This is a genomic window from Holdemania massiliensis (assembly GCF_022440805.1).
Classification (GTDB): domain Bacteria; phylum Bacillota_I; class Bacilli_A; order Erysipelotrichales; family Erysipelotrichaceae; genus Holdemania; species Holdemania massiliensis_A.
Genome location: NZ_JAKNTK010000001.1, coordinates 2,879,539 through 2,937,209 on the forward strand (window position 1 = coordinate 2,879,539; position 57,671 = coordinate 2,937,209).

The 57,671-nt window shown below is 47.1% G+C and carries 52 protein-coding genes (2 of these 52 only partly in view); 15 read left to right on the forward strand and 37 right to left on the reverse strand.

What is annotated here, in order from left to right; genetic code table 11:
* The 3 genes from MCG46_RS13365 to MCG46_RS13375 all read right to left on the reverse strand — a co-directional run.
* Window positions 1-60 carry the 5' end (the start) of a histidinol-phosphatase gene (locus tag MCG46_RS13365; protein ID WP_240280429.1) on the reverse strand. Its footprint begins 741 nt before the window's first position, so only the first 60 of its 801 coding nucleotides appear in the window; it begins with the start codon at window positions 58-60; its stop codon lies off the left edge, out of view.
* A gap of 172 nt (window positions 61-232) precedes the next feature.
* The gene (locus MCG46_RS13370; RefSeq protein ID WP_240280430.1) at window positions 233-685 is read right to left on the reverse strand and encodes a GNAT family N-acetyltransferase; all 453 of its coding nucleotides are present in this window, start codon (window positions 683-685) and stop codon (window positions 233-235) included.
* A gap of 11 nt (window positions 686-696) precedes the next feature.
* Window positions 697-957 (reverse strand): thioredoxin family protein, encoded by a 261-nt coding sequence (locus tag MCG46_RS13375; protein WP_020224210.1) that lies wholly within the window; start codon window positions 955-957, stop codon window positions 697-699.
* A gap of 215 nt (window positions 958-1,172) precedes the next feature.
* Here MCG46_RS13375 and MCG46_RS13380 point away from each other — a divergent pair, with 215 nt between their 5' ends.
* On the forward strand, window positions 1,173-2,273 hold the full coding sequence (locus MCG46_RS13380) for a hypothetical protein (RefSeq protein WP_240280431.1): 1,101 nt from the start codon (window positions 1,173-1,175) through the stop codon (window positions 2,271-2,273).
* A gap of 242 nt (window positions 2,274-2,515) precedes the next feature.
* Here the strand turns inward: MCG46_RS13380 and MCG46_RS13385 are convergent, their stop codons facing one another.
* From MCG46_RS13385 to MCG46_RS13460, 16 genes are all read right to left on the reverse strand, one after another.
* Window positions 2,516-3,346, reverse strand: coding sequence for an acyltransferase domain-containing protein (locus MCG46_RS13385; RefSeq protein WP_240280432.1), 831 nt, complete (start codon window positions 3,344-3,346; stop codon window positions 2,516-2,518).
* 373 nt (window positions 3,347-3,719) lie between these two features.
* Complete coding sequence (locus MCG46_RS13390; protein ID WP_240280433.1) at window positions 3,720-5,279, reverse strand: putative ABC exporter domain-containing protein; 1,560 nt, start codon at window positions 5,277-5,279, stop codon at window positions 3,720-3,722.
* Window positions 5,276-5,974, reverse strand: coding sequence for an ABC transporter ATP-binding protein (locus tag MCG46_RS13395; protein ID WP_020224214.1), 699 nt, complete (start codon window positions 5,972-5,974; stop codon window positions 5,276-5,278). Before MCG46_RS13395 ends, MCG46_RS13390 begins: the two co-directional genes overlap by 4 nt.
* A gap of 177 nt (window positions 5,975-6,151) precedes the next feature.
* Window positions 6,152-6,889, reverse strand: coding sequence for a DUF2812 domain-containing protein (locus tag MCG46_RS13400; protein WP_240280434.1), 738 nt, complete (start codon window positions 6,887-6,889; stop codon window positions 6,152-6,154).
* Between the two features lie 3 nt (window positions 6,890-6,892).
* Window positions 6,893-7,222, reverse strand: a complete 330-nt coding sequence (locus MCG46_RS13405; protein WP_154239071.1) for a PadR family transcriptional regulator — start codon at window positions 7,220-7,222, stop codon at window positions 6,893-6,895.
* Window positions 7,223-7,510: 288 nt separating this feature from the next.
* Window positions 7,511-9,391, reverse strand: a complete 1,881-nt coding sequence (locus MCG46_RS13410) for an FAD-dependent oxidoreductase (protein WP_240280435.1) — start codon at window positions 9,389-9,391, stop codon at window positions 7,511-7,513.
* Window positions 9,392-9,665: 274 nt separating this feature from the next.
* Window positions 9,666-10,346 (reverse strand): DUF1361 domain-containing protein, encoded by a 681-nt coding sequence (locus MCG46_RS13415; protein ID WP_240280436.1) that lies wholly within the window; start codon window positions 10,344-10,346, stop codon window positions 9,666-9,668.
* 165 nt (window positions 10,347-10,511) lie between these two features.
* Entirely contained in the window at window positions 10,512-11,090 is a 579-nt protein-coding gene (locus MCG46_RS13420; protein WP_240280437.1) for a TlpA family protein disulfide reductase, read from the reverse strand.
* A gap of 52 nt (window positions 11,091-11,142) precedes the next feature.
* Window positions 11,143-12,684: an ATP-binding cassette domain-containing protein gene (locus MCG46_RS13425; RefSeq protein ID WP_240280438.1), complete on the reverse strand. Its 1,542-nt coding sequence runs from the start codon at window positions 12,682-12,684 to the stop codon at window positions 11,143-11,145.
* 137 nt (window positions 12,685-12,821) lie between these two features.
* Window positions 12,822-13,748, reverse strand: coding sequence for a 1-phosphofructokinase (locus MCG46_RS13430; RefSeq protein WP_020224221.1), 927 nt, complete (start codon window positions 13,746-13,748; stop codon window positions 12,822-12,824).
* A 788-nt stretch (window positions 13,749-14,536) separates the two neighbouring features.
* A complete protein-coding gene (locus MCG46_RS13435) occupies window positions 14,537-15,505 on the reverse strand; it encodes an alpha/beta hydrolase (protein ID WP_240280439.1) in 969 nt (322 codons plus the stop codon).
* Between the two features lie 1,321 nt (window positions 15,506-16,826).
* The gene (locus MCG46_RS13440) at window positions 16,827-18,791 is read right to left on the reverse strand and encodes a M56 family metallopeptidase (RefSeq protein WP_240280440.1); all 1,965 of its coding nucleotides are present in this window, start codon (window positions 18,789-18,791) and stop codon (window positions 16,827-16,829) included.
* Complete coding sequence (locus MCG46_RS13445; RefSeq protein WP_020224224.1) at window positions 18,788-19,174, reverse strand: BlaI/MecI/CopY family transcriptional regulator; 387 nt, start codon at window positions 19,172-19,174, stop codon at window positions 18,788-18,790. Before MCG46_RS13445 ends, MCG46_RS13440 begins: the two co-directional genes overlap by 4 nt.
* A gap of 510 nt (window positions 19,175-19,684) precedes the next feature.
* The gene (locus MCG46_RS13450) at window positions 19,685-20,476 is read right to left on the reverse strand and encodes a gluconate 5-dehydrogenase (protein WP_240280441.1); all 792 of its coding nucleotides are present in this window, start codon (window positions 20,474-20,476) and stop codon (window positions 19,685-19,687) included.
* Window positions 20,477-20,526: 50 nt separating this feature from the next.
* Window positions 20,527-21,369: a 5-dehydro-4-deoxy-D-glucuronate isomerase gene (kduI, locus tag MCG46_RS13455; RefSeq protein WP_020224226.1), complete on the reverse strand. Its 843-nt coding sequence runs from the start codon at window positions 21,367-21,369 to the stop codon at window positions 20,527-20,529.
* Between the two features lie 69 nt (window positions 21,370-21,438).
* Window positions 21,439-22,422 carry a helix-turn-helix transcriptional regulator gene (locus MCG46_RS13460; protein WP_240280442.1) on the reverse strand — a complete coding sequence of 328 codons (984 nt, stop codon included), beginning with the start codon at window positions 22,420-22,422 and terminating at the stop codon, window positions 21,439-21,441.
* A gap of 215 nt (window positions 22,423-22,637) precedes the next feature.
* Between MCG46_RS13460 and MCG46_RS13465 the strand changes: the two genes are divergently transcribed.
* Together MCG46_RS13465 and MCG46_RS13470 are read left to right on the forward strand one after the other, a co-directional pair.
* A complete protein-coding gene (locus tag MCG46_RS13465; RefSeq protein WP_240280443.1) occupies window positions 22,638-23,750 on the forward strand; it encodes a hypothetical protein in 1,113 nt (370 codons plus the stop codon).
* Window positions 23,751-23,878: 128 nt separating this feature from the next.
* Entirely contained in the window at window positions 23,879-24,172 is a 294-nt protein-coding gene (locus MCG46_RS13470) for an HIRAN domain-containing protein (protein WP_240280444.1), read from the forward strand.
* 135 nt (window positions 24,173-24,307) lie between these two features.
* On the opposite strand, the gene MCG46_RS13475 is transcribed toward MCG46_RS13470, so the two are convergent.
* The 4 genes from MCG46_RS13475 to MCG46_RS13490 form a co-directional block, all read right to left on the reverse strand.
* On the reverse strand, window positions 24,308-26,881 hold the full coding sequence (locus MCG46_RS13475) for an ABC transporter permease (protein ID WP_240280445.1): 2,574 nt from the start codon (window positions 26,879-26,881) through the stop codon (window positions 24,308-24,310).
* Entirely contained in the window at window positions 26,878-27,561 is a 684-nt protein-coding gene (locus MCG46_RS13480) for an ABC transporter ATP-binding protein (RefSeq protein ID WP_240280446.1), read from the reverse strand. Before MCG46_RS13480 ends, MCG46_RS13475 begins: the two co-directional genes overlap by 4 nt.
* Window positions 27,562-27,646: 85 nt before the next feature.
* Entirely contained in the window at window positions 27,647-28,642 is a 996-nt protein-coding gene (locus MCG46_RS13485) for a sensor histidine kinase (protein ID WP_240280447.1), read from the reverse strand.
* A gap of 3 nt (window positions 28,643-28,645) precedes the next feature.
* Window positions 28,646-29,332 carry a response regulator transcription factor gene (locus MCG46_RS13490; RefSeq protein ID WP_240280448.1) on the reverse strand — a complete coding sequence of 229 codons (687 nt, stop codon included), beginning with the start codon at window positions 29,330-29,332 and terminating at the stop codon, window positions 28,646-28,648.
* Window positions 29,333-29,512: 180 nt separating this feature from the next.
* Here MCG46_RS13490 and MCG46_RS13495 point away from each other — a divergent pair, with 180 nt between their 5' ends.
* From MCG46_RS13495 to MCG46_RS13505, 3 genes are all read left to right on the forward strand, one after another.
* A complete protein-coding gene (locus MCG46_RS13495; protein WP_240280449.1) occupies window positions 29,513-29,956 on the forward strand; it encodes a hypothetical protein in 444 nt (147 codons plus the stop codon).
* A 3-nt stretch (window positions 29,957-29,959) separates the two neighbouring features.
* Window positions 29,960-30,304, forward strand: a complete 345-nt coding sequence (locus MCG46_RS13500; protein ID WP_240280450.1) for a hypothetical protein — start codon at window positions 29,960-29,962, stop codon at window positions 30,302-30,304.
* 100 nt (window positions 30,305-30,404) lie between these two features.
* On the forward strand, window positions 30,405-30,887 hold the full coding sequence (locus MCG46_RS13505) for a GNAT family N-acetyltransferase (protein ID WP_240280451.1): 483 nt from the start codon (window positions 30,405-30,407) through the stop codon (window positions 30,885-30,887).
* A gap of 225 nt (window positions 30,888-31,112) precedes the next feature.
* Here MCG46_RS13505 and pepT read toward each other — a convergent pair whose 3' ends face one another.
* Both pepT and MCG46_RS13515 read right to left on the reverse strand, forming a co-directional pair.
* Window positions 31,113-32,333, reverse strand: coding sequence for a peptidase T (pepT, locus tag MCG46_RS13510; RefSeq protein WP_240280452.1), 1,221 nt, complete (start codon window positions 32,331-32,333; stop codon window positions 31,113-31,115).
* Window positions 32,330-32,929, reverse strand: coding sequence for a DUF1349 domain-containing protein (locus tag MCG46_RS13515; protein WP_240280453.1), 600 nt, complete (start codon window positions 32,927-32,929; stop codon window positions 32,330-32,332). Before MCG46_RS13515 ends, pepT begins: the two co-directional genes overlap by 4 nt.
* Before the next feature lie 173 nt (window positions 32,930-33,102).
* Between MCG46_RS13515 and MCG46_RS13520 the strand changes: the two genes are divergently transcribed.
* Genes MCG46_RS13520 through MCG46_RS19510 form a run of 3 tightly spaced genes read left to right on the forward strand, consistent with a single transcriptional unit; the run spans window position 33,103 to window position 37,722 of the window.
* Window positions 33,103-33,561 (forward strand): MarR family winged helix-turn-helix transcriptional regulator, encoded by a 459-nt coding sequence (locus tag MCG46_RS13520; protein ID WP_020224241.1) that lies wholly within the window; start codon window positions 33,103-33,105, stop codon window positions 33,559-33,561.
* On the forward strand, window positions 33,552-36,458 hold the full coding sequence (locus MCG46_RS13525) for an acyl-CoA dehydratase activase (RefSeq protein ID WP_275890978.1): 2,907 nt from the start codon (window positions 33,552-33,554) through the stop codon (window positions 36,456-36,458). Before MCG46_RS13520 ends, MCG46_RS13525 begins: the two co-directional genes overlap by 10 nt.
* Window positions 36,451-37,722: a 2-hydroxyacyl-CoA dehydratase gene (locus tag MCG46_RS19510; protein ID WP_275890979.1), complete on the forward strand. Its 1,272-nt coding sequence runs from the start codon at window positions 36,451-36,453 to the stop codon at window positions 37,720-37,722. The genes MCG46_RS13525 and MCG46_RS19510 overlap by 8 nt, the downstream gene beginning before the upstream one ends.
* Before the next feature lie 203 nt (window positions 37,723-37,925).
* Here MCG46_RS19510 and MCG46_RS13530 read toward each other — a convergent pair whose 3' ends face one another.
* The 6 genes from MCG46_RS13530 to MCG46_RS13555 all read right to left on the reverse strand — a co-directional run bounded on the left by MCG46_RS13530 (window position 37,926) and on the right by MCG46_RS13555 (window position 44,351).
* Window positions 37,926-38,519, reverse strand: a complete 594-nt coding sequence (locus tag MCG46_RS13530) for an AAA family ATPase (protein ID WP_240280454.1) — start codon at window positions 38,517-38,519, stop codon at window positions 37,926-37,928.
* Complete coding sequence (locus MCG46_RS13535) at window positions 38,419-39,927, reverse strand: MATE family efflux transporter (RefSeq protein WP_240280455.1); 1,509 nt, start codon at window positions 39,925-39,927, stop codon at window positions 38,419-38,421. Before MCG46_RS13535 ends, MCG46_RS13530 begins: the two co-directional genes overlap by 101 nt.
* 230 nt (window positions 39,928-40,157) lie before the next feature.
* Window positions 40,158-41,528, reverse strand: a complete 1,371-nt coding sequence (locus tag MCG46_RS13540; RefSeq protein WP_240280456.1) for an MATE family efflux transporter — start codon at window positions 41,526-41,528, stop codon at window positions 40,158-40,160.
* Window positions 41,525-41,968, reverse strand: a complete 444-nt coding sequence (locus MCG46_RS13545) for a MarR family winged helix-turn-helix transcriptional regulator (protein WP_020224247.1) — start codon at window positions 41,966-41,968, stop codon at window positions 41,525-41,527. Before MCG46_RS13545 ends, MCG46_RS13540 begins: the two co-directional genes overlap by 4 nt.
* A gap of 175 nt (window positions 41,969-42,143) precedes the next feature.
* Window positions 42,144-43,157, reverse strand: coding sequence for an adenosine deaminase (gene add, locus MCG46_RS13550; protein ID WP_240280457.1), 1,014 nt, complete (start codon window positions 43,155-43,157; stop codon window positions 42,144-42,146).
* Window positions 43,158-43,343: 186 nt separating this feature from the next.
* The gene (locus MCG46_RS13555; protein ID WP_240280458.1) at window positions 43,344-44,351 is read right to left on the reverse strand and encodes an asparaginase; all 1,008 of its coding nucleotides are present in this window, start codon (window positions 44,349-44,351) and stop codon (window positions 43,344-43,346) included.
* Window positions 44,352-44,635: 284 nt separating this feature from the next.
* Here MCG46_RS13555 and MCG46_RS13560 point away from each other — a divergent pair, with 284 nt between their 5' ends.
* The 6 genes from MCG46_RS13560 to MCG46_RS13585 all read left to right on the forward strand — a co-directional run bounded on the left by MCG46_RS13560 (window position 44,636) and on the right by MCG46_RS13585 (window position 50,850).
* On the forward strand, window positions 44,636-44,941 hold the full coding sequence (locus MCG46_RS13560; protein WP_240280459.1) for a hypothetical protein: 306 nt from the start codon (window positions 44,636-44,638) through the stop codon (window positions 44,939-44,941).
* 275 nt (window positions 44,942-45,216) lie between these two features.
* Window positions 45,217-47,127, forward strand: coding sequence for a BglG family transcription antiterminator (locus tag MCG46_RS13565; RefSeq protein ID WP_240280460.1), 1,911 nt, complete (start codon window positions 45,217-45,219; stop codon window positions 47,125-47,127).
* Between the two features lie 156 nt (window positions 47,128-47,283).
* Window positions 47,284-47,595 carry a PTS lactose/cellobiose transporter subunit IIA gene (locus MCG46_RS13570; protein ID WP_240280461.1) on the forward strand — a complete coding sequence of 104 codons (312 nt, stop codon included), beginning with the start codon at window positions 47,284-47,286 and terminating at the stop codon, window positions 47,593-47,595.
* Between the two features lie 34 nt (window positions 47,596-47,629).
* Window positions 47,630-47,932 (forward strand): PTS sugar transporter subunit IIB, encoded by a 303-nt coding sequence (locus tag MCG46_RS13575; protein WP_240280462.1) that lies wholly within the window; start codon window positions 47,630-47,632, stop codon window positions 47,930-47,932.
* A 32-nt stretch (window positions 47,933-47,964) separates the two neighbouring features.
* Window positions 47,965-49,263, forward strand: coding sequence for a PTS sugar transporter subunit IIC (locus MCG46_RS13580; RefSeq protein WP_240280463.1), 1,299 nt, complete (start codon window positions 47,965-47,967; stop codon window positions 49,261-49,263).
* 57 nt (window positions 49,264-49,320) lie between these two features.
* Window positions 49,321-50,850 carry a glycoside hydrolase family 1 protein gene (locus MCG46_RS13585; RefSeq protein WP_240280464.1) on the forward strand — a complete coding sequence of 510 codons (1,530 nt, stop codon included), beginning with the start codon at window positions 49,321-49,323 and terminating at the stop codon, window positions 50,848-50,850.
* 109 nt (window positions 50,851-50,959) lie between these two features.
* Here the strand turns inward: MCG46_RS13585 and MCG46_RS13590 are convergent, their stop codons facing one another.
* The 6 genes from MCG46_RS13590 to MCG46_RS13615 all read right to left on the reverse strand — a co-directional run.
* Window positions 50,960-52,408 (reverse strand): glycoside hydrolase family 1 protein, encoded by a 1,449-nt coding sequence (locus MCG46_RS13590; RefSeq protein ID WP_240280465.1) that lies wholly within the window; start codon window positions 52,406-52,408, stop codon window positions 50,960-50,962.
* Window positions 52,409-52,542: 134 nt separating this feature from the next.
* Complete coding sequence (locus tag MCG46_RS13595; RefSeq protein ID WP_240281455.1) at window positions 52,543-53,994, reverse strand: glycoside hydrolase family 1 protein; 1,452 nt, start codon at window positions 53,992-53,994, stop codon at window positions 52,543-52,545.
* A gap of 22 nt (window positions 53,995-54,016) precedes the next feature.
* Entirely contained in the window at window positions 54,017-55,447 is a 1,431-nt protein-coding gene (locus tag MCG46_RS13600) for a glycoside hydrolase family 1 protein (RefSeq protein ID WP_240280466.1), read from the reverse strand.
* 66 nt (window positions 55,448-55,513) lie between these two features.
* Window positions 55,514-56,950, reverse strand: a complete 1,437-nt coding sequence (locus tag MCG46_RS13605) for a glycoside hydrolase family 1 protein (RefSeq protein WP_240280467.1) — start codon at window positions 56,948-56,950, stop codon at window positions 55,514-55,516.
* 53 nt (window positions 56,951-57,003) lie between these two features.
* Complete coding sequence (locus MCG46_RS13610; protein WP_240280468.1) at window positions 57,004-57,342, reverse strand: PTS lactose/cellobiose transporter subunit IIA; 339 nt, start codon at window positions 57,340-57,342, stop codon at window positions 57,004-57,006.
* A gap of 24 nt (window positions 57,343-57,366) precedes the next feature.
* On the reverse strand, window positions 57,367-57,671 hold the 3' end of the coding sequence (locus tag MCG46_RS13615; protein WP_240280469.1) for a PTS sugar transporter subunit IIC. Its footprint extends 940 nt past the window's final position; only the last 305 of its 1,245 coding nucleotides appear in the window; its start codon lies beyond the right edge, outside the window; the stop codon is at window positions 57,367-57,369.

A 57,671-nucleotide genomic window follows, 5' to 3' on the forward strand; every position in this document is an offset into this window, starting at 1 on the left:
ATCCGTTCCGATGGCATGATGGCATCGGGCAGTATGCGTATGAAGATTAAAATCCGGCATGCTTTCACCCCTCAATACGTCATATTATAACGAAATCTGAACTTATTTGCACGAAAGACTTTCTTAAGATGTCATCTGGAAAAATCCGGTCATGCTTTGCAGCTGGGATTCTAATCATTCCCAGAATCAGATGGATGGCGCGCGGTAAAAAAAGAACCGGCTTTACCGCCGGTCAAAGTTGATATTCGAAAATACACTTCTGAACGTCGCCATACTGATAAAGATAATGATCTTTCGGTACGTCGACAATGGCCTTCAAGGTCCCGTTCAGTTCTTCCAAAGTCCGACGCGAGGGCAAATTATCCGGATTGCAGGTAATGATCAGTTTATCCATTCCGTATTTCTGCTTGGCCAGCTGAAACAACAGCCGGCAGGCTTTCAGGGCATAATGATGCCCACGGTACATCGGATAGACCGTATATCCTATCTGTCCGGCATAGTATAATTCCTCGTTCATGCCCATCCGCAGATCGCAGCGTCCCACAGCGGTATGCTTCCCATGTTCTCGGATTTCAAAAACAACCGACGGCACATCATTGCGTCCAGCTCCCTTTTTGACCTCCATGACTTTAACCAGATCAATTTCCTGATCGGTCAGCACCTCTCTGTGAAACAGCCAATCCATAACCTTCATCGTTATCCGGCAGCCGCTTCGTCCAGCAGCGCCTGAATCTGCGCCCGCGTCAGAGCGCCTTCCAGTTTCTTCTGCGCCCCCAGATAAAAGGTTGGGACATAATAATAATCGTATTGATCAGCCAGTTCGGGATTTTCACCTTCATCAATCTTGGTGATCCGAAGGTTCTGATAACGCGGATCGGCAAGCAAAGCGTCAAGATCCTTCAAGGCCTGACGGCAGTAGGGGCAATTCTTCAATATAAACATTGTGATTTCCTGCATGGTTTCACCTTCTTATTATCAGTTTACCAGAATCAGGAAAAAGTGACAATGCCTTTGCCTGGAAGAAACCTCGACAAGTTTCAGCCTTTTCCGCGATTTCTTTCAATTCTTTTACGAATTGGTGAAGATTGAAAGGGCCCGGCACAGAATATGATAAAATAAGAGCAATCATTAAAATCAACGAAATTAAACTAAAGAAAGGAGGCTTTCAAAAAATGAAAAAAACAGGGGTGCTGATTTTATGCCTGCTGCTGATCAGCGGCTGCAGCAAGCGCGTTGAAAATCCTGGACCGCCGCAGATCACCATTCTAGAAGAAGCCGTCATCGAGGTCAATCAGCCGGACTTTTCGGAAGATGTCCTGCGGGCGTATTTTAAAGCCGTGGACAGCCAGGGCAACGAGCTGCCCGATGAAAATGTCGTCTTTCTCAACAATGCCAACAATTCCCTGCTGGGAACATCCTATATTAAAATCAAGGCGGTGGATAAAAATGGGTATTATGACATTAAGACCTTGAAAGTCACAACCGTCGATCAAACATCGCCGACTTACGTACTGCCGGTTCAGCCGCCGGTTTTTCTGGTCGGGGAAACACCTGAACTGACCGTTAAGACGGCTGGGATCCAGCTGCATGATAATTTCAACCGTGAATCAACGCTGGCTAAAAACTTCCGCTGGCTGATCAATGATGTCGATTACACCACACCGGGTACGTATTCCCTGCCGGCAAGGTTTCAGGATTCCTCCGGCAACGCCGTAGAGTTCACCCTGGAAATCAAGGTCAGCGATGATCCGCTGGAAAAGGTCCGGGCAGGCATGGAACTGATTCTGGAACTGTGTCAGGGTTCCTCAAATTATTTCATACTGGATGCCGCAGATGAAGATCAGCAAATTGAAATTTTAAACTATGCGCAGATCATGGATGCTTTCTTTACCGCGCAGGGCCGGCAGATTATGGAAGCCTCGGCCTTTGGCCAGCGAATTGTCACAAACGGTGATCAGGTCAGCTGGGTCGGCGATCCAACGGTTACCGACTGGCAATACACCAAAACGGAATTTACCTTAACTGATCAGGATGAGGATCAGCTGGTATTTGATGCCGCCTCTTCCTGGCTGGTGAATGGAAATCCGATCGAGGAAACCTCCGAATTCATCTTAAAAAAAGAACAGGGCGTATGGAAGATAGACAGCTTTGTCAATCCTTTGGATGGTCCGGCAGACAGAACAAAGAGGATGCCTTCGCCATCTCCGTCAGTATCCGGGCAAACGACTCCTTCCCCTGCTCCAACGGCCTCTGCCAAACCGAAAAACGGATAAAGCTTTGTAAATTGATCCAGCTCATCCAGCGCTTTTATTCTTCCATCTGCTTCGCAGTAGCTTTCTGTCTTCCTCTTCCTGCAGCCAATTGTCAAACGTCCTGCAGGAATGAATGAAACTAGGAATGTTAAAAACAGCCTGCAAGAGGTTGATCTTCTTCAGCGCTGTTTTTTATTGTTCTGAGCTGGATCGCAGATGGATTTCAGATTCCCCTCAATTCGGCAGACGGCGAAAAGAATAATTTATATCTCGATTATTCCGCAGGCATATCCAAAATACGTTTTATCTTGACTCCATGTTTTCTGCAACGACGTCGTATGTTTTGAATAGCCTGAGAATAAATATGGTTCAGCCTGTTCGCTGTCGCTGCACGAACTGATGATCGTAAACTTTTCGGCAAAATATTTTATGTTGGAATTCTCTTTCAAAAGCTTCATCATCGTCGGATATAACAGCCAGCTGTAACAAAGAAAAGCCTTAAAATCGAGAGAGGGATAATATTGGCGAAAGAAAGTTAAGGCTTCCGAAAAACTGGCATCCACCGATCTCTTGCACAAATCCGTCCCTTGCTGAACATGACAGTTTATTACAGGCGTTCCGGCAGGCAGTTTAATCTTCTGCGCTTGGGAAAACTGCATATAAGCTTCGCCCAGTGTTTCTTCATCTAAATAAATCATTTCAAAGGGCTGAAACTGCAGTGATCCGATCTTAAAAATATTGACGTTCATAAGATGCCGGAACCAGATCACATCGGCTTCTGAAATACCCGCTTTCTTCGTCTTCTCAAAATACAAATTTGCCCGCAGCGAAACATCTCTGAAAGTATTCATTAGAATGGGTTCGGGAATCTTGTCAGCTCGATATTCTTCAGCCTTTTGCTGCAGCAGATATATAACCACAGAAAGTCTTGTCAAGGGATCCCATTTGCAGAGTGGAAATTCCGGAAGTTCTCTCGCGTAAGCGAAGTTGGCTTTTTCCTGAATTGAATTTTCGTTGGCTCGAATTTGTTTATAAACTGCCGCTTCGATATCAGCATTACAATGCAGCTGCTGCAGAATGTGTTCTAATGTCATTAAGGCTTCCTCCACCGGATTTAGAATTTCACGAGTTGTTTTGTCCCGAAGTATTCTCCTACAATCTAAGTTTATTCTTCATTCATTACCGCTCAGCAAAGTCACAAATCTCAATAAAATGTCCAGCACTTTTATATTCAAAAAAAGTTATAAAACATAGATTTTCACAGCAAAATCTCTGAATGCAAACCGCTGATCTGCAGCTTAGTATAGCATATTCAGTAAGCCAACAAGGTAAAAAACAGGGCTTTAATCCATAAGGTTCTTATTTGTTTACAGAAATACCTGCCCATTTAACAAAAAGATCGGCAGTCCGCTGCCCCATCTGCAGCGTTCTTCCGATCTCCTTGTTTTTCATTTTATACAAAGCAATTTAGTCCGCCATCAGGTTATTGCCGGACAACAGCGGGGCCGCCAGAATCAGACAGACAAAGCCGACGATGCCATTGACCAATAACCCCACCAGCTGGGCAAGAAGTCCCGGCAGTCCCAATCCAAACATCAATCCGACAACCGTAATCCCATAAGGAATGACGAGGATCAGGCTCAGGAACATTTTGATCATCTGTTCCATAAAGGGCGTAGAGCGGCTCTTCATTAAGCGCAGACAAACCAGGGAAACGCTGAGAAACAGCCAGCCAAAACCGATCATCATGAAGGCCGCGGAGATCATTTCTTCCCAACCAGCCCCCAGCACTAACGGACAGAGGACCAATGAGGCAAAGACTACCGCTGCCATATGCAGCATCGACGGCACCATCAGCGCTGCCAGTTTTTTTATTGGCCGATCAGGAATCAAATAGAGATAGAACACCCGCAGATCCTGAGCGATCCGATCTGTCGTCGCACTGGTAAACAGAACGATTAAAATAAAGAACTGATAAAATCCAAAACCCTGACCGTTCATCCAGACAATTCCTAGATAGATCAGAATCATAATTCCTTCCTGCAGCGACAACAAGCGTCGAGTCTTGCGCAGAATCAGAATGTTTTTGGAAACCAGCGCCTGAGCTCCGCTGCCAAAATGAGCTTTGCCCACAGAGACAACCTTCTCATTGATATTGCCTTGAGAGCGATGCGCCCGCGCATTCTGACGCAGTTCACTGATCCACTCAGCGTCCATAATCGCCTGTTCATAAAAATCACCCTTCACATTCAGAATCAGAAATGTCAATCCGCCGCAGACCACAAACGTAGCCGCAAAGCCGATCAGACACGCCGTCAGATCCTGGCTGACTAAACCGACCAGCGCCATCTTGCACCAGCCGAAGACCGGTACCCAGTTAAACAGCGGATCGGCAACAAAACGGGTGATCGTGCTTTCGATCCCACCGCCGTCAAAGCCGAAGTTGCGCACTGCAATTAAAGCAATGAAGCTTAACAGAACGGCCAGGAAGCCATATTTAATCCATCGTGCTCGCGGATTGACCATTTCAAGAAAATAAAACCAGGTAAAAAGAGCAAAGGCAAAATAGAACATCAGCAAACTGCTGAGAATCAGCGAAAGGATCAAAGGCACTGTCAGAATGACCGTTGAACTCATCATCATTAAAATATAAACAACGGCGATCAGCGCATAGATCAGGCTGCCTTCCACGGTTTCGATCAAAAGATAAGCCAAGGTCTGCCGACGGGTAAACGGGCCGGCAAAGATAAACTGGGCATCATCCCGGGTTACGATTGCGGTACGTTTCTGCAGAATCATAATCGTCATTAAAAACAGCACATAACCGCAGAACAGCATCATCCAGCCCTGCACTGACTGAACATTCATCATCGCTGACATCGCTTCCCGATTCGCCACCGCCGAATAGATGGAAAAACAGAAAAAACCGATGATCAGCAAGGTGATGATCGCTGAAGACGGCTTGGAAAACAGCCGCCGGATCTGCGCTTTGAGCTTGACAAAAAACAGATAGCTCAGCGCACTCATCCCTGTTCTCCCTGCGTGCAGTCAAAGAAGATTTCTTTCAGCGATTGCTCGCCCAATTCCTCGCGGCGAACCTGCCGAACAATTTTGCCCTGATGCAGAATATAGGCCTCGTCCCACAAGGACTCGAACATATCAATGATATGGGTTGAAATCAAAATACTCTTACCTTGATCACGCAGCTCTTTCAGCAGCTGCAGCACGGTTTCAATCGCAGCCGGATCCAGCCCAATCATCGGCTCGTCAATCAGAATGGAATCGGGATCTGCCAACAGCGCCAGCACCATCGACAACTTCTGCGACATGCCCTTCGACAGCTCACGCGCCGTTTTCTTCGTCTTGTCTGCCAATTCCAAACGGTTTAACAACGCCTGCGCCCGTTCTTCCCCCTGCGGAGCTTTATAGGCTCGGCTGATGAAACGGATGTGTTCCTCCATTGTCAGCTGATCATACAGAACCGGCGTTTCCGGAATATAACCGAACCGCCGCTTGGCCTCGATCGACTGATTCGCAAAGCCATCAATCAGAATCTTGCCGTCAAATTTAAGCAGGCCGGCAATGCTTTTAATCGTCGTTGATTTCCCGGCTCCGTTAGGCCCCAGAAGAATCGTAATCCGGCCGTTGGCCGCCGTCAGCGATAAATCATCCACCGCTTTGAACGAACCATATTTTTTTGTGACATGATAGACTTCAATCATTGAAATCTCCCTCCCATTTTATGTTTCTTATTTTATCATATTTTTCTTATTTTATTTATTACAAATCCCTGACATTTTCTGATTCCCTCCCTTTTGTATGAGCTTACAGCCGGACGCCGGGGACAGGTCAAGTCTTTTATTCAGATAGGACTGATTTTTGAGTAGGACACTTCTTCTTTATCCGAGATCTTTAAGCTGTTTCCAGCTGATCAGCTTCAGTACGACGCCCGCGCTGAACTGCAGAGCGATCAAAACCCACAGTCCAACTGGCATGGCTTTCTGTGCATAGGCGATCATCATCAGATAGAGCGCAGTCAGAATAAGCAGCAGGTGGGCAAACGTTGTGCGCAGAATAATTTGTTTCCTCAGCTGCGGTTGGATTTTTTCCTGCAGCTGTAGCTGCCGCTGCAGCAGCTGCATCCGAATTGCGTAACCGGAGGCGCTCATCATCGTCATCACAAAGAAAACCAGTCCAATCACATAGATCAGGGCGATGCCCTTGCCCTTTAACCCTGAAATCAATAGTCCGATTAACAACAGACCTAAAATCACGCTGATGTTTTTGAACTGGCGTTTTATCGGGGCATAGGAGGCCAGTTTCGTAGCCGCATCCGTATGAACCGGCGGCTGCTTTTCAGTTGTCCAGAACAACGCGATCGGACTTTGACAGAAGGCCAGATGCCAGCCGGCTTCCTCCATCCATTGCAGGTATTCCTGCTGCTCTGCCTGATCCGCAGGCAGATAATCGAACTCATACTGGCGAAACTGCGGTTCGCCCTGCACCAACACCCAGCACAAACCACTCAGCGCTATTTTTTCAAACAGCCAGCCTTCCTGAGCCAGCTTTTCCAGCCGTAGTTTCTCCTGTTCTTCCTCAAACGCTAGTCCCTGTGCTATGATCCATTTCTTTTTCATTCGTTATATTCCTTTCTCCTGCATTATTCTGCGGGCAACTTCAACAATGGTTTCCCGCCGCTTCAGCTCATGCCGCAGCAGCGTCCGGCCTTTCTCAGTCAAGGTGTAACGCTTTTTGCCTTCTTCCAGCAGTGTCTGCGATATCAGTTCATTGGCGCACATCTTTTTGAGCAGCGTATACAATGTTCCCGGTCCGATGATTCCCTGAATTCCGGTCATCTGTTCAATGTTCTTCATGATGGCATAGCCATGCAGCGGCTCAATCAAGGCTAACAGAATGTAAAATGCAGCGTCTGTCAGCTGTTCTGTTTCAAACGTATCTTGCTTCGGCATACTTTTTCCTCTCAGTCTATAATGGATATATCCATTTATGATATATCTATTATAGATATATCAATCTATTCTGTCAATTCCTTTTCCAAACATTTTCTATTCTTTTGCTTTTGCAGTATCCATTCTGACTTCCTAGAAGAGTGGAACAAGAAGACTTCCAGCCTTTGAAACAGACACCTAAGAAAAAAACAAAGAAAAAGCCCGCCGATAAGCAGACTTTCTCATCTTAGGCTGAAATCAATCCAGCCTGTCCTACGCTTCTTTTCTGGCAGACAGGAGCTAGCGTGTTCAATCTTGATTCCCGGCAATCCAGCCGTCAAATGTCGCATCCTTAATCTTACCAGGGCGTCTCACATCGCCGATTTTCCAAGTATGCGCAGTCAGACCATAAAAGCTGTCAGCTTCCTGACTTAACGGTGTGACCCCGGTACAGATAATCACAACCGCAGCCGGAATGGTCTGAACGATCCCCTCCTGTTCGATCACGGCGCTGTCCGCTTTTATCTCAAGGCAGCGGGTATTCAGCCGGATTCTTAAATTGTCACAGTGTTTCAGATGTTCATCCAGAGCTAAACCGACAAGCTGATTTTCACTGCGGTGAAGCTGTTCTCCCGGCTCAACCAAGGTCACGGAACATCCGGCTTCACAGTAGGACAATGCCAGTTCACAGCCGACAGCACCGCCGCCCAGAATCAGAACTGATGTTCCTTTCGGCACTTCATGGCAATCTGTCTGTGCAAATGTCCATCCCCGCTCAATGCCAGGAATCGCCGGAATCCTCGGTTTTCCGCCCAGAGCCAAAATCAGATGATCGGGTTTCATCGCCGCGATGCTTTCTCGGGTTGCCTTCGTGTTCAGCATGACAGTTACCGTCGACTTTTCAATCTGGCTGATCAGATAATCACGGTATCGCCTTAGATCCGTTTTATGCGCAGCCTGATCCAGGATCGTCAGAGCCCCACCTAAGCGGGTATTTTGTTCCAGTAAGGTAACGTGATGGCCGCGCTTAGCCGCGGTCAGCGCGGCTTTCATCCCTGCCGGACCCCCACCGATGACGACGACACGCTGAGCCGTTTTAACCGGCCGATCCTCAGACGGTATCCAGCTGTCATTGCGATAATGAGGATTGACAGAGCAGCCATGATCACGCCGATCCGTTGTCCAGTGCATACAGCTGCCGCAGCGCAGACACGGCACAATCTCATCGTCCCGACCCTGCTGCGCTTTGTGGATCCAATCTTCATCGGCCAGAAGCGCCCGGCCCAAAACGACGAGATCAGCATCCCCTTCTTCAAGCACGGAAGCGGCTTCCTGCGGCGTCATGATCGCTCCGACAAGCGCCACGGGAATCGAAAGGGTCTGCTTCACCGAACGGGCCAGCTGACGGTTGACCGCATGCGGTTCCAGTGCCGAGGTGGCCATATGAATGTTGCCCCGCTTGTCCATATCCAATCCCGCTGAGATATTCACCATATCCAGATACGGCTCAGCCTGTTTCAGAAACGTCAAAACTTCATCCAGCTCAATGCCGCCCGGTATCCACTCCTTCGCGCTGATCCGCAGATCCACCGGATAGTCCGGCCCCACAGCTTCACGCACGGCTTTCACAATGGCTAACGGAAACCTCATCCGGTTTTCCAGACTGCCGCCAAATTCATCCTGCCGATGATTCAGAGCCGGCGAGAGAAATTGTGCCGGCAGCCAGCCATGCGCAAAATGAAGCATGACCAGATCGAATCCCAGTTCCTTGGCATCCTTGCAGGTTTTCGCAAAAGCGGCAGCGGTCTGATCCATTTCTGCTTTCGTCATGGCTTTGACGCGGTTACCATACGCGTTGACTCCGGCGCTGGATCCCCACAGCACATCCTGCGACCGGGCTGCGCGGCCTACGCCGCCCATATGCATGACTTCCAATGAAACGGCAGAGCCTCCCTGACGCATAAAGTTCAGCCATTCCCGGGTCTTCTGAACTTGTTCTTTGGAAAAGAGATAACCTGGATCAAACCAAGCGTTGGGCAGATCCACTCCACCGCAGCCCGCAATCAAGATCCCCGCTCCGCAGCGGACACGTTTGACATTTAAGGCTTCATTCATCGGCGCGGAAATAATCCGGTTGGGAAGCATCAGCGAATTGACTTTTAGCGGCTGAAACAGACTAGCAGTATTCATCCTTCCTCACTCCTTTTTAAAGTATATAAGCAGGAAGTATGCCACTTCGATTCAATTTTACCGCTGACTTATTTTTTTTGATAGAAAACAGGAAAATTCGCTGAAGATCGGCTGGATTCTCATTGCGGAACAAGCTTGAGGAAGAAACTCTGAATGATTTCGCACAGCGACGGACTCCTTATTTTTATCACTGTCGAGATTTTTTCGACACTGAATCCCGACCACAATTAAATATCGTTCTCTTGAGCGGCCATAAGAAAACCTGATCTTTCGATCAGGCGTGGGGTTCCGAACGCATCAGTTTATCGAAGATAAAATAAGCCGCAAAATAGAAGGCTGCCAGCATAAAGGAAAACAAGATGGTGAATTTATCAACGTTCGTTAACAATGTCGTCATCAATGTTTTTGGCTGCAGGACATCCCACGTATTCAGCCGCAGAAACCGGCCGATGTACACGCCGTAACCGCATAACAGGCTGATTCCGCTCATCCAGCAGAAATTAAACAATTTATTCTTCCGCCATTTTACGCTCTGATGAATCAGAGAAGTCGAAAATAATCCGTCGACCAGCGCCAGAAAAATTCCGCCGACGATGTAGATCAATCTCACCCATCCGGACAGACTCTGCAGATAAACGCCGTTGCCGCCAATCAGCTGCGAGCCTTCCAGATGAATCAGATCCGTAACCATATAACAGGCATTCGGCAAAAACAACAGCCAGCCTAATGCCAGCGCTAAGGAAATCGGACCCCAGTGTCTGCGCCAGCTAGTTAATAAGTAAGCCGGCGCTGCCAGGACAACCGGCATCACCGCCAGGCCTAGGTTCCAGAACAGCCATCGTAAATTAAGTTGAATCCCCGCTTTCCGCAGACCGAGGCCTGCCAGAATATAAATGAGGTGTACGGCCAGGATCAATCCCAAAAGCATCATATTGCGTTTTTGTCTGCGTTTCATTTTGATCACACTCCTGACATTGAACGTATTATACCCAATTTCTATGTGCTTTTCTTTAAGTTTTTCTTACAGCTTGCTGAAAGGTTGTTCACACAAGCGCTTCCAGCAATCAAATCTATGATATGAAGCGATATCGATAAGAAAAAGAAAAGGATCACGCAGATCCTATTTCAGTTTTTCAAACATTTTCTTGTAGATGCCTTTGAGCTCTTTTTTCTGGCTGTCTGTCATATTGCCCTGACTTGGACTGTAAGATTCAACCGTGCTCAGATGATCGCCGACGATCTTTCCGTTTTTCACAACGAAGACCTGCGGCACAAACAGCGCCGGTTTGCCATCATCACCCGGTTGCAGGAAATCCTTTACCGTATCAATAAACTCATTATAGCTTTCCTCAGTATTGCCGTCATCGGTTCCCATATCAACATAATAGATCGTAAGTCCCAATTCTTTGGCAACCTCATTCATCACCGGAACCGCCTGCGTGCACCAGGCACAGCTCGTATATCCGTAATAGAGAATTCCGCTTCCGCCTTCTTTGTAGATCCGGTTTGCTTCCTTCAGCGTAACCCGCTTGAACTGATGATCCGCAACATTGAAGCCCTGGTATCCGCTCATATCGACGTCAACCATTTTGAGATCCTCCAAATAATGCGCCGGTGTATTATCCTTCTGACTGCAGGCGCTCAGTGCCAACAGACAACAGCCTAACAGAACTAAACCCTTCAGAATGTGATTTTTCATAATCTGCCTCCTTGCATAACAGTATTAGTATAAATCAAAAACCGGTATTTGGCTAGAATTCAATCAATGAATCTTCTTCCAGCCCCTGCGGCGTCAGCCGCACAATTCGCTGAGCCGCCTCGGCGATAAAGCGGCGGTCATGGCTGACTGCGATAAGACAGCCGGGAAAACCGGCCAGCTGGGCACGGATCAAGCCTGCAGACAAAGGTGATAAATTTCGTGTCGGCTCATCCAAAAGCAGCACGTCGTTATGATCGACGACCAGCTTTACCAACAGAATTTTAGCCTTCTGCCCACTGGAAAAAGCTTCCATGGGCTGACGCATCTCCTCCGGGGTAAATTTCAGCGAACCCAAATGATTCTGAATCCGCGTGCGAAACGCCTGATCTTGGCCTTCACTCAGATAGTCAACGGGATTCAGCGATAACGGCAGCCGTTCTTCATAATTCTGCGGCATATACCCCACCCGCAAATCCTTCCGGTCTTTCAGCTGTTCCCAGATTAACCGCAGCAGTGTGGTTTTTCCGCAGCCGTTGGGACCGATGATCGCGATCTTCTGCGGACCGACTATTTGTAAATGGACATCCTGAGCGCACAGATGTGCTCCCGCCCATAACTGCGGCAAATGAAAATCCAGGATTTGTTTGCGGGAATTGGCGATTCTGACTTCGGGATCAAAAAACAATTCAATTTGTTCTTCCCCTTCAAACTTATGGGTCAGTGGCTTCTCCTCCAGCCGCTCTCCTAACGCTTTGACCGAATGCATTTTCCGCTTGAGCATCTTGGCGGCATGAGGCTGTTGGCGGGACACGGAATTGAGGGCATGATCAACACTTTGATATAAGCGCCGATAACGTTCCATTTGTTGGGCATGTTCCTGATGTTCTTTCACAGACAGCTGGTTCTGCCGATTCGCCAAAGCCTCACGCTGCAGAACATAATCCCGGTAACCTAAATGCACAAATGTATGCCGGGCCTGAGTCTTGCGGACGATCTGTTCCAGATGCAGAATCCCGTTAGCGCAATGTTCAAGCAATGTTTCATCATGGGAAACAAATAAAATCGCTGCCCTGCTTTCCAGAATAAACTGTTCCAAGACATCCAGAGTTTCCAAATCGAGATCGTTGGTCGGCTCATCCATCAGAATCAGATCCGGTTCTTTGAGCCGCAGCTTGGCCAGCTGCAGCTTCACTTTTTCCCCACCGCTCAGCTGTTCCATTTTTCTCTCCAACAAAGCCGCGTCGGCGCCCACTTTTTCCAGTTCCAAATACAGTTCACCGATTTTTTCATAATCCGGAATTTCTGAAGGTGTTTCACGCATACAAAAATCCAGACCTGAGCTTTCATACCACCGAACGTCCAATGCCTGCGGCAGATAGCCGATCACGGCTTGGCGGCAGTCAATATGACCTTCCATTACGGTATATTCTGAAATCAAGTCTGGATTCCATATTGCTTTAAACAACGTGCTTTTGCCGTTTCCCTCTTCGCCGATCACCGCAATTTTATCGCCTGCAGTACAGGTAAAGCTTAAATGATCGATTAAAATTCTATCTTTGAGGGTCTTAATTGTAAGTTGATTTACAGTTAACATCCGCACCACCTCCTTAGGAAGCGGTTGCCGGCTTAAAAAGAGAACGACAAAAAACAAGATTTCAGAAATTCAATTTTCTTCGTCTTATTTTCTGTACATCCTCTCACCTCGCATCATCTTGAACTATGATATCAAGCTCATTGGTTTTCGTCAATCTTTGTTACAACAATTTCGTCAAAAAGGCTTTCGATTTTCTCACGCGTTGCCATGCCTTTGGAAAATGCCGTCGCAATTCCGCAGCAGTTCGCATACTTAAACGTCGTAATGAGATCGCGGGAACGCAGATAGTTCATAACAAATCCGGCGATCATACTGTCAGCCGCGCCGACGGAATTGACCACTTCGGCATCAATTGAATTGGCATGATAGACGCCGTCCTGATTGATCAGCAGCGAACCATCTTTGCCCATCATTAAGATCACATTCTCCGCCCCCAGTTCTGCACAGCGGCGGCCCGCATGAATCAGCTGGCTTTGATCGGCAATGACTTCGTCAAACATCGTTTCAAGATCTTCAATATTCGGCCGAACCAGAAACGGCTTGTATTTCAGAAGGCGAAGCAGCAGTTCATGATTGACATCGAGAACAAATTTCACTTCATTCTCAATGCACAGCTGAATCATTTTTTCAGTCAGATCAACGAGATTATCCGGGCAGTTGCCGGACAGCACAAAAATATCGCTGCGGTTCAGCCGTTCCACCCGCCTTAACATCATCCGCATATCTTCTTCGGTAATGCTCGGCCCTTTGGCATTCAGCTCGGTTTCCAGCAATTCGCCCTTTACTTTCACATTAATCCGGGTGTGCCCCTCAATGAAAGTAAACACGGGTTCGATATACTCATATTTCTGAAGCAGACTGATAAAGAAATCTTTGGTGAAACCGCCGACAAATCCCAAAGCCCGAGAAGGAATCATCAAATTGTTAAGTACGATCGAAACATTAATGCCCTTTCCCCCTGCTTCATAGTATTCCAGCGAACTGCGGTTCGTCTTGCCTAATTCTACCTTGTCAAACTCCATATAGTAGTCCAGCGATGGATTCAGCGTACATGTATAAATCATAAAAAAGCCCCTTTCTCTTAAGTTTATTTTAGCACAATCTGAATTGGGAAATTGCAGATTTCCATCAGAAATCCCACGAAAATTTGAATTTATGCGGGAGTTTGGATTTTGACATAAGAAAAGAGTTCCGCCAGGGAATGCGAAACTCTTGACTGTCACAATCCAGCCGCAGGGATTCGGCAGATTGTGTGAGAACAGCCGCTCAGGGATTAGCGCCTGTTCTAAATTATTTTTTAAATTAAGAAGAGGAAAAATATTTAAAGCGTTTCTAAATTCTGCGATCCTCCTTTCTGATTCTCAGTATAGAAAATAGATGTGGTGACAAAATGGCGTTTTTGTGAAGAAATGATGAATTTATCAATTCACTTTCTTTCCATTTATGAAAATCTTGTCGTGAGTTAGGTTGTTTTCATCAACAGCATGTTTCTACATTCCCTTGATCAAGATCCGCTGCATAACGGAGACCTTAGTTTCCTCCTTCATCAGCGAATCGGACACTGAATTAAAACCGATTTATAACGCAGTCCAGCAAAAAAAAATCCTGTCCAAGGGGAGAGAACAGGATTCTTCCAAAGACAGGAGGGGAAGCCTGTCCTTGATCATTATTTTTATTGAATTAAGAAGAGGGGAAAATATTTATGTTAAGGGAATTTCTACTTTATGCTTGGTCGTAAATCCGTACTTGGATGCCTCCTTTCCTGTATGTTTGTATTATAAGCAAACATTATGGGAAGAGTATCGCAGGGACGTGAAGGTTCCGTGAATTTCCTGAAGAATTTCTTAAGGGATCAGTGCCCCAACCAAAGCTGAATTTTTTCCAGGCAGCGATCCAGGATGACATCATTCCAGATTCCGGCACCGCCATGATCGGCATTTTTGACTTTAATCCAATCTACCTCATGGTTTTCTTTCAGCAGCGCTTCGACCAGCTCAATACTCTGAGCCATCGGTACACTGCGGTCTTTATCCCCATGAACAATCAGAAACGGCGGCAGCGGTGCCTTGCCGATATAGGTTGTAACCGAAGCCTGCCGAGCCCGCTGCGGATTCTCCTGAACGACCACCCCGCCTAATAGCTGACCGGTAATCGACTGTGCTCCGGCATGATCCTTCGCCGACAGCTGATCCGCCATGCTGAGCAAATTGACAGGTCCGTAAAAGTCAATGACTCCCTTCACAGCCGGTAAAAAAGCGTCGCTGTTTTCCAACTTCCATGCCCCAGCAGCTTCACTGACCGCGGTTAATGCAGCCAAATGTCCGCCGGAGGAACCACCCCACAAAATCAATTGATCCGGATCACCATGAACTTCCGAAGCATGGGCACGGACATACTGGATCGCCCGCTTGACATCGAGCAGCTGCGCCGGGAATGGCTCACATTCACTGCCCCGATATTCAATCATCGCCACAATAAATCCATGCGCCGCCACCTTGCCCAGGCTGCAAATATTAGATTCTACATTCTGCCACCGCCAGCCTGAACCTTGGATGAAGAAAAGAATTGGAAAACTTTCAGATTCAATCATTTCCTCAGCGACAAAGGAAGGCTGCAAAAAACGGATATGCAGTCCTCGATCAGCCGTTCGGGCATATTCCCGCAGCGGCAAGGCATGTACACTTCGCTGACGTGGATCAATTTCAATTTCCGTTCCATGAGGTGCCGTTAAGTCACTGGCTGGGAATTCTTCATAAGTATAGGATTTAGCTTCCATGGTCCTGAACATGACGGATCTTATATCGTTTAGTTTCTGATCCATCGTTTCTCCTTTGCTTTATTATACCGCGATCTTCCCACAAGGGAAAAGAAAACCCGCCAGGGGAAGGCAGGTTCTCTTCGGCAATCAAGGAGGGGAGCCTTGGTCGCCTGATAATTATTAAGGTTGAGAGGGGAAAAACATCTTGTCCTGAAGGGATTTTCTGTTTGGTCTTATCCTTTGGACAATTGTATTATAAGAAAACATTATGGGAAAAATATGTCATTGAAATGTGAACTTCAACAAATTTTAAAAAATCATCTTAAATCTGAAAATAACTGCCTTCAATGAATCAGTGAGCTCCCTTCTTTGGCCTACCTCGCCTCCCTGCCGCAATGGACATCCGCATTGAACAGCCAGAAAAAAACCGCAAGAGGGAAAGTTGCGGTTTCTCATGGGAGAAAGGAATCGGGGGATTTCCTTTCGTACTTATTATGAACAGAGAAGATCAATTTTAAATTAATAAAGAAAGGAAAATTTTAGAAATGAAGAAATGTCTTACGATCTTCTCTGTTTACATGATTAGTATATCCAAATTCTGTGTGCTGTTCATGGAAGCATCGTGAACTTTTTGTGAAATATCATGAGACAGATGTTTTGTGCGAATTACGAACAGATACAGGATCAGAGTTTATCAACTCCATAGTGAATTAAATAAATCTCCTGCAGCTAATTCGGATGGATCTACATTCATTCCTAAAAATAAACAACTCCTGTGGGGGGGAACAGAAGTTGTTTTGTAAGACACATTTTTAGAAGAGGGAAATTTTAAATTATGATTCAGGGATTTTGGAAAGTTGTTTTACTGCAGCTGTACTGCTGGAAAATTGTACACCTCCTTTCTTGATGATGTTATTATAGGAAATCGTCTTGAACATCACGTGCCTTTTTCGTGAAAAGTCCGTGAGGAATCATTAAGGAAAGCGAACGGAAATCCGACCTTTTCGTAAGAAATTTGCGATCGCAAAAAAAAACTGCACCGGGGAAAGTGCAGCTTCTTTCACCCTTGAAATCAGGGGAGGGATTTCACAGAGCTAAGGTTATTATTTTTAAGAGAAGAGGGAAAACTTATTTTATTTCTATTTTAAGAAGAGGAAAATATAATTACTTCAATGCTGAGCTTGGATGCCTCCTTTCTTGTTACTTGTATTATAGGAAAAAATTATGGGATAAGAATGGTTTTTCCGTGATCGTTCCGTGATGATTCATTACAACTTTTTAACAAATTTCTGTGAAAATTCTAAAGTTGGCCGATTCCCTTTTTTGATTCTTTTGACCTCTTCATTAAATAATCTCGATTTGTTGTAATCAAGTCGTGTATGTTTCAGTATTTAATTACATCTACCCAGATCATACCACCATCAAGTTTGAGTTCTTTTAAGATCAACTGTCTTAAATTTTCAGCCAGCAGAGCATGATCTTCCCGCTCAAGATTATTCAAGCGATTGTTTATGATCCGGTCTACCTTTTCTATTAAATCAGAGACCTGCTGAAGCTGCTGCGTATTTTCTTCCTGATCATAAAATTTGTAATAAGCTTGTGCCGCTATTCTTGCTTCATCATTTTTACAAATTGAACTAATTGGCTGATAGAAGCCAATGCCAAATCCATAAATCTTAAATCCATCTGCCGTAGTCAATATATAACTGGGTCCTTCCTCAATTTTTATAAGTTCCATGATTTCTTTATAACTCTTGGTTTGCAGTTCTTCCCATGTCAAATCCAACGATATATCAATGGCAGGCTGATTTTCATCAATTCTGACTGCGTCTATGGAAATTTGCCTAACACTAAATAATGTGTCTTCAGTCAACTCTGCGAATAATTGTTTTATAAAACTTAAGCTTGCCTCTCGATCATTTTTATAAAGAAAAGCCTGAAGCTGTTCATCGGAAAGTTCATTAAAATAGTTGTTGATTTCCTCATTGAATATTGAATGCAATTGACTGCATTGCTCAAAAGTAATTCGGTCATTATCTCCATCCAGAATATAGGCAATCGTAATTATACGATTTTGATTAATATTGGAATCCCAAATCTTAGATGAAATTGTAGAAACTTGAGGTAAAACAATCTGCTGAATCATATTAGGATAAGCCATAAGGCTGTCTAAAGCAAATCCTTCAGCTCGGATTACTTCAACTTGTTTTTTCATTTTTTCCCGGAATTGATTCAAGGTTAAGTTTTTATTTTCAGAAATAAACATTTCTTCAAATTCCGATTGTTTTTGATAGCCTTTCAGCGTATTCACATTTACATAGATCATTTGATTTTCAGCTCTTGCATTAGCCAGAGGTGCAGCCAGAAAATTGCGGATTTCCTTTTCTTTTATCACACAGCCTGTCATCATCACCAGCGCAGCCGCAATCAAGACTTTTTCCCAGTTCAGTTTAAAATAATTCTGATTCATGATTAATGTTAAACGTTCCTGAATTTGCTTCGGCTTTAATCCAAAACCAGTGGACAATAGCGGGAGCTGTCCTTTGCCACGGGCCTGTTTGATCAACAAACTGCCGTACTGATGTCTTTCTTCCAACGAACAGTTTTTGATTACAGCTTCATCGCAGGCTTGTTCACAATATTGATTCAAATGCATTTCCAGCAAATAAACGACGGGATTAAACCAATAGATAACCCGAGTGATCAGACATAACAACCGCACCCAGCAATCGTTTTGACGAATGTGGATTAATTCATGCGTGAGAATTAGTGACAGTTCCTCAGGCTCCCATTTTTGATCGGGTAATATGATTGTTGGACGGATCAGCCCCATAGCGCATGGCGTTGCCGTATGCCGGCAGACCACTAAGCGGAGCTTTCTTTTGAGCTTCAGCTTGATCTGAAGCTGCCGCAGTAATTCCATCGATGACGCCTCTGCTGGTTTTGACCAGCGCTGGATCATTTTCAGGCTCTGATGATTGCCTATCAGATAGATCGCCAATGCGGCCGCAGCTCCGCCTAACCACAGCAAGGTGATGATCTGATTTCCATTCACATTCAAACGTGGTGAACTGAGGCTAAAGGAACTGGCGGCGACAGAAGAGACTGGCGCATCAGACGATTCTATCCAGATTTCTGCAAAAGGCAGCGTCTTTATTGGCTCCGTAACCACCGGAGAAACAGGCAGCTGAATTTGTATTGGAATTAACAAACCCAGAAGCAAAATAATACAAATCCAATAAGCCGTGCGAGAGGATTGCCGAGAGGAACGACGAAGTGCGAACAAAATTATCAGAGTTAACAAGGAATGCGGCAGACAATGCCGAAATAACAGTTCTGTCAGCCTCATCCATCGGTCTTCCGTTTCGTGTCCAGCCAAGCCTGCATTTGATCTAATTCCTCATCTTTTAACACTTCGCCATCATAAAAAGCATTCATTAGGCTGATCCAGCTGCGCTGAGAATAGCGCTGACGGAAATCCTGACTTTCAAATTGAAGATATTCATCTTCTGTGATCAATGGATAATACGTTCTTTCCTTACCCTTTTTCTCAGTAGACAAATAACCGCGCTCAACCAGTCGGGATAGTAAAGAAGACAGTGTCGGAACCTTCCATTCCTTTGTTTGTCTAAGCTCTTCCATCAGCATGGAGCTTGTCAGCGGCGGTTCTTTTTCCCAAACAACTTTCATGATCTCAAATTCTGCTTCGGGGAGTTTGCGCAGTAATTTCATTATATCCCTTCTTTCTATCCATATTTTACATTTGTCTAAAATCATTGTCAACATCATTTTAGGCGTTTGCCTAAAATGATGGAATCCGGATGTCAAGATTGTATATAGGATCATCTTGAGAACAGAAAAAAACTGCACCGGGGAAAGTGCAGCTTCTTTCACCCTTGAAATCAGGGGAGGGATTTCACAGGGTTAAGGTTATTATTTTTAAGAGAAGAGGGAAAACTTATTTTATTTCTATTTTAAGAAGAGGAAAATATAATTACTTCAATGCTGAGCTTGGATGCCTCCTTTCTTGTTACTTGTATTATAGGAAAAAATTATGGGATAAGAATGGTTTTTCCGTGATCGTTCCGTGATGATTCATTACAACTTTTTAACAAATTTCTGTGGAAATTCTAAAGAACGCTCAGATTCAGAAAAACATCAAAGACAAATCGCTAAAAACAAGAAAAACGCTCCCCTTTTTCAGGAAAGCGTCATTCTGTGTCATCTTGAAGATAGAATAAATTACTGCGGCTGCTTGCCGATGTAAGCCAGGATACCGCCGTCAACATACAAGATATGACCGTTGACGAAATCCGAAGCATCCGAAGCCAGGAAGACAGCAGGTCCCATCAGATCTTCCGGCTTGCCCCAACGTGCAGCCGGTGTTTTCGAGATGATGAAGCTGTTGAACGGATGGCCGTCAACGCGCAGCGGAGCTGTCTGCGGTGTTTCAATGTAGCCCGGGCCGATGCCGTTGCACTGGATGTTGTATTCGCCGTATTCCGAAGCGATGTTCTTCGTCAGCATTTTTAAGCCGCCCTTCGCTGCAGCATATGCAGAAACCGTTTCGCGGCCCAGCTCGCTCATCATCGAACAGATGTTGATGATCTTGCCATGACCTTTCTTAATCATTCCCGGAATGACTGCTTTTGATACGATGAACGGACCGTTTAAATCAATGTCGATGACCTTGCGGAAATCCGCAGCCGCCATTTCCAGCATTGGAACACGCTTGATAATACCGGCATTGTTGACCAGAATGTCAATGATGCCGACTTCTGCTTCAATCTTCTTAACCAGCTCATTGACAGCCGCTTCATCGGTAACGTCGCAGACATAGCCATGAGCGGTGATGCCTTCTTCCTGATAAGCAGCCAGGCCCTTGTCTACTAATTCCTGATTGATATCGTTAAAGACGATTGTTGCGCCGGCAGCCGCAAAGCCGCGGGCGATATTGAAGCCGATGCCGTAAGAAGCGCCGGTGATCAGAGCAACCTTGCCCTGCAGAGAAAAACTGTTCATAAAATTTTCCATATTTTTATTCCTCCTGTTTTTTCGTTGACTTATTTTTTTGATCTTCTGAATCAGCGCAGCTGCGTTGTTTCGATGTTGTCCATATCATCAAAAGCCTTGTTTTCGCCGCCCATAGCCCAGATGAATGCATAGTTGCTTGTACCGCAGCCGCTGTGGATACTCCAGGACGGAGAAATGACTGCCTGTTCGTTCTGCATGACGATATGCCGGGTTTCCTTGCCTTCGCCCATCATGTGGAAGACGACATTTTCCTGCGGAATATCGAAATAGAAATAAACTTCCATCCGGCGCTCATGCGTATGTGCCGGCATTGTGTTCCAAACACTGCCTTCTTCCAGACGAGTCAGACCCATCGACAGCTGGCAGGTTTCCAGCACATCCGGATGAATAAACTGATTAATTGTTCTGGCATTGGAAGTTTTCAGATCGCCCATCGGACGTTTGTTTGCATCCTGGATTGAAATGAAGGTTGTCTTGCATGGCTTATGCGCCGGGGCGCTGACCATATAGAATTTGGCCGGATGAGCGGCATCATCACTGGCAAAAGTGACCTCTTTTGTTCCCATCGTGATATACAGGCAGTCTTCATGCCCCATTTTGTATGTGACGCCGTCGGCTGTGATTGTGCCTGGTTCACCGATGTTGAAGATTCCGATTTCCCGGCGTTCCAGGAAATAATGCGTGCCGAAGTTTTTCCAGCAGTCAATGCCCTTATCAATCGAAACTGTTTCATTGACCGGCATGCAGCCCAAGGTTACCATCCGATCAACATGCGAATAAACCGCCGTGACTTCATCGGCTGCAAACAGATCCGTAATCAGAAACTCATCCCGAATTTCATCCGTGGTATAACGCTTGAAGTCCCGCTGGTTAGCAGAATAACGAATATCCATTGTTACGTCCTCCTTTTTCTTTCTGTCCCTATCATAACGCATTTTCTTCAACTTGTATACAAGTTTCTTCTATTTTTTCTCATCTTTTTCATATCGGGCTAAAACATCCCTGAAAATCATCTTGATTTCATCCCGGACTTCAGCTGGTTCCAGAATTTCCAAATACTTCGCATACTGCATTGCCAGATAAATAATCCCTTCCCGGCTGCCTTTCACCCGCGTGATAAAGTGTTGCTCATCTTTTATGACAATGCTGATTTCCTTGCCAAACTGATCAACAATATCGTCTAAGATGCGCTTATGGCACAGCAGCATGAAATCCAGAACTTCCCCGCCGAACATGTGGATTTTAGTTTTGGCATATTCATACGGATCATCGATCTGTTCCAACCGCATTTCATATCGTTCGCCTTTTTGGATATTCCGGATTTTATCCACACGGTAGTGACTGAGATTCTGATATTTTTCATGACGTGCAACCAAATAAGTTTTCTCATTCTCATAAACCAGATAAACCGGCTGTACGACATACGGATGATCACGGCGGGGTACTAACTGCAGTTTCTCATTATACTGAACATAATCAAAGGTAACCGTACGTTTTTCCTCAATCGCTTCCAATAAAATCTGCAGGCTTAAAAAGAAATCTTGATTGTCTTTTTTGCGCAGATTATCAACATAAATTCTTTGATGATATTTCTGCCCAACATATTTACTCTGCGTCATCAGAAGTTTTTTAATCAAAGCATTGGAATGATAGCGCGGAATAAAATTTGATGCATGAACGGCAGAACACAAAAGCATAATTTCTGATTCTTCAAAATCGCGTTCATTCAGATAATATCCCTGACCGTTTTCCTGATAGGTACTGATATCATAACCAAAATCAACTAACATTTGAATGTTGGCATACAGTGTCCGTCGATCAATCGTGCATTGATCCTGCCGTGACATTTTCTCCAAAATCGCTGAGGCACTTAAGGGATGCTGCGCGTCGCTTTCTGTCTTTAATATTTGTAAAAGACTCAGGATGCTTACTTTTTTATCTGCCATATTGTTCACCTCTGATTCCATTATAAAGGTGTCAGTTTTTTTGTACATCCTAATCGCTATAATTAACTCAAAACAAGGAGGGATTTCCATGATTCAGTTCATTTTTGCCGCTGCTGTCAGGATGAAATCCGGACAATCGGTCTTAAGCTTGGATAACAGACAAATAAAATCAACGAGGTCAGATAGAAATGTCTTTGGAATCAAAGCGAACTAGAATGAAATCCGGATTTCTCTTTATTTGTACTGTTATCCGAAGCTTATTTCACAACCACTCATCATTCAGAAAAAAAGCTGAACTTTCCTCTCAACCTTTGTCCCCAACTCCTCTTGTGCGAACTGGGATAGCAACGCTTCCTTTCCCAGTCAAACCCGGCGATTTAGTGTGGTGTTTGATGCCCTTGAGTGAAAAGGAGCTGAAAACAGTTCCGGAAGGGCATCGAATTAGGCCTTACTGGATCGCACAAGTCAAAAACAATCACGTCATGGGTTTTTATTGTTCTTCCAAACCGATCAAACAATGTGCAGAAAACTCCATTTTTGTGATTCCTGGTGAGGTTACAGGTCTTTGCCGCTCTTATGTAGATTTGCGTCAGCTTCATCCGATTCCGTTTGATTATCTGCTGGAATCAATCTGCTTTATTCCTGAACCAATTCAAAATCAAGCCAACAAATGGATGATTTTGCAGCATCGTAAAGATTCAAAAAGACAAGATCAGATTTTTCCTGTCCCACTGATGCCCTATCCTGGTGATATCCTAAAAAATAAGGGCGTTGTCTTGCGTTGTGATGAGCAATTTTATACTGCTATTAAAATGGCCGCGAATCAAAACCTAACGGGCGGCATTAAAACAAGAAATCAGTATCTTTCCTTAATTCATCAACCCATTCATAGTTATTTCACGGCCAGTTTTAAGGCTGACGAACTTGTCGGTTTGGCTGATTCCAGCACTGTATTCCGATTGGAAAAAAATCATTCGAAGCAGAAAAAACAAGCCAAGGATAAAGAAAAAATGTACCAAATGCAGCCCTCCCGCTTTCGCTGCGGTGAAATATTAAAGGACTTGTATGATCAGGAATATGTTTTTCTCTTTGCCGCCAATTCCCACCATTATGGTTACCCCTTAGATGATTTCATTCCGATCCAGCTGACTTGCCTCAGCAAAAAGCTTTCATCTTCGTTCATGCATTTGCCCTTAGAAGATCTAATGACAGATCTGCAGTCTTTAAGCGAGCATTTGGAAAAAACGCCGTTTACAGCGATTCTGAAGCATCTTCAGAAAAAGCTTTATTCCCAACCTGAGCCATGCCGCTGCCTGCTTCATAGCTGATCTTGATTTGTACTCTAAGGAAAATAATGGGTGTCCGTGATGACAGCATTTCAATAAAGAAAATAGGCTGGTAAATTTTTTGTCCAGGCTGTTTGTTATACTATGCTCATAAATAAGGAGGCATATCTATGAATTACATTACGATTGTTGGAGTCCATCAATTTTTTGGCACCGAAATCTTTAAGGTGGGTCAGACACTTTACGGTATAAAAGAGCCGGATAACGTGTTTGACAGCGAAGCGATCAAGGTTGTGACGGAAAGTGATATTCCCTGCGGCTACATTGCCAACAGCATTCATACCGTGGCAAAGGGCTGCCATTCAGCAGGACGGATTTATGATACCTTTGATGATCGTTGTTCGATGAAGGTTCTGTTTATCGTGAAAGACGTGGTGATTGTCGAGCTTCTGCCCCAAGAATAAGACTTTCCTCGGTCAGTCTGCCACGATTCAACGTTCCTTGCGCAACGCCGATCCTTCCTGCCCAGTGTTTTAAAACAAACGAAAAAGGCAGAGATCCATTGAAGAATTCTGCCTGTTCGATGAAAGAGAGGTTGTCTAATTTTCTTCTTTCAGCGTTTCAATAATATTTTCCCTGCGGATTTTATGCGTAGCATAATTCATCATCGCCATCACCATCAGGATTAAAATTAAGCTTCCGCCTAAAATCATCATCCAAGGCATATCGAAGGAAAACAGGAAACTGCCTGACATCAGATTGTAATGCAGCAGATGAATCAGAACGACGCTGATCGGAATACCGATCACGGCCGCAGCCAGACCGTAGAAGATACTTTCCAGACGGATCATCCGATTGAATTGTTTTTCCGCCATGCCCACCGACCGCAGCATTGCAAATTCTTTCCGCCGCAGTTCCATATTTGTGGAAATCGTATTGATCACATTGACCAGACAGACTAAACAAATCAAGGTGATAAAACCGTAAACAAAGATGGAAACAACGATCAGCAGGGTTTTTTCATCCTTCTGATTCTGAACCGGACTGTAATAGCTGAAGCTGTGCGTCAAATTCTGTTTTCCAATTTCGTCGATCTGCTTCACCATCGCCTCCTGCTGGCCTTTCTTAGCCCGCAGGTACAGCTTGTCATTGTAGGTTCGCGAACCCTCGGCCTCCGTGAGGATGACTTCTAAATCCGAAGCTGGAATCAGAATGGAAAGCTGCCCACTATATTGGATATCCTGGGAATACAAATCCATCTGTGCTGCCAAAGCTAACGGCTTCACGGTCAGGACTTCCCCAGCGTCGCCGATATGCAGGGTGAGTTCATCCGGCAGGGTATTAAAATAAGGAATATCGAAATAACGGCGCTGACCGTTTTCGCTGATTTCTGAGCGGTAACGATTTAATACAATGCCATGCAGCATCTCCTTGGAAGAAGAATGCATCGCTGCGGCTTCAACATGATTTTCAGTCAGAATCTGAGCGTAGGTTTGATCATCCAGTGCAAACAAGATCACAGGATAAGGATCATTGATTGTATCCCAGGCTGAATCCAGCGGCAAGTTTGCAGTGTCTATTACAGCATAGGTGATCGTAATCCGCTGGGCGCTGGCCACTGAATCCAGCTGACGAATCTCTTCAAAGCTGTCTTTCTGTTCAATCAGTGACCGCGATGAATAATCAGTGACCCAGGCATCGGAGAGTTCGTCCTGATAGGTCAGGCCGACGGCCTGAATCATCATCGTTAAGATGGATGATACCGACGTAAACAAGATCAGACTGACCGCCAGCGACAGAATTGTTGACCAGGCCTTACGGCCGCTGCGCTGGATATTTTTTAAAGCCAATTCACCTTCCAGACCGATAACTTTTCGTACGCCTCGGCCTAACCAAAGATGATGGCGCTTAAGCTTGATGTCCTGGGACTGCCGAATTGCCTGAATCGGCGTCATTCGGGCTGCTCTTAAAGCTGGCAGCCAACAGGACAATAAAATCATGACTACGGAGCAAACGACGGTTAATCCCACAGCAGACAAGGAAATCACCGGTTCCAGCGGAACGTCCGCTGAGATAAAATTCATCGACTGCAGCATCGGATTGACAATTTTTAACGTCACGGCCATTCCGCACCAGCCCGCAAAAAGTCCAATTGGAACTGCAATCAGGGCAATCATGAGACCTTCCTGAACGACGCACCAAAATTTCTGCCGGGCTGTCGCACCGATGCTGGCCAATAGCCCAAACTGCCGGCTGCGTTCTGCCAATGAGATCGCAAAGGCGTTGTAAATCAGAAAGATTGATCCTGTAAGGATAATGATTAAGGTCAAAGTAGCAGCTGAGGCGACCATGAAAAAGTAGGTATTATCCCAGAAGGGACCACTGAACCGCAGCACATTTTCATTCACAGCGAAATTCGGATACAGCTTGGATTCCAGCTGCGGAAAATTCTTCTGCGGTGCCTGACTGGCGTTTTTAAACTTCAAATAAAAAACGGGATTTTCTAATGTTGTAGTCTCCGCTTGCTTTGTGAAGGCCGTATAGCCCGGCGCCCATCGGTATTCCAGCTCAGACCGTTTCATCACGCCGACGACTGTATAGCTGCGTTCCGTTATTTTTACGATCATTTCCGGTTGTTCAGGATCAAAGGGATTACTTTGATTCAGCGGATGATCCGGGTCTTCACTCAGGATTCGTTCCCCCAGCTGCAGTGTCACAGTCTGACCCAGCTGAAATTCCACGCCGCCGTTATAGCCGACATGTTCCGAAATTAAAAGTTCGTTTTCATTTTCCGGCAGCCGCCCGGTGATCAGCTGAATTCCCAAGTTTGCAAAGCCTTCGTCATCCAAGGCTCTCACAAACCAATAAGGCTTGAATTCATTCTGCCCTCCGGCTAATTCTGCATAACCCAAATCATCAGCCGAAAACAGCTCAGCCACCCGATTATCCGTCTTAATCAGCTCGATTTCCTGCGGACTCAGCTCACTGTATGCCAGCTCCCAATCGCCGGTTTCAAAGATTGCCTTGCGCTTGAGATAGTCAAGAAAGGAAGTCGAAAACACGCTGACCGCCGTGATCATGGCGACAGAAATAATAATTCCCATGCAGGTGAACAGCGTTCGGCGGCGATTCACCCGCAGTGTTTGGCGAGTATATCGACGTAAAATATTCATTTTCGCAGCACCTCATCGGAAACGATCTGCCCATCTTCAATCGTGATGATCCGATCTGCCTGCAGTGCGATATTTTCATCATGCGTGATCACAATGCAGGTTTGATTGCGTTGTTTATTGGAAAAGCGCAGCAGCGTCATAATTTCCTGAGTATTGCGGCTGTCCAGATTTCCAGTCGGTTCATCCGCCAGCAGAATCGCGGGATGATGAATCAGCGCACGGCCGATAGATACGCGCTGCTGCTGACCGCCGGATAACTGATTCGGCAGCAGCTGCCGCTGCTTCGTCAATCCCAGCTGCTTGAGCAGTTCATCGACGGTTTCCTTATCGACTTTCCGGCCATCCAGAAGCAAGGGCAGCGTAATGTTTTCCTCCACTGTCAAAACGGGAATCAGATTATAAAACTGATAAATGAGCCCAACCTGACGGCGGCGGAAGACCGCAAGCTTCTCTTCCTTCAATGCTGTGATTTCCGTTCCATCAACGATAATCTGACCTTGGCTGGGACGGTCAACGCCGCCTAAAAGATGCATCAGCGTGGACTTCCCGGAGCCGGAAGGCCCGACAATCGCTACGAACTCCCCCTTATTGACTGTGAAACTGACATGATCCAGAGCTTTGACCTGCAGCGCGCCGCTGCCGTAGATCCGGCTGCAGTCACGGACATTTAAAATTTCCATCGTTGTTTTCCTCCTGTTGTGTTTACAGTATAACCTCACGGCATGACTGCCTTATGAAATCATGAGTGACAGGTTCGTCATTTTTTCAGACAATCTGATGCACAAAACGAATGACAAACCGCGATCCCCTTCCCGGCTGACTGAACACCTGCAGCGTCCCCGATTGTGCTGTAATGATTTGATAGGACATCGCTAGGCCGATACCCACGCTGTCCGGCTTCGCGTTTCTGCCACGGTAAAACCGTTCAAATAAATGCGGCAGGTCGGCAGGATCAATGCCTTCGCCATTATCCTCAATTACAATTTCATCAACGAGGGCGTTGTGCATGCACGTGATCCGCACCTGACCTTGCTGGGCATGTTCAGCACAGTTGCGCAGGATATTCCCCAAGGCTTCAGCCGTCCAGTTTTCATCCAATGTCAGCGTGAAATCCGCAGGACAATCCAGTACCGTTTCAACGCCATAGCGCACCATCTCCGCCTCCGCTTGAGAAAGTGACCTATTGATTAAAGAACGCACCGTCGTAGGCTGCGGCATAAACTGAACGGCCCGAGCTTCCAGCTTGGCCATTTTTAACAAAGACTGAATCAGCCAGCGCATCCGCGTCAGCTGAGCGGCTATCAAACGCAGAAATTCCTGCCGCTGCGCCTGTTCCATCTGCGGCTGCTGCATCAGATCGACCATCATCATCATTGAGGTCAGCGGCGTTTTCAGCTGATGGGAAATATCGCTCAATGAATCGGATAACAGCTGCTGCTGAACCTGCAGCTGTTCCGCACTTTCTCTCAGCTGCACCGTAACCTTATAAATTTCACTGTGCAGGATGCTGAGTTCGCCTTCTTCATAATCCTGAGGATTCATCTGGTATCGGCCTTCCCGCACCTTGCGCATCTGATCATTCAGCTGCCGCAGCCGATGATATCGCCAGGCGGTAAACAGCCCAAACGCACACAGCAGCATCAGCGCTTCGCTGACGCACAGCACAAGCATTTCAGTGGAAGCCGCGCCGGCGATCAGAAAAAAGGGCAGGCACAACCCGAGACAGCCTGCATAAAACACAACGATTTCTTTATTTCGCATCGTTTACTCCCCCATCTTATAACCTAATCCGCGAATCGTCCGAATCAGCTGCGGGCGGGTCGGATCCTCTTCCAGTTTTTCCCGCAGCCGTTTGATATAAACCGTCAGCGTATTGTCATTGACATATTCCCCACCTAAATCCCAAATCGCTTCAAACAACTGATCCCGTGTCATCACCTGGTTGCGGTGGGTAGCTAGGATCAGCAGCAGCCGATATTCCATTCCGGTAAGGAAAATTTCCTGATTGTTTTTAAATACTCTGGCAGCGATGGTATTGATACTCAGATTCTGATAATTGATCGTGGTTTCTGCCTGTTTTTTTCCAGACCGGCGCAAAACTGAGTTCATACGGGAAATCAGCTCGCGCACCCGAAAGGGTTTCGTAATGTAGTCATCCGCTCCCAAATCCAGCCCCATCACGATATTCACTTCATCGTCGCAGGCCGTGAGAAAAATAACCGGAATTTCTTTTAAGCGAGAATCTTCGCGCATCCGCTTGCAGATCTCATAACCGCTGCCATCCGGCAGCGTTACATCCAACAAGACAAGATCAAAGTTTTCCTGTTCGATCAGTTCCAACCCCTGAGCTTTGGTCATCGCTGTCATGACCTGATAGCCTTCCTGACTCAGCGTGTATTGCAGCGCGGTTAAAATCGCATTGTCATCTTCTACGCAGCATATTTTATTCATCTTTATCACCTGGTTTTATTATAACCGATCTCTGCGGTCTGCACATGACGAGTTCGTCACATTGAAACTGACAAATTCATGACAATGACGGGAAGACGATTGTTGTAGACTCGAAATTCAACTATAATTAAAATAACAACGAAGCTGACAAAGCGCGGATTAATGAAAGAAGGGAAACCCATGTCAAAATGGAAGAAAGGTTTAAGCAGCTGGCCATGTTCAGTTTTTTTGATCGCAGTCCTGCTGAGTCTGCTGATCTTTTTGCCTCTCACCCGAAATCTCCGTCAGATTCTGACGGCTTCTTCCTCGATCAAGCCGATGCATTTCTGGCAGATGGAAATTCAGAATAGCCTGAAGGAAAAAACTGAAATTCTTTTTCAGCCGTATACCTTTGAAGATCAGACCTTATTTCAGGCCATCAGCGAACGCAGCTGTCTGCTTGTCTCCGTTAACGATCAGGCATTTCAGGTCATCCTGCCCAATCAGTCTTTGACTTTGCACGAAAACGATCAGCTGCATTTTCTCTGGTTGGTTGATCCGGAACTCATTTCTCATTTCAAGTTAAAGGTCGCTGCGGATCAAACCTGGCTCTACTCCGACGGACAGCTGCAGGAGGTGAAATAAACGATGAATAAGAAACGACTGATTTTCAATATTTCTCTGATTTTGCTTCTGATCGCTGTTCTGATACTGAATTATAGTTTCAAGATTCCATCCCGACATTTCAGCAGCGCTGTCCTTAACCAATGGGAAACACGGTTTGCCAGCGGCGGTCAATTTGGCGATGAGCTTACCAAAGCAATTGAAAAAGCTGTGAAGCAGCAGGATCTGCCGCAAGCCTGGCAGTTGAGTCAATACTACGCCTTTGTTTATACCAAACCGGAGATAGAAAAAGATAAGCTGTGCTGGACAGAAATGGATAATGCCGCTACCGCTCAAAAAAAGCGATATTGCGGTCGATTAACGCCATAAGCTTCCATGCTCCTTCAGCCTTATGATGTTTGTTTCAAAACGGGCTGCAGTCTGATCCAGCAGCTAAGTGAATATCAATGAATCCAAGGAGGACTCTGATTTGATTACTTTTCAATCCGCGCAAGAAGATGAAATTGAACTGATTTACCAGCTTTATCGACGCTGTGCCAATACGAGCCGAGGCAGTTGGGATGACGAATATCCTACTTTGGAGTTTGTGAAACAGGATTATGCGCAGCAGGGATTAATGACACTGAAAAATGAACGCAATGAAATCATCGCGGCAGGAGCGATTACCTCAGCGGAAGAACTGAAGGATCTGCCGCGCAGTACGGAGCTGCATCAGCCGTTGGAATTAAGCCGGCTTGGCGTTGATCCGAAGTATCAGAGACAGGGGTATGGCAGACTTTTGCTGCATAATTTAATCGAAGAAGTACGCCGGCGCCATGCGGATGGAATTCAGTTGTTGGCGGCCAGTGCGAATATCCCGGCTTTATCCTTATACCGCCACACCGGCTTTGAAGAAAAAGGAAGCTTTTTGATGTATGGGATCGATTTTATTCTGCTGGAGAAACGATTTTGAATTTCTGCCAGAATTGACTTTCAATAACAAGAAATCCACATTGATAAAAGAACGCAAAAAGGAAGCAAACCCATGATCGGATCACCCAGGGGATCCGACGGCTGCTTCCTTTATTTATTTCATTATATTATTCAATGGATTCTACTTTCGGTAGCCATCTTTCATTAGAAAAAGCTGAACTTTTCTGATTTCGAGTTCAGTATTAAGTTCAGCTTCGATCCGTTCTTACTTCTTTAAATTGACCGTTGCTTTGACGATGTTTAACAAAATTTCAACCACTTTGTGCATCTCCTGAATGCTGCAGACCTCATAACGGCCATGACAGTTCGCGCCGCCGGTTCCTAAATTCGGACACGGCAGTCCCATAAATGTCAATCGCGCTCCGTCAGTTCCGCCGCGAACCTTTTCCACCCAAGGCTGAAGTCCTGCTTCAGTGATCGCCTGCTTTGCCAGATCCACAATCCATTCCTGATCTTTCAAAATTTCCTTCATGTTGCGATAGGATTCCTTAATCTCAACTTGAACCAGCGGCTGTCCGTACTTCTGATTCATATATTCCCCAGCCGCTTTCATCATCGCCATCTGTGCCTCAAACTGAGCGCTGTCATGATTGCGGATGATATATTCCATAACGGCCTGTTCAACATTGCCCTGCATGTTGTTCAGATGGTTAAAGCCTTCTGTTCCTTCGGTATATTCAGGACGGTTAAAGACCGGCAGCATCGCATGGAATTCCATTGCGACATTCAGCGCGTTGATCATTTTGTGTTTGGCGCTGCCTGGATGAATGGAAAAGCCCTGAACCGTAACTTTTGCACTGGCAGCATTGAAGGTTTCATCACTGATCGCTTCCATCTCCCCGCCGTCAACGGTAAACGCAAAATCCGCGTGGAAATTCTCAACATCAAACTGATCAGCGCCCCGACCGATTTCTTCATCCGGAGTGAACCCGATCCGAATTTCACCATGTTTGATCTCCGGGTGGATCAATAAAGTTTCCGCCATCGTCAGAATATCCGCAATTCCCGCTTTGTCATCAGCTCCCAATAAAGTATTCCCGTCTGTAACAATCAGATCCTGTCCAACATACCGCTGCATGTTCGGAAAATCGCTGACCTTTAATGTAATCTGATCGTTGAGCTGGATATCCTTTCCATCGTAGTTGGAAACAATCCGCGGATTGACGCCTTCCCCGCAGAAATCCGGCGCCGTATCCATGTGCGCGATAAAACCGACTGTCGGTACCTCAAAATCGAGATTGGACGGAATCCTGCCGTATAAATAACCACGGTCTTCATGGACTTCCTGAATGCCCATCTGTTCCATCTCTGCTTTGAGCACCTTTAAAAGATCCAGCTGACAGGCAGAGCTGGGAACTGTCGGACTTTCCGGATCCGAAACCGTATTGATTTTGGCATAGCGAATTAATCGTTCTTCTGGGGTCATAGTTTATTCCTCTTTTCTTCCCATTGCAGGCTTTCAATCATCATATCAAAGAATTCAGCGTCAAACGACGAATCACCCGGGCTGCAGGCATAAAATCCGGCCTGGACGACGCCCTCGTTCAGCGGCAGTGCAAATTCCCGCAACCACTTGAACTTCAGGCCGTTAAACGAAAATTCGATGCGGAATTCATTCTGCCATCGATGCAGCCGTAGCGTCAACGTATGGATGCCGCTGGAAATCGGCATCCCAGCCCAATCCGAAAATCCCCCGTAAGTAACTGTCGAACAGATTGATGACGTCTGTTCATCGCGATATTCAATTCCCGCCTTGCACCAGTTGGAAGGATCGCCCATGACAAAGAGGCCCAGCTGATCATAAATTTCATGCAGCTGCGCGCGGATTGTAACCGTTAATGTAAAATCCTGGCGGATTGGCAGCAAGATCGCATGGCCGCTGAATTTTTCCAGCTGCCGCGATTGGTTAAACCAAAAATCTGTCGCCGGTTCCGTACTCAGGATAATTCGATTTTTACCCGTCGTCCATAACGCCGGGCGGTTGATCCAAGTCATCAACGAAGTATCCAGCCGCTTTTTCATAGTTAGCCTTCCTCACCTGCTTTTATTATATCAAATTCCCCGAAGAATAGAATTTTGAAAGTGAAAATAAGATGAAAAGAAAACAAAATTCAGGCATGACAATTGACTTTTTTATTTAAATGGTTAATATTTAATGCATTAATTATTAAATAATTAAGGATTGGAGACTAGCCATGATCTATGAAGCGGATGAGAATGAACTGATGAATCTTGTACGGAGTGTGAACAATCACATGAACCATGTGCTGAATCAATTTTACTCGCCTTACGGACTCACACGGCCTCAGGCGATTGTTCTTTCTGAGATTGAACGCCATGGTCCGGTTACGGTCAGTCTGCTTGCACAGCGGCTGGGCATGACCACAAGCAATCTCTGCCTGATTGCTCAACGACTGGAAAAGAGCGGTTTTTTAAAGCGCAACCGGGATCCGGAGGATCAGCGCAGCGTCATCTTAATCAACACGATGAAAAGCCACGAGCTGATCCACCAGGTTCAGGAAAGTGTCAATGAAATGATCCGGCAGCGGCTGGAATACACCGATCCCGAAAATCTGGATAAGATAATGGAGGGACTGCGGTTATTAAACGCTGTCATGATGAAACAGAATCAGGGGGACAAAGCATGCGATTAGGAATAGATATTGGATCCACAACGATCAAATATGTCGTCCTGGACGATGAAGGACGTTGTATTGATCAGGATTACCAGCGCCACAGCTGTCAGATTACGGAAAAGCTGATCGAGGTGCTGCAGAAGGTATCCGCCAAATACAATCAGCCGGCTATGGCGCTGGCGGTTTCCGGCTCCGCTGCAATGGGCTTGCAGGAAAAATGCAGCCTGCCGTTTGTGCAGGAGGTGTATGCAACGCGGATCGCCGCAACCAAGACCCTCAGCGAAGTCGACTGCATCATCGAACTGGGTGGGGAGGATGCGAAAATCCTGTTTCTCAGCGGGGGTTTGGAAGTCCGGATGAATGGTACCTGCGCCGGCGGCACGGGCGCGTTTATCGATCAGATGGCCACGCTGCTGAATCTGAGCGCGGAAGAAATGAATGAGGCGGCCAAACAGGCGGAAAAAATCTATACGATCGCTTCCCGCTGCGGCGTCTTTGCCAAGTCCGATATCCAGCCGCTGATCAATCAGGGTGCGGATAAGGAAGATCTGGCGGCCAGCATTTATCAGGCCGTCGTCAATCAGACGATTCAGGGTCTGGCGCAGGGACGGAAAATCGAAGGTTCCGTCGTGTATTTAGGCGGCCCACTGACCTTTAACAGCGAACTGCGTTCTGCTTTTGACAAGACGCTGAAGCTCACCGGCATCTGCCCGGAAAACAGTCTTTACTACGTCGCGATCGGAACCGCAATGTTAGCAGAACAGCCGGTTTCCTTCGCCGAAGCGATCCAGCAGCTACAGACGATGGACAGTTCCAGCTTTGTCCGCTCCCTGCCGCCGTTGTTTGCCAGCGAAGAGGAATACCAGCAGTTTTACAACCGGCATCAGCGCAATCAGGTCAGGGTTCATGAACCCAAGGAAATCATTGGCCGCTGTGCTTTAGGCATTGACGCCGGCAGCACAACCGTCAAGATGGTGCTGATCAACCAGCAGGAGGAAATTCTGTATTCGATGTATCAGCCGAACCAGGGCAATGCGCTGCAGCTGGTGCGGGAAGCGTTGATCGAACTGTTTCAGAAAAATCCGCAGATGGAAATTGTCTCCAGCTGCGTTACCGGTTATGGAGAAGATCTGATCCGCAGTGCCTTTGGCGTTGACTGGGGAATTGTTGAAACGATGGCGCATTTCACTGCCAGCCGCAAATATATGCCGGATGTTGATTTCATCATTGACATTGGCGGTCAGGACATCAAATGCTTTAAGATTCACAATGGGACGATTGACAACATTTTCTTGAATGAAGCCTGTTCGAGCGGCTGCGGCAGTTTCCTGCAGACCTTTGCCAACGCGTTGGGCTATGACATTGAGGATTTCTCCCGGCTCGGCCTGTTCGCCAAGCATCCGGTCGATCTGGGCAGCCGCTGTACGGTATTTATGAATTCTTCGGTCAAACAAGCGCAGAAAGACGGCGCTACGATTGATGAAATCTCAGCCGGACTGTCGATCAGCGTTGTTAAAAATGCCTTATACAAAGTCATCCGCACTGCCGATGCGCGGTCTTTAGGCAAGCATATCATCACGCAGGGTGGCACCTTCTACAATGACGCGGTGTTAAGAGCCTTTGAGCAGGAGCTGGATACCGAAGTGATCCGTCCCAACATCGCCGGCCTGATGGGCGCTTACGGCTGTGCGCTGCATGCCCTGCGGCATTGCCCGGACAGTTCTTCCTTATTGACGCTGAAACAGCTGGAAGAATTCCACAATGAGATCCGCTATGTCCAATGCGGCCTGTGCAACAACCATTGCCGGCTGACTGTCAACCAGTTCTCTGATGGCCGCCGCTACATTGGCGGCAACCGCTGCGAACGGCCAGTGACCAAGAAAAGCACCGCCCAGGATTTAAATATCTATGCCGTAAAACGCGAGCTATTGGGCCAATATCAGCCGATCCCGGGTTCACGCGGCAAAATCGGCCTGCCTTTGGCGCTGAACATGATGGAACTGCTTCCGTTCTGGTACACCTTCTTCACTGAATTGGGCTTTGAGGTCGTGACCTCCGGATTTGCTTCGCTGGAAAAATATCAGAAGGCGCAGAATTCGATTCCTTCCGATACGATCTGCTTTCCAGCCAAGCTTGTCCACGCCGCGATTCAAACCTTGCTTGACCAGCAGATTCCGGCCATTTTCTATCCATGCATGACCTACAACATGCGGGAGAAAAACGCCGACAACAATTATAACTGTCCGGTTGTCGCCTACTATCCAGAGGTCATTGCCGCCAACATGCAGCAGGTAACGGAATGCGATTTCATCTACGATTATGTTGGTATTCACCGCAAAAATGACTTCCCGATTAAGATTCATAAAATCTTAAGTCAGCATTTCCGGCTTGGCCTGCGCGAGGTGATCAAGGCCAGCAAGAAAGCGTATGAGGCTTACGATCAGCACCTGGAAACCATTCGTCAGAAAGGTCAGGAAATCATCACCCAGGCTCAGCTGGACGACCGTGAAATCATCGTTTTAGCTGGTCGGCCCTACCATGCGGATCCTTTAGTTTCCCATGATATTGACAAGCTGATCACCAGCTACGGCGCGGCAGTGATCAGTGAAGATGTCATCAACGAGGAAGTCGGCAAGAAGGAATTAGGGGTCTGGAATCAATGGACTTATCATTCCCGGCTGTATGCGGCGGCGCGGTATGTCGCAAAGCAAAAGAAGATGAATCTGGTGCAGTTGGTTTCCTTCGGCTGCGGCGTCGATGCGATTACGACCGATGAAGTGCGGGAAATTCTTGAAGCTCAAGGCAAGATTTACACCCAGATCAAGATTGATGAAATCACCAACCTGGGCGCGGTCAAAATCCGTCTGCGTTCCCTGTTCGCCGCTTTGAAACAGGAGGAAGAAAATCATGACTGACAATAAAGTTCTGTTTACCAAAGACATGCAGAAAGACTACACGATTCTGATTCCGATGATGGCGCCGATTCACTTTCAGCTGCTGCGCAATGTTCTCGTTCACAGCCGGTATAACGTGGAGCTGCTGGAAAACACCGGAGCTTCCGTCGTTGAACAGGGTCTGAAATACGTTCACAATGACACGTGTTATCCGGCACTGTTAGTCATCGGGCAGATGATCGACGCCTTGAAAAGTGGAAAATACGATGTTCACAAAACCGCTCTGATCATCACCCAGACCGGCGGCGGATGTCGGGCGAGCAACTATATTTACCTGCTGCGCAAAGCTTTAAAAAAAGCGGATCTGGGCTTTGTCCCGGTCATATCATTAAACCTGTCCGGCCTGGATTCCCAACCCGGCTTCAAGCTGAGTCTGTCGATGCTGCAGAAAATGCTGGGCGCCTTGGTCTACGGTGATCTGTTGATGGATTTAAGCAACCAGGTACGGCCTTATGAAGTAAATCATGGTACTGCCGATCAGCTTTGTCAACATTGGATTGACGATCTGAGCAAGCAGTTTGACCGGCGGCAGGGCTTGTCGATCGGTGATATGAAGCGCAACATGCGGGATATCGTCATGTCCTATGCCGCGATTGAGCGGGAAAAGAAAGATCTGGTCAAGGTCGGCATTGTCGGGGAAATTTATATTAAGTATTCACCGCTGGGCAACAACAACCTGGAAAAATTCCTTGCTGAGCAAGAATGTGAAGTTAAGCTTCCGGGCATGATGGGCTTCATGCTGTACTGCGTTTACAACGGCGTTGAAGACGTCAAGCTCTATGGCGGCGGATGGGCTAAAAAACAGCTCATGGGCTTTGTTTATTCCTTAGTGCTGAAGCTGGAGAAGATGACGATTGATGCGATCCGCACCTATTCTGATTTCGAAGTACCCGGATCTTTCCCGGAAATGAAAGAAGGCGCCGAAAAGATTATCGGTTTGGGCGCCAAGATGGGCGAGGGCTGGCTGCTGACCGGTGAAATGGTGGAGCTGAGCAAGTCCGGCTTTAAAAATATTATCTGCACGCAGCCGTTTGGCTGTCTGCCTAACCACATCGTCGGCAAAGGCATGATCCGCAAGATCCGTGAACAGGATCCGGAATGCAATATCGTGGCGATTGACTATGATCCGAGTGCGACTCAGGTCAATCAGGAAAACCGCATCAAACTGATGCTTTCCATCGCCCGGGAAAACATGAAAAAAGCCGCCGGTGAATCGGCAGCTTAAAAGAACTGATCCGTGTCCAAGAACACGGTTTAGAGACCAGAAGCAAGCCACACTTCTGGTTTTTTCTTTGGTACTCTCCGTTTTTTCAGAAAGCTTTCCCCGTTCTACACCCCGGAGATTTCTCTTCCTTTAAAATTCTTTTTCCATGTTGACAAGCGCCGCAAATCGCAAATTTCCCGAGTCCGGCGTTTTAACGCTGAATTTCAGCGCTGATATAAATCGGCCAAAATTGCGACACAGGTATCGATTCCCAGCTCACCGCTGTCCAGAGCCAGATGGAAATTTTCCGCCAGCCCCCAGGTTTGTCCTGTGTAAAATTCATAGTAAACCGCCCGGCGTTTATCCTTATCCCGAATCCGCTTGTCAATCGCCACCTCGGTTTCACCATAGACCTCGACAATCCGTTTAGCTCGCTTGTCCTTTTGCGCGTGGATAAAAGCAGTCAGGCAGTCCGCATGGCCTTTTAGAATCACATCCGCGCACCGGCCGACGATAACGCACGATTCCTTTTCCGCCAGATCCAGGATGATCTGACGCTGCAGCTGCCACAGCTGATCTTGGATCGAAGTGCCCATAAACTGACTTTCTGATAAGGCAAAGGCCCAATGACTGCTGTACGGCGAAGCTTCCTGCTGCTTCGCGACCATTTCCGGCGTAAATCCGCTCGCCTCCGCTAATTTTTCAATCAGCTCCTGATCATAACACGGAATCCCCAGCTGGGCTGCCAGCTGTTTCCCTACGGTCCGTCCCCCGCTGCCGAACTGACGGCTGATCGTTACAATTCTGTTGTTTGTCATTTGCAATTTCCTCCTTTTTCGGTTTTAAAGCATTTAAGGTCACGGCGATCACGCCGGCTGAGATCATAAAAGTCAGAACATCCGAAACCGGCATGGAATACAGGATTCCATCCAAGCCAAAGAAAACAGGCAGAAGCAGTGCCAGACCAACGCCGAAGATCAGCTCCCGGATTAATGACAGCAAAGTAGAAATCAACGCTTTTCCCAAGGCCTGAAGATAGATAAACGTTGCTTTGTTCACACAGGCCAACACCATCATGCACAGATAAATCCTAAACGATTTCAAAGCAAACTCCGTATAATAAACACTTTCACTGGCTGCGCCGAAGATAGAAATCAGTGTTTTAGGGAAAACTTCGACCAGCACAAGTGCTAAAGCTCCCAACACGACCTGTCCCGCCAAAAGCCGAAGCAGAATCGTCCGGGCCCTGTCCTGTCTTCCCGCACCTCTATTATACCCCACAATTGGAATACAGCCAGCTGCCATTCCAACAGAAATTGAAATTACAATCTGAAAAAACTTCATGACAATCCCCACGACCGCCATTGGAATTTGTGCATACTGCGGCTGACCGAAGATCGGATCCAAGGCTCCATAGCGCTGAATCATGTTGTTAATCGCAGCCATTGCCGCAACAAGTGATATCTGCGACAGAAAACTGCAGATGCCTAACGGCAGAAACTGCCGCATTAATCGTCCGCTCAGATGAAAACTTGAACGATTCAGCCTGATCGCTTTCATCCTGCCTAAATAAAGGATTGCCAGCACCGCAGTGATCACCTGACCGATCACCGTCGCAATCGCGGCTCCCCGCATTCCCCAATGAAAGCCGAAAATAAACAGCGGATCCAGAATCAAGTTGACCAGCGCTCCGGCTAATGTAGATATCATTGCGTATTTCGGACTTCCGTCGCTGCGGATTATCGGATTCATAGCCTGACCAAACATGTAAAACGGTACGCCCCAGCAAATCCAGAAAAAATATTCCTGAGCATAGGCAAAGGTTTCTGCATTGACCCGGCCGCCGAACATCGTCAGGATCGGAGCCTGGAATCCAAAGTAAACGACGGTCAGAAGCAAGCTGACGATCACACTCAGCACGACCGCGTTGCCAACGGTGCGGTGAGCGTCTTCCGTTTTCCCGCGTCCCAGGCTGAGGCTGACAAAGGCACACCCGCCATCCCCTATCATCACGGCCAGCGCCAGCGCTACGACGGTCAGCGGAAAGACGACGGTGTTGGCAGCATTGCCATAAGAGCCCAGATAGCTGGCATTGGCGATAAAAATCTGATCAACAATGTTGTAAAGCGCTGCGACTAACAAAGAGATCACACAGGGAACAGCATATCGGGTCATCAGTTTCCCTATGCTTTCAGTTTCCATAAAGGCGTTAGAACGATTTTCCATTTCATTTCCTCCTTCGACATAAAAAAACGGGCAGCCTTTTGCTGGATTTTAGCGTTCCATGGCTACACGTTTCTTTCAGTCTTCTATTCATAAAACAAAAAAACAACGAGCCGGCAACTGGACTTACGCCTTTCGCGACTCGTTGTGGTGTTATTTTAGCACTTCAAAATAGAAATTTCAAAGTTTTTTTGTCATACAAATTTTTTATTTCTATCGTTTCGCTTCTGCCATCACGCTTTCTGCGCTTTAATTTTCTGGTTCAATTCTTTAAAAAAGCGAATCAGGAAAGGAAAGCAGACGATAAACGTCAGTACATCCGCCAGCGGCTGAGTCAGCTGTACGCCGCGCAGCTGCCAAAACTGCGGAAGAATCCAGATCAAAGGCAAAAAGAATACTCCTTGACGGCAGGCGGAAAGGAACGTGGCTTCAGCCGGCTTGCCGATCGACTGAAACGTCATGTTGGAAATCACACCGAGCGGCTGAATAAACAACGCTAAACACTGAGCCCGCATCGCATAGGTTCCGATTTCCAGCACCTGTGTATCCGCCTTGGTAAACAGCTGAATCACCTGCGGAGCAAAGAGAAAGCCCGCGACGGCCAATAAGCCCATCATCACAAAGCTGACCACAGCCGTAAAGGTAAACGACTGCTTTACCCGCTGATAACAGCTGGCCCCGTAATTGAAGCCCACCACCGGCTGATAGCCTTGGCCAAAACCGATCAATACTGACAGGATCAGCATAAACACTTTACCAACAACGGACATAGCGGCCACCGCGGCATCGCCATATACCGCTGCATTGACATTCAGCATGACCGTTGCAATGCTGGCCAATCCCTGCCGAAAAAACGACGGCAGACCGGTTTTCAGAATCGCTGTTAAGTCCTGAAGCTTCCAGGAGATATTCCGGAAGCTGAGATGAAGCAAACTCTTGTGCATCAAAAAACAGGATAATAAAATCAGAAAGCTGACAATCTGGCTGAGGATCGTTGCAATCGCCGCTCCGGCAATCCCCAAATCAAAGACGAAGATGAAAAGCGGGTCGAGTACGATATTGAGCAGACCGCCGGTTGTAATGCCAATCATCGCTAACGTCGCCTTGCCCTCTGAACGCAAAACATTATTCAGCACAAAGGAGGACGACATCACAGCCGCACCCAATAGAATATACTGAGCATAGTCGCGGGCATACGGCAAAATTGTCGGCGTCGCCCCCAGCAAAGCCATCAGCGGATCAATAAAAAGCAATCCGAATACCGTCAATGCCAGACCGAAAGCGATAGCCGCAAAAAAGCCGGTACTGGCGATCTTCTCAGCTTCATCATGTTTGCGGGCGCCTAACAGGCGGGAAATCAAACTGCCTGAACCGATGCCCAAGGTAAATCCGACAGCCTGAATCAGAGCCATCAGCGAAAAAACAATTCCCACCGCTCCGGTCGCACTGGTTCCCAGCTGCGAAACGAAAAATGTATCCGCCATGTTGTAGATGGATGTAATCAGCATACTGATAATCGTCGGTACGGCCAGCGTTGTAATCAGCCGAGGAATCGGCTGGGTCGTCATCTTCTCGACCTGAGTCAGCGTCGCTTCCCCACTCATGCGGATTCCCGTCCTTCCGAGGTACTTTCACCGCGCAGATTCTCTGTCATGCGCTGGATATATTGGATAAACTGGGCTTTCTCCTCCGCAGTAAACCCCTGCAGCGCGATCTTTTCCACTTCATCATGGATATCGCTCATTTTTTTATGCTGCTGAATCCCAAAATCCGTAATCTGAACCTGTATGCTGCGGCGGTCCTTATCGCTGCGGATTCGCTCGATCATCCCGGCTTGTTCCATTAAATCTAAAATTTTAGATACAGTCGCCGGTTCGATATCGCAAGCTCTCGCCAGTTCTACCTGTGTCCGGGAACTGCGGGTTAAAAGATGCAGAATCTTCGGCTGTCCCATCGAAATGCCTTCCTCTGCCATCCGCGGCCGGATCTGTGAGGTCTGCGCCCGATAAGCCCGTGAAAATAAAATACAAAAAGGTTTATTCATAACAAAGTCCCTTTCATTAGTCACCTAATAGTTAGCTTCCTAATTATAGAATGAACTGCGAACCTTGTCAAATTTCAAAGAGCTGAAAATGAAATTCCATGACTTCTAAAGCAAAGATGATAAACAAAAAGACCGAAGCTCATAATCTGAACTTCGATCCTGATCTCAAATTCTCTTACAAACATTCCATCAGCCGCCGCGTCAGCTGCTGCTTGATCTCCTTATCCGCAAACGCCGCCCGGACACTGTTGAGATTGAGATGAATCAGATCCTCGCGGGTTAATCCCAAGTAACGCACTGCCTTGTCATATTCCTGATCCAATGTCGTATCGCTGATCGTCATGTTATCTGTGTTCAGTGTCACGATCGCCCCGCGCTCCATCAACGGTTTCAAGGCATGATCGCTGTACGAAAGCTGGTTGCGGCATTGGACGTTGCTCGTCAGACACATCTCCAACGGAATCTTCTTTTCGATCACTTCCTGCAGCACAGCACTGTCTTCCAGGCAATGTCCGCCATGGCCAATCCGGCTGGCGCCCAAATCCAAGGCTGACTTCACTGAAGCCGCCGGACCGCTTTCTCCTGCATGGATCGTGTAAGGAATTCCATATTCCTTCGCTTTTTTAAAGCAATCGGAATAGCCTTCCATCGGCGTGATGCCCTCAGCCCCTGCCAAGTCCACGGCAACAACCCCTTTGCCTTTAAATTCATAAGCTGTCTGGACCGTTTCCAGATTCGCTTCGTGATTCAGCGACGGTTCACCCAGCGTCATCAAACACAAGATCAGACCGACCTTGATCTGCGGATGTTCGCACATCGCGATCCGCATTCCTTTGATGACTGCTTTGACAGCCTGATGCTGCGTCAGACCTTTCTGCGTATGAAACTGCGGCGCAAACCGCAATTCCGCATATTCCACACCCTGCAAAGCCAATGTTTTCACTAGCTCCCGCGTACAGAGCACCAGTGCTTCCTCATCCTGCAGAATCGCAATCGGCAGCTCAAAACGCGCCAAGAATTCATTCAGGCTATTGTTGTCGCGGCTGACGACGATCTGACTGCGGAATTGTTCCAGGGTACAGGCAGAATCAATCAGCTGACGATCCTGAGCCAAAGCATAGGCCAACTTTAACGGCAATGAGCCGTCTAAATGAACGTGCAGATCAATTTTCGGAAATGAATATTCCATCATAAAACCTCCATTCTCTGTATTTTAATTGTCATTGATCCATCAATCCCAAAGCTTTCTCCTTATTTCATTCTGTTCAATTTTTCCCTGTTCACAACAGCGGATCCAACGAAACTAAAATTCAAATGAATAAGGAAAAAAGCCCGGCTTTATTGAAATAAAGGTTACGCTGTTCCATCTGCTTTGTCAATCAAAACTCTCATTCCGTTCATGAATCCGATTGGTTTCAAACAGTGCGCGGATCTGCTTCGGATCCTGACTTTGCCCCAACACCCACATCAGTTTCGTTACCGCGGCTTCACTGGTCATATCCTTGCCTTCCAGCACGCCATAACGCAGCGCTTTCTGTCCGACTTCATAAACGCTGAAATCACTTTGTTCATACAGGCATTGACTGCAGACAACAACCGTGATGCCCGCCTGTGTCATCTGCTGGAGCTTCGCCGTTAAATCTCTGCGGATAAATGACAAACCGCCGATCCCAAAGGCTTCGATCACCACACCGGCGCACTGCATCTGGATCAGCGCATCAAATAACCGCGGATTCATGCCAGGGATCAATTTAATCAGAACAACCTCCTTGCACAGCTGGCTGCGCAGCTGAAAAGGTCCATCCACCTTAGGCAGCAATCCTTCCCGGATATTTAACCCACGGCTGTCAATCCAGCCGACCGGTTTCACATTGACACTTTCAAAAGCCTGAAAATTAGTTGTCCTGACCTTGACTGCCCGTGTTCCCAATAAGATCTGACGGTTAAAGGCTACAAAAACACCGGGGTGGCCGCTCGCCGCCATCGCCAGTGCGGTTCGGATATTTTCTAATCCATCGCTCAGCGGATCCGTCAGCGGTAACTGCGAGCCGGTCAGCACAACGGGAAGCGGTACATTTTCCAACATGAAGCTCAATGCCGAAGCGGTGTATGCCATCGTATCTGTACCATGGGTTAGGATCACGCCTTCCGCCCAGCCCTCTGCGATCAGCTCCGCTACTTTTTCAGCAATCCGCTGCCACTCCTCCGGCTGAATATTGGAACTGTCCAGCGTAAACAAATCCCAGGTTTTGATTTCATATTGGTCGATCAAATTCCCTAACAGCCGACGCAGTCCGCCAGCGTCCAGCTGCGGTGTCAAGCCTTCATCCTGTTGAGCACAGGCAATTGTTCCGCCTGTTGTCAGCCATGCGATTCTCTTCATTGGTTCCTCCCCTGCCGTCTGTTTGGACGGGATGTTTTTTATTTTCAAGCTTTTTGAATATTGCGTATCTTTCCAGCTTTATTGTTACTTAACCTTATTTTAACTTGGATCCGTTCTATTATCAACTTCATCCCATAGATTCGCTTTTTCTTACCCATTGAACAAAAATATTGGAAAACTTATCCCAATATGTTCCCTATCCGTTATAATAGAGATAGAGCCGAACCCGGCACATCGGCGGGGTCAATACCAGATAAAAAATAAGGAAAGAAAGGAGATCCCTTATGAATCGGAAACAAAAAGGACTTCTTGGAGGAATTTATTTTATTGCCTGCCTGCTTATTCAAATTGTTTTGTTGTGGGGCTTCCACAAACGAATGGACATCCTGTGGCTGATCGGTCTGGCTTTGATTGTTTTCGCTTATGCCGGGGCAAGCCATATTTCTTTGGATATCTATCATTCCGCTTTTCATTCCATGCGTAATCTGCGTGACGACCATCAAGAAAATGATCCTGCACCACTGCTGCCTTATCTTTTTGCGGCACTGCCGCTTGTGATCAACTTGATTCTGGCTTATCAGTTTTTTTGATATCTTTTTTCGGTGTCAGAGATAAGAATCATTCCCTGGGAAATGACGACTTGCTTGCGGTTGTCATTTTTTTTATTTTGCTTCCGGTCTCTTTCCTCAACGATTCCGACATTCAGCTTCAGTCGGAATCATCCCGTAATGAGTCTGATAAGCACTGATTCTTTGCGCTGCACAGTTTTTACCGGAATCACTTTTCATGGATATTGGTTGGAGTTTTCCTGCAAAGAATGTTATTTTAAAATTGAAAGTTCTATATCAAGAAAAGAGGGGATCCAATGGAGCCGGAATTGAAACAATTATTTGTGCTTTTAAAAACCGATCAGCCCATCACTTCTGTTCAACTGGCAGCGGCGGTTCATCTCAGTGAAAAAACCGTGCGATCCCGGCTGAAACGATTGGCGGATGAACTGAAAGAACACGGGGCGCAGCTCATTGCCAAACCTGGTACGGGCTATCAAATTACCATTCTTGATCCGTCGGCTTTAAATCAATGGCTGGCGGAAGCCCCACAGACGCCGATTCCGTCAACCTTTTCCCAACGGGTTGATTTTCTGCTGGAATATCTGTTAGATCATCCGGCTTACGTGAAACTGGAAGACCTCACACAGAAAATTTATGTTTCCCGAAATACGTTAAGTGCTGATCTCAAACAGGTAGAATCAATCCTTCATCTCTACCATTTGACAATTAACCGCCGACCCAACTATGGAATCCGGGTTGAGGGTGATGAATTCAATCGCAGGCTTTGTCTTGCAAACTGCGTATATAAAAATAATATGAGCTTCATCACCAATCCGCTGCAGAAAGCCGAGGGTCAGATCATCTTTGAAATCCTCAGTCAGATTTTCCGTAACCATCATATTCGAATTTCTGAAACTTCGTTTGAGAATTTGATCGTTCACATTGTGATTGCCAATCAGCGCATTCAGAGCGGTCAGCCGATGATCTACAGTGAAAATGCCCGAACTGAAATGCGGCAGTTAGTCGGCGATAAAATTCTAACAACCGCCCAGGCGGTCTGCACGGCACTTCAAAAACAATTTGATATTGTTTATACGGAAGATGAACAATATTACATTGCACTGCATATCAGCGGCAAAGCCAGCTCCGATTCCCAGGGAAAATACGGCAGCAATCTTGTCATCAGCGCCCAGATTGACGAACTCGTTTTAAAGATGCTCAACGCGGTTTATGAAGGCATGCTTCTTGATTTCCGAGATAATTTGGAGCTGCGCGTATCGCTCAATCAGCACATGGTGCCCCTCGACATCCGGATGCGCTACAACATCCCGCTGAAAAATCCGATCCTCAAACAGATCCAGCAGCAGTATGCCTTTGCTTATACCGTAGCCGTCTGCGGCTGTACAGCGCTCATTGATCATTATGGAAAGGAAGTGCCGGAGGATGAAATCGCGTATCTGGCCGTCTTGTTCGCTTTAGCCATGGAACAACGCGACCGGCCTGTCCGCCGCTACAACATTGTTGTGGTCTGCGTCTCTGGACGGGGAACCTCCCAGCTGTTCTTATACAATTATAAGCAGGCCTTCGGCAAATACATCAACCGGATTATCGAAGCCACTGTCTTTGATTTGGAAGAGCTGGACTTCAAGGGGCTGGCTGTCGACTTCGTCTTTACGACCGTGCCGCTGAACATCAGCCTTCCCGTACCGGTCTATGAGATTTCCCTGCTGCTGAGTGATAAGGAAATCAACAGCTATCAGCGCATCTTTGAAAACGGCGATGATCGTTTTCTTAACCGCTACTTTGACAGCCGCTTGTTTCTCCCTTGTGTTCAGGCGGAAACCAAAGAACAGGCATTGGCCGAAATTTGTCAGGCTGTCACGCACAGCCGATCCGTACCGGACGACTTCTATGAGCTGGTCATGAAGCGGGAAGAAATGGGTCAGACCGATTTTGGAAACTGGGTGGCGATTCCCCATCCCTGCCGGATTTTAGGCAGCGGCAAGTTTGTCATGGCGGCCATTCTGGAAAAACCGATTTTCTGGGGACATTACGAGGTTCAGGTCATCTTTTTGATCTCCCTGGCAGAACAAGATCCGGATGCGGAAGCCTTTTACCGCACGATTACCAATTATCTTTCCAATGTCGACTTAGTGGAAAAAACGATCCGCTGCCGGACTTTTGCCTGTCTGATGGACTGTTTAAAAGAAGCTTGGCGGCACTGATATCACAAATATTTCCGCAGTCTCCCCGGAAACATTCCGGTTGGAGTTATCAAAAAAGCAATGCTAGACTGAATTTATCAACATGGTGTCCGATTTCAGACTTTGCTGCAGAAAAGATGAAATCCGATATCCATGGTGAAGAAAGGAGCCAAAGAAATGGCAAATGAAATTGAACTGACAATCATGCAGCTGATCACTGCGGCCGGGGACGCCCGCAGCCTGGCGATTCAGGCGATCCGCACTGCACGCGCCAAAAACTTTGAAGAAGCGGACAGGCTGATGATTGAGTGCGATAAAAAAATGGTGGAAGCCCATCAGTGCCAGACCGGTCTGATCTTTGCCGAAACCAATGGCAGCCCGGTTCCCATTTCCTTATTGATGATCCATGCGCAGGATCACGTGATGAACGCGATGACGGTCAAAGACATGGCGGTGGAAATGATCGAAATGATCCGGGCTGCCGCTTGAAATGAAATGATATGAAAAGTGAGGATAAACAAATATGAAAAATATCGTCCTGCTCTGTGCCCAGGGGATGTCAACGGGCATGTTGATGAATAAAATGCGCTCGGCCGCGAAAGCATCCAGCTATGAATGCACAATCAGCGCCACTTCCGTCAGTCAGGCAAAATCCGCGGCGGAAACTGCCGACTGCATTTTAATCGGGCCGCAGGTTCGCTATGAACTGGAAAACGTCAGAAAGCAATGCCCAAACCTGCCGGTTGAAGTGATCGACATGGTCGCTTATGGTCGGTTGGACGGAGCTAAAGTTTTAGCGGCCGCAAGAAAACTAATGGGCGATTAACGCCTGACTTACAATGAAGAGGAGAATTTACAATGAGTAAACTGGATAAAATTACGGAGAAAGTCATGAAATTTGCCCAGCTGCGTTATGTAAAAATTATTATGAACGCCTTTATGGGCATCGCCGCTTTCTCCATCGGAGCATCGCTCTTTTCCCTAGTCAAATCGATTCCGATTGGTCCCTGGCAGACTTTCCTAACCACCAGCGGCTTCGGCAATGTTCTTTCAATTCCGATCAATATGGTTTCCAACCTTTATGCCGTCATGGTTGTTCTGTGTGTCGGTTATGAAACGGCAAAATCGTTTGGTCAGCGGCCGCTGCCGGCTGCCATGGTCGCCTTTGGTTCGTTTATGATCGTCACTCCGTTTGAAGCCCCAGTGAGTCTGGTGAACGAAGCCGGCGAAACTGTCACCGGCCTTGCCAGCAATGTGCTTTCTTTAAGTCCGTTGGGTTCGCAGGGAATCTTTGTCGCGATGCTCTGCGGTCTGATCGGCGCCCGTTTATATGTCTTCCTGCTGCAGAAAAATATCAAGATCAAAATGCCGGATTCGATTCCGCCTTCAGTTGCCGGCATGTTTGAAACAATGATTCCAGCGGGTATCGTCTTCATCTTGTTTATGGCTCTGCGCATGGGGTTTGCGCAGACACCGTACAGCACGATGCAGAGCTTTATTTACACGATGCTGCAGAAACCGCTGATGGGAATTGGCGCCAATCCAGTTGGAGCCGCCTTATATCTGATGTCCGGCAAGCTGTTGTGGATGTTCGGCATTCATGGCGATATGCTGACCTATGCTACTTTAGGTTCCATCCGTTCCGCCGCTATTCAAGCCAACATGGCTGCCTTTGCCGCTGGAGAAGCCGCTCCTTATCTGGAATGGGCGATGCTGACACCAATTACCAACGTCGGCATTCTGGGATTAACGATTCTGTTGTTGTTCTCCAAAGCAAAGCAATACAAAAGTTTGGGCCAGCTTTCCATCGCCACTTCGATTTTCAATATTACAGAACCGGTGATGTTTGGCTTCCCGATTATTTTAAACCCGATTATGGCGCTGCCGTGCGTCCTGTGTCCGGGAATCTGCGTCATGCTGACATCAATGGTCATGCGTATGGGCTTAGTCGCGCCTTTGACCGGCGTTGCCTTGTCCAATGTCATTCCGACGCCAATCTATTTCTGGATGGCCACCAATTCCATTTCCGGTTTAATTTGGGGTTTAATACTTGTCGCGGTATCAGTTGCCATCTTCTTACCGTTCTTCAAAATCGCAGAGAAAGCGGCAGTCAAAGAAGAACAAAAAGAAATCGAAACCAGCGAAACCGCACAATAGTTTCATCCAAGGATGCCCAGCCGCATCCTTTTTAAAAAGAAATGGAGGCAAATCAACATGACAGGATTTCCTAAAGATTTTTTATGGGGCGGCGCCACGGCTGCCAATCAATGTGAAGGGGCTTGGAATGAGGATGGAAAAGGCATCAGCATCGCCGATGTTCTGACCTGCGGCGGCCTAGCTAAATATACGGCAGAAGTGCCCGGTGTACCAGAATCAATGAAAAAACACATTGCGAAAATGCGCGGCGTTACCTACCGCAGCGATCATCAGACCGGCGCGGCGATCGCGTTTAAGATGAACACTTATCCCGAAACCGGAATTCCGGTCATTTTGGAGGATGAATATTATCCGAATCATCAAGCGATCGACCACTATCACCGATATAAGGAGGATCTGGCACTCTTTGCCAAAATGGGCTTCAAATGTTATCGGATGTCCATCGCATGGACTCGGATTTATCCTACCGGTGAGGAAGACACGCCTAACGAAACGGGCCTGCGGTTCTATGACAGCCTTTTTGATGAATGCCTGAAATACGGCATCGAACCAATCGTCACACTTTCGCATTATGAAATGCCGCTGGCGCTGACCTTAAAATATAACGGCTTCGCGGATCGGCGCGTCATTGCGTGTTATACGAAATACGTGAAGACGGTCTTTGATCGTTACCAGCATAAAGTGAAATACTGGCTGACCTTCAACGAACTGAACTCCGTCGTCCACAGCGGCTTTATCAATGCCGGAGTCTTCTCAAAGGATCGCCGCCTGATCGAAACCGCCAGCTATCATCAGCTGTTGGCCAGTGCGGAAGTTGTCCGTTATGCGCACCAGCACTATCCGCAGTTTCAGATGGGCTGCATGATCGGCGTTTCCCCTGCCTATCCTTACAGCTGCAGGCCAGAGGACAATCTCGCCGCGTTAAAGCAGAACCACCAGCGCGACACCTATTATCCCGATGTCCAGATGCGCGGTTTCATCCCAGAATACAAGCTCATCCAGTTAAACCAAGAGGGCATTGCACTACCCATCCAGCCTGGTGATACTGAGCTTCTGAAGGAAGGCTGCTGCGACTTCATGGCCTTCAGCTATTACCAGACCAGCGTGGCTGCGGCTCAGGATGAATCGATGCAGCGGACTGCCGGCAACATGGGCAGCTTTATCTTCAATCCGCATTTAAAAAAGAGCGAATGGGGCTGGCAGATTGATCCGTTAGGGCTGCGCTATACCCTCAACTTATTTTACGACCGCTATCACAAACCGCTGTTCATTGCGGAAAACGGTTTGGGCGCAGCAGACGTATTCAACCCTGATCACACGATTCATGATCCCTACCGCATCGAATATCTGCGCGAGCACATTCAGGCGATCAAAGCTGCGATCGTTGAGGATGGTGTCCAGGTATTCGGCTATACACCTTGGGGCTGCATCGACTTGATCAGCTGCTCAACTGGGCAGATCTCAAAACGCTACGGTTTCATTTACGTCGATGTCGATGACGCGGGTCAAGGTACGCTGAACCGTTATGAAAAAGATTCCTTCGCCTATTACAAACGGGTGATAGAAACCAACGGGGAAGAGTTATAACCCTTCTTCAACTGTTTCCTTAGCTATAAAAATGGATATCAAATAAAAAGAGCGGATGCTCCATCGAAGTTCATTTCTTCGCTTGAAGCAAGCCGCTTTTTTCTGCGATTTACGATAAATCTTCGCCATTGGTGGCAATGACTTTCTGATACCAGTAGAATGAATCCTTGCGTGACCGTTTTTTCGTTCCCTGTCCAAGGTCGTCCTGATCAACATAGATGAAACCATATCGCTTGGACATTTCTGCGCTGGAGGAAGAAATGATATCAATCGGTCCCCAGGCACAATAAGCGATGACCTCTACGCCGTCTTTGACTGCTTCTTTCAGCTGAGCAATATGCTGCCGATAGTAATCAATCCGATACGGATCATGAATCGAACCATCGGCTTCCACCTGATCCAGGGCGCCGAAGCCATTCTCTGCAATCAACAGCGGAATCTGATAGCGATCCCAATACTGACTCAGCATATTGTAAAATCCTAACGGATCCATCCGCCATTCCCACGGCGTCGGTTTCAAATATGGATTCTGTTCGCTGTCGCGCGGATCCATGCCGTTTTTGGACGCGTCGATGATTTTGGTCGAATAGTAAGATAGGGCCAGGAACTGCATCGGATTGGCTTTGATCAATTCTTCATCTTTTTCCTCAATCTGCAGATGAATGCCCTTTTCTTCAAAGTAGCGTAGGGCATAAACCGGATATTCGCCACGCAGCTGAACGTCGCTGAAGAAATACTGCATCCGATTGCGCTTCATCGTCAGCACAACATCTTCCGGACGGCAGGTTGCCGGATAACTGGTGCAATCCGCCAGCATCGTGCCCATCTTGGCCTGCGGATCGATTGTTTTAGCCAGCTCGACGACTTGTGCTCCTGCTACAAACTGATGATGCACAGCCTGATACATCAACTCTTCCATGTTTTCCGCCTGATCGTCATAAATACCTAACGAGCCAAACTGAACGGTTGGAACCAGATTCACCTGGTTGCAGACAATCCAGTATTTGACTTTGCCCTTAAACCGCTCCAGCAGCACGCCGGCATACCGAACGAAGAAATCAATCACCTTGCGATTGGCAAAGCCGCCGTATTCCGTAACCAGCGTCAGCGGTATATCGTAATGTGAAATCGTGATGATCGGTTCCATGCCGGCCTGGATAATCTGATCAATCAGGCGGTCATAAAATTGCAGTCCCTTTTCACTCGGCTCTGCTTCATCGCCGCGCGGGAAAATCCGGCTCCAGGAAATACTCGTTCGGAAACATCGAAAACCCATTTCCTTCAACAGTGCCAGGTCTTCTTTATAGGTATGATAGAAATCAATCCCATAGCGTTTTGGATAATAGCCCTCGGTATCGGCCGCCGCCGCTAAAATCTCCGCCCGGGTTCCGCCACCTTCCTTTGCGATGTGAGCGCGGTCGAGATGGTTGTCATAGCGATGAATATCCGAGGTCGAAAGACCGCGGCCGTCAACATCATAAGCCCCTTCAATCTGGCAGGCTGCGACAGCTCCGCCCCATAAAAAATTTTCGGGAAATCCTTGTGGTACTTTCTTCATGCTTGAACTCTCCCTTCTTCAAGAAGCCCTCCGCAAAAATCATTCCATTGCGAAGGGCTGAAAGCTGGTATCCGACTGCGAAGAATCAGGAATCTGAAAGGCAGCCATGACCACTCAGCTTGGATTTAAGAAACCTAACAATCTTCGCCGTTGGAGGCAATGACCTGCCGATACCAATCGTACGAATCTTTTTTCATCCGCTGTTTCGTTCCATTTCCGTAATCATCCTGATCCACATAAATGAAACCGTAGCGCTTGCTCATCTCGGAGGACGAACAGCTGATGATATCAATCGGTCCCCATGGGAAATAACCGATGACGTCCACGCCATCCTTGATCGCTTCCTTCATCATCGCTACATGCTGACGCAGATAGGAGATGCGGCGCTGATCGTGGATCTTGCCGTCCTCACTGATCGTATCATAAGTACCGAAGCCGTTTTCCGCAATGATAATCGGTTTTTGATAGCGGTCATAATAGTAGTTCAGCACTGTCCGCAACCCCAGCGGATCAATTCCCCAGCCCCATTCACTGGCATCAATGTGCGGATTGGACAGCGCGCCGTCCTCATTAACTCCATAGTTTTTCATACTTTCCGCGGAAGCACAGATCGTATAATAATAGGAAATCGCTAAGAAGTCGGCGGTGTTCTCTTTCAGCACTTTTTCATCTTCCGGACGAATGTCCAGATGAAAGCCTTTCTCGTTGAAAAAGCGAACAGCATAACCTGGATATGTTCCGCGGATTAATAAATCACTGAAAAAGTATTCCATCTGATTGCGCTTCATATTGGCAAAGACATCCTCAGGCTTGCAGGTCAGCGGTTCACTCAGTCCGTCATACACCATCATGCCGATCTGGAAATTAGGATCAATTTGATGTCCGATTTTCGTCGCCATCGCACAGGCTGTACATTCATTGTGGACGCCCTGGAATTTAGCCTCCCACAGATTGTCAACACAATCAGCCGGAATGCCTAAATGGTTAAAGGATTCATGATGAATCAAGTTAATCTGATTGACAAGAATCCAGTATTTGACCTTGCCTTTGAAGCGCCTGAAGACCGTTTCGCAGTATCGGACAAAGAAATCAATCGTCTGCCGGTTTGCCCAGCCATGATACTTGACGGCAAGGTTCAGCGGCATTTCATAATGCGACAGCGTAATCAAAGGCTCCATGCCGTTTTGAATGATTTCATCAATTAAATCCTCATAAAATCGCAGTCCTTCTTCATTGGGCTGTTCATCATCCCCGTTGGGGAAAATCCGCGCCCAGTTGATCGACGTTCGGAAAGCATTCATGCCGGTTCCCGCAAGCAATTTCAGATCTTCCTTATACGTGTGATAGAAATCAATGCCGTAGCGTTTTGGGTAAATCCCCTGAGTATCGCTCAAAGCAGCATCTATATCTTTGAGTGTTGTTTCTTTGTTGGATTTCTTTTTCAGATCGCCCTTGTCCTGAACTTTTAAAATATCCGCGACGCAGATCCCTTTGCCGCCTTCCCGCCAGGCCCCTTCCGCCTGATTGGCCGCAATCGCTCCGCCCCACATAAAATCTTTGGGAAATCCGGTCGGCATTGTTTTCATCATTTCATCCTCCTCATTTGATTTATAATTCCTCGCCGTTGGTGGCGATGACCTGTTGATACCAGTAGAAAGAATCCTTGCGGATCCGCTGCTTCGTTCCGTTTCCGCGGTCATCCTGATCCACATAAATATATCCATATCGCTTGCTCATCTCGCCTTGCGAACAGGAGATGATATCGATCGGTCCCCAGGAAGCATAGCCCAAGACCTCAACTCCGTCTTTGATCGCTTCCTTCACCTGAATCAGATGCTGCCGCAGATAATCAATTCGATAATCGTCGTGAATTGCGCCGTCCATCACCTCATCGAGTGCACCCAGGCCATTTTCAGCGATGAAGATCGGCAGATGATAACGATCCCAATAAAGATTGAGCGAATTGCGCAGACCGATCGGATCAATCGCCCAGCCCCAGATGGAAGCTTGCAGATACGGGTTGGGCTGCGGTGCAGCTTCGTCCGCATTCTTCACCTTTGTGTGATAGTAAGAGAAACTCAGGAAATCAACGGTATTTTCCTTTAACAGCTGTTCTTCTTCCGCGCTGATTTCGACATGGATATCATGATCTTTAAAATAACGCAGCGCGTAGCCGGGATATTCGCCATGGATCAGCACGTCGCTGTAAAAGTAAACGCTCATCTGCATGAATTGTGTATTGGCAAAGACGTTACGCGGATCACAGGTAGCCGGATAGGTTGCATCATCGCCCAGCATCATCCCGATCTGCATTGTCGGATCGATCCTGTGAGCCAGCTGTTTGGCTTTGGCGCTGGCCACAAACTGATGATGCGTTGCCTGATATTTTGCGCTGTCCCAATCGTCAAACTCATCCTCCAGCATGCCCAGCGATGCAAATTCACCCCAGCCGCCCAGAGAATTGATCTGGCAGAAAACAAGCCAATATTTTACCTTGTCATGATAGCGCTGAAATAATACTTCGCAGAAGTGCAGGAAAAAGTCGATGACCGGTTTGCCGTACCAGCCCTGATACTGCTGGATCAGATGGACCGGCATTTCATAGTGCGAGATCGTCATGACCGGCTGAATGCCCAGTCGCAGCATCTCATCAATCAGATCGTCATAGAACCGCAGACCCGCTTCGTTCGGCTCCGTTTCATCGCCATTGGGGAAAATCCGCGTCCAGTTGAAGGAGGTTCGGAAACAGGTGAATCCCATTTCTTTCAGCAAGGCCAGATCCTGTTTATAGGTGTGATAGAAATCGATCCCGCGGCGGCGTGGATAATCTTTCGTTTCATCCTGAGCCGCTGCGGCGATCTCATCACGGGTATGACGGAATCCAACCACCTTCTGACGGCTGTAAATTTCCGGCAGCTCTTCAATATCCGCGATTGAAACCCCTTTGCCGTCGACATTCCAAGCGCCTTCGCATTGATTGGCGGCAACGGCACCACCCCATAAAAATCCGGCTGGAAATCCTGTTGGTACTGATTTCATAGGCTTTTTCTTTTCCATCCGCAGATTCTACTTTGACCTCTGCGGCTTTATCCTTTCCTCTGTGCTTTAATCTAAATCTTCACCGTTGGAGGCAATGACCTTCTGCATCCAGGCATAGCTGTCTTTCTTGATCCGCTGGCCGGTTCCCTTGCCATAATCATCGAGATCCACATAAATGAAGCCATACCGCTTGCTCATTTCCGAAGAAGAACAGGAAACGATATCAATCGGACCCCATGCATAATAACCGCGCAGATCTACGCCATCCTGAATGGCTTCTTTCATCTGCTCGATATGTTTGCGGTAGAAATCCACGCGGTAATCATCATGAATCTGTCCTGCTTCGACCTGATCATAATAACCTACACCGTTTTCGGTAATGTAGATCGGCTTCTGATAGCGGTCATAGAACTCATTTAACAGAATGCGCAGACCGGTCGGATCAATCGTCCAGCCCCAAGGATTGGCCGGCAGTTCCATATTGCGGACAGCTTCGTTGCCATTTTCATAGCTTTCCTTAGATACAATCCGCGTGTAATAATACGAGAAAGAAAAGAAATCGCAGGTATTTTTCAGATCTTCTTCATCGTGTTCCCCGAATTCCACCGTGATCTTGTGATCCTGGAAGAAGCGGAAGGCATAACCTGGATAGCGTCCGCGAAGCAGCACGTCAGCATAGAAATATTCCATCTGATTGTGCTTCAAGGTGGCTAAGACGTCTTCCGGCTTACAGCTGGCGGCATATGCCGGGCCCCCGCACAGCATCATTCCGATCTGCAGATCCGGATAATGAGTATGCGCATAACGGGTTGCCCGGGCACAGGCGACCATTTCATTGTGCACCGCCTGATATTTCGCACTGGCCAGATCCGTCACTTTATCCTCAGCGACACCCAGATGATTGAAGGACTCATGGCCGATCAGATTGATCTGGTTGACGATGATCCAATATTTTACAAGGTCGTGATAGCGGTCAAAAACCACTTTGCAATAACGTTCAAAAAAGTCGATCACTTCGCGTGAATACCAGCCGGTGTAAGCCTGGGTTAAATGCAGCGGCATTTCGTAGTGTGAAATCGTGATCATCGGCTCCATGCCGTGTTTGCGAATTTCCGCAAACAGATCGTCATAGAAGCGCAGACCTGCTTCATTCGGCTCGGCATCATCACCATTTGGGAATATCCGCGACCAGTTGATCGAAGTTCTGAATGTCTTCAAACCCATTTCCGCAAGCAGTTTCAGATCTTCTTTATACGTATGATAAAAATCAATGCCATGACGTTTCGGGAAAACCCGCGTCGTGGAAGCCATCGCTTCTTCTACATACTGGCTTGTCACTTCATCATTGTACTTTTTCGTAATCTCAATATCATCGCGGAATTCATTGATATCGGCAATACACCAGCCTTTGCCGTCGAGATCCCAGGCGCCTTCCGCCTGATTGGCAGCGATCGCGCCGCCCCACATGAAATCTTTTGGAAATCCTGTCGGTATTCTGTTCATCCTTTTTTCCTCCTATTGTAAAGAAAGGATTTCATTGCTGAAATCCTCAGATGTTATTTTTCTAAAGCAGCAAGGCGCTCATTAAAGGCTTTCATGATTTTAAACATTTGTTTGGCAATGTTAATTTCACTGTAAATGGTCATCAGCGTATCCTGGGCATGGGCAAACAACAGTGAATACTCTGATTCCTCCCCGCGGGTTTCTCCCTGAATCGCATCGGTCTGGACTTTATGCGCTTCCGTGATCTTTCCCTGGGCTTCCTTTAACTTTTCCTCAGCCAGTGCAAAATTACTTTCCGCAATGGCATCCAGCGCTTCCTTGCAGGCAACGCGCGCATCCCCGGCATGCAGGATGATCGCCATCGCTGACTGAACTACTTTTTCACTCATCATAAATTGAACCCTCCTGTCCGCGGTTTATTCGCTGACCTCTTCTTCAAGGCACTGCTTTTCATAAGCTTTAAAGAACGGATACCAGATCATGCCGGCAATGACAACTTCAATGATAACAAACAGCACGGCCATCAAATTACCTTGGGAAGCAATCCAGGTTCCAATCGGATATGGGCAGTACCACAATTCAAACTGAATCTGGGCAATTGGGGCAAACGCCAGAACCTTACATCCAATCCAGGTAATCGCCGGCAGGACAATGCCGATGATCCACATTGGCAGCATCATGATCGGGTTGAAAGCGACACAGCCGAAGATGACCGGTTCAT

Coding starts and splice junctions, on each gene's coding strand:
- MCG46_RS13370 (WP_240280430.1), bottom strand. CDS start 685: ATGGATTGGCTGTTTCACAGAGAGGTGCTGACCGATCAGGAAATTGAT.
- MCG46_RS13375 (WP_020224210.1), bottom strand. CDS start 957: ATGCAGGAAATCACAATGTTTATATTGAAGAATTGCCCCTACTGCCGT.
- MCG46_RS13380 (WP_240280431.1), top strand. CDS start 1,173: ATGAAAAAAACAGGGGTGCTGATTTTATGCCTGCTGCTGATCAGCGGC.
- MCG46_RS13385 (WP_240280432.1), bottom strand. CDS start 3,346: ATGACATTAGAACACATTCTGCAGCAGCTGCATTGTAATGCTGATATC.
- MCG46_RS13390 (WP_240280433.1), bottom strand. CDS start 5,279: ATGAGTGCGCTGAGCTATCTGTTTTTTGTCAAGCTCAAAGCGCAGATC.
- MCG46_RS13395 (WP_020224214.1), bottom strand. CDS start 5,974: ATGATTGAAGTCTATCATGTCACAAAAAAATATGGTTCGTTCAAAGCG.
- MCG46_RS13400 (WP_240280434.1), bottom strand. CDS start 6,889: ATGAAAAAGAAATGGATCATAGCACAGGGACTAGCGTTTGAGGAAGAA.
- MCG46_RS13405 (WP_154239071.1), bottom strand. CDS start 7,222: ATGCCGAAGCAAGATACGTTTGAAACAGAACAGCTGACAGACGCTGCA.
- MCG46_RS13410 (WP_240280435.1), bottom strand. CDS start 9,391: ATGAATACTGCTAGTCTGTTTCAGCCGCTAAAAGTCAATTCGCTGATG.
- MCG46_RS13415 (WP_240280436.1), bottom strand. CDS start 10,346: ATGAAACGCAGACAAAAACGCAATATGATGCTTTTGGGATTGATCCTG.
- MCG46_RS13420 (WP_240280437.1), bottom strand. CDS start 11,090: ATGAAAAATCACATTCTGAAGGGTTTAGTTCTGTTAGGCTGTTGTCTG.
- MCG46_RS13425 (WP_240280438.1), bottom strand. CDS start 12,684: ATGTTAACTGTAAATCAACTTACAATTAAGACCCTCAAAGATAGAATT.
- MCG46_RS13430 (WP_020224221.1), bottom strand. CDS start 13,748: ATGATTTATACATGTACGCTGAATCCATCGCTGGACTACTATATGGAG.
- MCG46_RS13435 (WP_240280439.1), bottom strand. CDS start 15,505: ATGGATCAGAAACTAAACGATATAAGATCCGTCATGTTCAGGACCATG.
- MCG46_RS13440 (WP_240280440.1), bottom strand. CDS start 18,791: ATGAGGCTGACAGAACTGTTATTTCGGCATTGTCTGCCGCATTCCTTG.
- MCG46_RS13445 (WP_020224224.1), bottom strand. CDS start 19,174: ATGAAATTACTGCGCAAACTCCCCGAAGCAGAATTTGAGATCATGAAA.
- MCG46_RS13450 (WP_240280441.1), bottom strand. CDS start 20,476: ATGGAAAATTTTATGAACAGTTTTTCTCTGCAGGGCAAGGTTGCTCTG.
- kduI (WP_020224226.1), bottom strand. CDS start 21,369: ATGGATATTCGTTATTCTGCTAACCAGCGGGACTTCAAGCGTTATACC.
- MCG46_RS13460 (WP_240280442.1), bottom strand. CDS start 22,422: ATGGCAGATAAAAAAGTAAGCATCCTGAGTCTTTTACAAATATTAAAG.
- MCG46_RS13465 (WP_240280443.1), top strand. CDS start 22,638: ATGAAATCCGGATTTCTCTTTATTTGTACTGTTATCCGAAGCTTATTT.
- MCG46_RS13470 (WP_240280444.1), top strand. CDS start 23,879: ATGAATTACATTACGATTGTTGGAGTCCATCAATTTTTTGGCACCGAA.
- MCG46_RS13475 (WP_240280445.1), bottom strand. CDS start 26,881: ATGAATATTTTACGTCGATATACTCGCCAAACACTGCGGGTGAATCGC.
- MCG46_RS13480 (WP_240280446.1), bottom strand. CDS start 27,561: ATGGAAATTTTAAATGTCCGTGACTGCAGCCGGATCTACGGCAGCGGC.
- MCG46_RS13485 (WP_240280447.1), bottom strand. CDS start 28,642: ATGCGAAATAAAGAAATCGTTGTGTTTTATGCAGGCTGTCTCGGGTTG.
- MCG46_RS13490 (WP_240280448.1), bottom strand. CDS start 29,332: ATGAATAAAATATGCTGCGTAGAAGATGACAATGCGATTTTAACCGCG.
- MCG46_RS13495 (WP_240280449.1), top strand. CDS start 29,513: ATGTCAAAATGGAAGAAAGGTTTAAGCAGCTGGCCATGTTCAGTTTTT.
- MCG46_RS13500 (WP_240280450.1), top strand. CDS start 29,960: ATGAATAAGAAACGACTGATTTTCAATATTTCTCTGATTTTGCTTCTG.
- pepT (WP_240280452.1), bottom strand. CDS start 32,333: ATGACCCCAGAAGAACGATTAATTCGCTATGCCAAAATCAATACGGTT.
- MCG46_RS13515 (WP_240280453.1), bottom strand. CDS start 32,929: ATGAAAAAGCGGCTGGATACTTCGTTGATGACTTGGATCAACCGCCCG.
- MCG46_RS13520 (WP_020224241.1), top strand. CDS start 33,103: ATGATCTATGAAGCGGATGAGAATGAACTGATGAATCTTGTACGGAGT.
- MCG46_RS13525 (WP_275890978.1), top strand. CDS start 33,552: ATGCGATTAGGAATAGATATTGGATCCACAACGATCAAATATGTCGTC.
- MCG46_RS19510 (WP_275890979.1), top strand. CDS start 36,451: ATGACTGACAATAAAGTTCTGTTTACCAAAGACATGCAGAAAGACTAC.
- MCG46_RS13530 (WP_240280454.1), bottom strand. CDS start 38,519: ATGACAAACAACAGAATTGTAACGATCAGCCGTCAGTTCGGCAGCGGG.
- MCG46_RS13535 (WP_240280455.1), bottom strand. CDS start 39,927: ATGGAAAATCGTTCTAACGCCTTTATGGAAACTGAAAGCATAGGGAAA.
- MCG46_RS13540 (WP_240280456.1), bottom strand. CDS start 41,528: ATGAGTGGGGAAGCGACGCTGACTCAGGTCGAGAAGATGACGACCCAG.
- MCG46_RS13545 (WP_020224247.1), bottom strand. CDS start 41,968: ATGAATAAACCTTTTTGTATTTTATTTTCACGGGCTTATCGGGCGCAG.
- add (WP_240280457.1), bottom strand. CDS start 43,157: ATGGAATATTCATTTCCGAAAATTGATCTGCACGTTCATTTAGACGGC.
- MCG46_RS13555 (WP_240280458.1), bottom strand. CDS start 44,351: ATGAAGAGAATCGCATGGCTGACAACAGGCGGAACAATTGCCTGTGCT.
- MCG46_RS13560 (WP_240280459.1), top strand. CDS start 44,636: ATGAATCGGAAACAAAAAGGACTTCTTGGAGGAATTTATTTTATTGCC.
- MCG46_RS13565 (WP_240280460.1), top strand. CDS start 45,217: ATGGAGCCGGAATTGAAACAATTATTTGTGCTTTTAAAAACCGATCAG.
- MCG46_RS13570 (WP_240280461.1), top strand. CDS start 47,284: ATGGCAAATGAAATTGAACTGACAATCATGCAGCTGATCACTGCGGCC.
- MCG46_RS13575 (WP_240280462.1), top strand. CDS start 47,630: ATGAAAAATATCGTCCTGCTCTGTGCCCAGGGGATGTCAACGGGCATG.
- MCG46_RS13580 (WP_240280463.1), top strand. CDS start 47,965: ATGAGTAAACTGGATAAAATTACGGAGAAAGTCATGAAATTTGCCCAG.
- MCG46_RS13585 (WP_240280464.1), top strand. CDS start 49,321: ATGACAGGATTTCCTAAAGATTTTTTATGGGGCGGCGCCACGGCTGCC.
- MCG46_RS13590 (WP_240280465.1), bottom strand. CDS start 52,408: ATGAAGAAAGTACCACAAGGATTTCCCGAAAATTTTTTATGGGGCGGA.
- MCG46_RS13595 (WP_240281455.1), bottom strand. CDS start 53,994: ATGAAAACAATGCCGACCGGATTTCCCAAAGATTTTATGTGGGGCGGA.
- MCG46_RS13600 (WP_240280466.1), bottom strand. CDS start 55,447: ATGAAATCAGTACCAACAGGATTTCCAGCCGGATTTTTATGGGGTGGT.
- MCG46_RS13605 (WP_240280467.1), bottom strand. CDS start 56,950: ATGAACAGAATACCGACAGGATTTCCAAAAGATTTCATGTGGGGCGGC.
- MCG46_RS13610 (WP_240280468.1), bottom strand. CDS start 57,342: ATGATGAGTGAAAAAGTAGTTCAGTCAGCGATGGCGATCATCCTGCAT.